Below are 45,432 nucleotides of genomic sequence, written 5' to 3' on the forward strand. Positions count from 1 at the left end.
AAATCGTGGCGGTAAGCATGAACCGTCAAAATTTACTATCGTAGGACTTTGGGGTAAGTATATCTTTAAGCCGCAAAGTGTGAAGTATCCCTGTTTGCCGGAATTGGAAGACCTGACAATGAAGATGGCTGAGGCTGCTCGCATTCGTACTGCTAAGCATTCTCTCATCAGACTGGCTGATGGTGAGTTGGGGTATCTGACCTTAAGGATGGATCGCGGACGGAAGGGGGAGAAGATCTCGATGCTGGATATGTGTCAGTTAACTAATAGACTTACAGAGCATAAGTATTATGGTACCTATCCTCAGTTGGCTGATGTAGTCAAGAAGTATTCATCGGTTCCAATGCTGGATGTACAGCGATTCTGGGAGGTTGTGCTGTTCTCTTGGATAACTGGCAATTCGGATATGCATTGTAAGAATTTCTCGTTGATAGATACGGGAAATGGTGAGTATGCCCTGGCTCATGCGTATGACTTATTGGCGGTATTGCTAGCCGACCCCAAAGATGAAGAAGAGATGGCAATGAGTTTTTCGGTAGGTGGCAAAAAGAATGGATTCAACCGTGAAACTTTTATAACTGCTTTTACTCAGAGTGGCATTCCTGCTTCGGTAGCGGAGAAAATAATTGAGCGAATGAAGGGATATCTGCCCAAGTGGGAAGAACTTATCAACCTGTCGTTCCTGCCAGAGAAAATGAAGGAGGAGTATATGCTTTTACTTCGCAGGAGAATAGAACGGCTATAGGGTGAAAAGATAGTTGAAAAACAAATAAATAAAATATATTATGTCTGAAAGAAAAAGAATCTATTTGTGCTTGGCACACATGAGTGACGAAGGTATAGAACAAAAGTATATTAAGGAAGCATTTGATACAAACTGGGTGGTGCCCCTGGGGCCGAATGTGAACGGTTTCGAGAAGGACCTAGAGGACTTCGTCAACCTTAACGATAACCTTAACCTTAACAAGAGGGTGGTGGCGTTGTCGGCAGGTACGGCTGCTGTGCATTTGGCACTGTTGGCTTGTGGCGTTGGACCTGGTGATGAGGTGTGTGTGCAGAGCTTCACGTTCTGTGCTTCTTCGCACCCCATTACGTATTTAGGTGCAACTCCTGTGTTCATTGACTCGGAGCGTGAAACATGGAACATGGATCCAGAGTTGCTGGAGAAGGCTATCCTTGACCGCAAGGAGAAGACAGGCAAATATCCTAAGGCTATTGTACCGGTGGCACTTTACGGTATGCCTTACAAGATTGACCAGATTATGGCTATCGCCAACAAGTATGGCATTCCTGTGGTGGAAGATGCTGCTGAGGGCTTTGGCTCTAAGTTCAACGGTCAGGTATTGGGTACGTTTGGTAAATATGGCGTGCTGAGCTTTAATGGTAACAAGATGATTACCACTAGTGGTGGTGGCGCGTTGATTACCGATAACGAGGACGAGTGGCGAGAGATTATGATGTACGCTACACAGTATCGTGAGAGTTATCCTTATTATCAGCATGAGAAGATTGGTTACAATTACCGCATGAGTAATATCTGCGCTGGTATTGGTCGCGGCCAGATGACGGTGGTGAATGATCACATTGCGCACCACAAGCGCGTGCAGGCTTTGTATGAGGAATTGCTGAAGGATGTGAAGGGCATAACTGTTCATAGCCAGCCAACATCGGGTGAGTATGATTCGAACTATTGGTTGTGCACCATTACTCTTGACCCCTCATTGAAAATCAAGGGTCAGGAGAATGCGTATAAGACTATTGTGACGGGTGCTGTTGGTGGCGCCGCCGGCGTGATACATGCAGCATCGTCAGCCACAACGGATTGTCAGCCTAATGACAACGTGGAGGCATTGCGCGTATTCATGGATCAGGCTCAGATTGAGGCTCGCCCAGTATGGAAACCCATGCACAAGCAGCCCGTTTACAAGAATGCACCCGCATACGTGAATGGCGTGTCGGAAGAGATCTTCAAAATCGGCATGTGTCTGCCCGCAGGTCCATATGTGAGTGATGACGATGTGAGGTATATCGTGGAGAGTATTAAGGAAGCGATTGAGCGAGCATAATCAAAAGCTCGGATTATCGAGCATGAGCAGGATCGAGCAAAGCTCAAAGAAACATCATCGGATGAAGAGCCTTTTGATAGCCATCTGGCAATTCTGTAGTTACTTGTTTGTACCTCAATGGGGACGCAAGCGATGTAATATGTAAGATGTCTGATAGAAGACACATAGACAAGTCGGTCATGGAACTATTGGTTTGAGAGAGAATTCGAGTTTTCTTGCGCTCCTTTCTGTGCTCAGGCGCTACGCGGAGGTCTCGCTTCGCTAGTCGAAGTAATCGACTAAGTCGCTTGGTTAATCCAAGAACTTCCAATAGGGATATGGCCGCTTGTCATTTATGGTTCACGGTCTAATTTTGGTTCATGGTTAATGGTTGAAGCAGATGGTAAACAAGCAGAAGCGCATGACTCTGAAAACTTTTCATGAGATGTTGGACGGGATGAGCGTGGAACTGGCAGAGAAGGTTCATCTGCTGTTTATGGCTTTTTTCGATTTTCCCCGTCCCCTCTTAGCCAAGAGGGGCTCCACCTCTCCCTGTATTCCCTCTCCTCAGGCGAGGGAAAAATTGAGAATTTCGAGAATCCCTCATTCTCAAAGTTCTGGTATCGCTCGCGAAGCCTGTGCCCTAAAGGGCGAGCGATGCGTTTTTTATGAGATGGATATCAACCTAAAAGTGTTCAACCTCGAAACCGATTTCTTCGGTGACCTGCACAGCAGCTCCCGCTTCACTGACATGCTCTGTGATGCCCAAGCCCAATACGGGGACTATTCTGAGTTGGATGAGTGTCCCATGTGGGGAATGTGGGAGAAGGAAGGGGGAGGATGAGATAGGGATAAAGTGAAAGAGATGAAATGACTCAAGATGAACGATGGCAGAGTAGATATGATGAAGTGAAGGCTTTTATCGAAGCCAATCATCGTAATCCCTCGAAATATGCTCCAGAGGAGAAACTGATGGTGCATTTTCTGAAACGTGGAAGGAAGCAGATGAATGCAGGAGAGTTAAAAGAGCCAAGACTAGGATTGTTTATGAAATTGGTGGAGTTGATGGAGGAGAATAAGCACGTGAACCAGTACGTGTAGGAAAAAGAAGACTCTTTTTTCAGGGACTTAAAGGTGAATCCATTTATGTTAATATAAAGAGATAGAATAACGAAAATGACGATATTTGATATACACACTCAACAACTGAAGACTAGCATACACCTGTTCAAAGGTGAGGTAGCGATAGAGCGTGCTGAGACCAAAACTCTGTTGAACTGGATATGCTGTTCGGAGTCTATCACACAAGATGAAGACAAGGTAATACTACTGTCTGGTACAGCAGGTCAGGGAAAGACTGTGGTGTTACAGAACCTACTGGAGGAACTAAAGAAATACGGTCAGCATCCAGTATATGCCTTGAAAGCGGACCAACTGGATTTCGGTCAGATAAACGGCGATGATTTTATCATGCAGTATGTGGATGAATTCAGTACCTTATCTGAAAAAGGGTTGTACCCCGTTCTTATCATAGACCAGATAGATGCACTTTCAAAAAGCCTGTCTGCAGACCGAAAGCCCATCTCACTTCTTGATAGTTTGCTAAGTGCCGTTTCTACGGTGGAGAAAGCGCGCATCATCGTTTCCTGTCGTCCATACGATTTGGATTTTGACCCGCTGCTGAGCAAGTATAAATACAAGAAGAAACTGGGGTTAACCAACCTGACGTACGAGCAGGTGAATTCGGTGCTGGAACACTTTGGGAGAAGAATTCCGTCAGCGAAGAGCAAGATGGCCGATTTTCTTAGTACACCTATCAATTTGGAGCTATTCTTAGAATATGGCAAAGATGACTGCGAGGTAGTGTCGCTGCAATCTCTGATGGACGAACTGTGGTACAGTAAGATTACGGATGCTGCCAGTAAGAATAAACAAGTAACTGCAGAAAGCCTGTTGAAATGCTTGGAAGGGGTTGTTGATGCTATGGACAGAAACTCCTCGTTGACATGCAGTAAGAAAAGGCTCGAACAAACGTATGCTAAAGAGATTAGTTATCTTGTAAGCGAAAACATATTTTTGATATCAGCTGATAACGACTACTTGTCGTTCATTCATCAGACATTGGCAGACTATGTGTCGGCAAGAATCGTTGCAGAAACGAACCAGACGATGGCTACTCTGCTGAAGAGCAGACATCAGGGATTATATGTTAGGAACCGAGTAAAGCAGTATTTTACTTACCTGAGAGAAGCTAAACCAGAGACATATATTCATGAACTGAAAGATATTGTGGCAGATGATCGGAAAGGTGCATACAGAATGCATATCAAGATGTTATTGTTAACGACGCTTGCCGGTTTTGACAGACCTACAGATGAGGAAAAGAACTTTGTTGGTACATATATCCTATCGAGTGATTTGTTTAGGGGTATGTTTATTGAAGCCATCTACAGGAAAGAGTGGTTTCTGTTTGTATGTCAATACCCCATTATTGCCAAAGACTTGGAAAATGGCGATGAGACAATGTACAAACTGGTAAAGGACATGTGTGAGAACGTTATGCTGTATGATGGCAAGATGGTGGCAAACTACCTATGCGCACAAATCAAGCCAGGAAATGCAGAATGGAACCAAAAATGGATGGAGGTGGCCAATCACTATCCAAGTGAAGATGTACTACTGAATGTAAAACCACTCTATCTGGAGGCCAGCGGAAATGAGCCTTTGAAATTCAAGAATTATCTGGAGAAACTGGCGGTGGTGGATTATGAGTTCGTAGAAGAGCAGATACTGACTTATGTCAGCGGAAAGCTGAAACAGGAGATGAGTAAAAAGGATGAGGAGCACTTTATCCTAAGAGCTGTCTATTTGGACAATCCTGCCTACGAACTATTGGACGAACTTCATGACAAACACTCTGAGAAAGCAGCCATTACCTATTTGAAGGTCATTAAAGTGATAGATGAGCTATCACAGTTTAACCGAATGAGAGAAGTGATTCTACAAGAGAGCAGTGCGTTCTATAGCTATAGCAGTAGTGATTACTATAACCACCACGACCAGATTGTGACTGACTACCTGACCTATGCTACAGGGCTTGCAAAGAGCAATCCGGATGCAATCAGAAGTGTTGTAAAAGAGTGTTTGGGAAGCAACCGGGCCATACTGTACTATATAGGCTTAAGGATAGTCCGTGATAACCCAGATGCTTTCAAAGATGAGTTGATGGGTGTGCTGACCAACAAAGATATTTTGGAAGAGATTAGCGGTAAGGTAAGTTTCCAGATAGCAAAGCTTCTGGAAACAGTATTCCCCATGCTTGATGATGAAGAGAAAAAAGCTATCATGACCGTTATATCTGCCGTTGCGCCAGAATGGGAAAAGACCCCTTTCCCTGATTTAATAAAATATCAGGTGCCACTTTATCATATTGGAAGGAGGAAACAGGAACTGCTTACCCAATTGCCAAAAGACTATCTGAGAACAGAATGGCCGGACGAGTGGAGATATCTGCAAGAAAAAGAGCGTGAACTGAAGAAAGCGGAAGTGCATGAGCCGTTCAGAACATACTCCAAGTCGGGCTGGAGTGCACACAGCATCAACAGCATGAAGGCTATGAAGGTTGAGGACATGCTGGGGGCGTTCAGAAAGTATAACACCAATGCAACGGGAATAGATGAAAAACCAACAAGGCAGGGGGAGTGCACGAATTTCCAGACAATCGTGACACAGAATCCTGAAAAGTATGTACCGTATATCCATGCGATATTAAAAGACTCCTCTATTCACCGCGAATATGCTGCCTACGGTATCATAGGACTGATAAAGGCTGATTATGATATAACGATAATCAAGACTCTGACAGATAACTTAATCAAGGATTTGTCGGCTTCTGGTTTGTATGACCAGAAGAACCTCTATGCCGTGATGGATTTATTGCGCGAGATGGATTACTTCATTGAGAAAGGGGAGGTGACTGACGTGATGATGGAGTTTATGTGCAACATAACAAAGAATTATCCGGAAGAGCCTGTTGATAATGAAGACTTGAGAGACCGTATATACGATGCGGGGATTAATAGAGCGAGGGGTAATGCGGCATTCCATTTGGTGATGTGTGACCAGCTGACTCAATATGAAAATCAGATATTTGAAGCCTTGGAGGCTTGCGAAGACGCCTCTGCGCCCACTAAGGGGGCGATAATTTTACAACAGGCACTATTGAATAACCTGAATATTCAGAGGAATTATGAGTTGTACAGGAAACTAACGAGGAACCTGACCCCCTCATTGATGTCTATACCGCTGAACAATTACCATCCCCTGTTGTACTTTATCAATACTCATTACGATGACCTGAAAGACTTCTTTGTGAAGCTTTATGATGTGGAAGCGTCGCATGAAATGTTGGCGCAATTGTTATGGATAGCATGGATTAGAAAAAGAAATGGGGCAGAACAATTGCTACATGACTTGTTAGACAAATCCGTCAAAGCCCAATTAAGCCTAATCCGCTATTTCACGAAAGAGATTGTTAATATGTATCCTGCTTATGTTAAGCCTGTGACAGAATGGGTGGTAGATAGTGAAGATGAGGAACTGGGAAAAGCATACGACTACCTGGTAGATGATTTTGAAGACCGACCTTGGGAGGAAATAGTGTCGTTCGTAGATACCTATACCAAAGGCAAGGTGTTCAGATATGCCAGTCATCAGTTCTTGGACTTTATGAAGGAGCAAGCCACAATGCATCCTGACGATGTGTTGAGGTGGATGTGTGTTTACGCAGAAGTGGAGCATAAGGACGAACAGAATTTATTCCACGCATCCACCACTATGGGTATCCTAGTTTCTGCTTATAATGCCATACGTAAGTATGACAAGAGCAATCTGGGACTGGAAACGGCTCTTGATACAATGGATAAGCTGATGGCGATGGAGTCTGTTAGAAAGGGTATGAGGCGTTTCTTGTATGAACTAGATAATCGGTAAGATATGACTGAGCTAGAAATGGAATAGTTCCTCTTGCCGAATCTGGTCAAAAAGGAGGGTAAGGACATACTGTCTAACGAAGAGGTGTTCAAGAAGTTGGTTGCCTCCGAGACAAACTTGTGCTTCAGCAAAGCACTGAAGGAGCAACTTGATTTCTTCTTTGATAGCTATGAAGGAGCTGATATCTGTGGATACAAAGTAGTACGACTGACGCTTACCGATGATATGAAACAGTTGATGGGGGAGTTGGTCATATCTATATGCGAAAAGTTGGAGGATCCATTGCTTAACGACCATATAACTGCCATTTGTGAGAACCAAGACAAGGAACTACCCTTGAGAGTAGCTTTCAATAATTTCTTTACGGCAATTGGTGAGGAATCGAAGATACTGTTAGTACTATCCAATTTCTATGAACATTTTGCCAATATTTCACAGGCAGATGTTTTAAGACTTCATTCATTCCTTTCAAAATGTAAGCAATGTAGGCTGTGGGTATGTGGAGATGGCGAATGGTATAAAGGAAAGCACTCGGTTTATCTTCAGTTATATCGAAAACTAGATCCTATGTACTTACCATATTATGAGGCCATAAAGAAAGGCGAAAAACAACCGACGGTTTATATTTCGTACAAATGGAAAGGTGAGTCAATGGATGCCGCTGATAATTTGTGCGATTTGTTTAAACGAAAGCAGATATATTACAGAAGAGATAAGGAGGATTGTCGGTATGGCGATAGCATTACAGCGTTTATGGATGAGATAAGAGAAGGAGCTTTTGTGGTAGTGATGTTTTCAGAAGCTTACTTGAAATCGTTCAATTGCGTTTATGAATTGGCTGGCGTGTTGAATCATCCCGATTATATGAAGAGGGTATTTCCTATAGTGATTGACGAGACAGTCCGAGAAGAGAATAAATACAAGGAATTAGCCAATTACTGGGAAAAGAAGAAAAACGATACCACGTTTATCATTAAGCAAATTATTTCTGAGGATAAGACAGTGATATTACCATTGGAGAAAAAGATCAGACTCATTGAAGAGTATATTCATCAGTTACAGAAACTAACTGAGGTGACAGATGATATTAACTCTTACTCCTTTGAATCTCTTAAAGAGCGTTCCTATGAACCATTGTTGTCAAAAATCAAGGAAAGATTAAACGTTGAATAATGGCAAACGAAACAAATAAACAAGACGATACCAGGAAGATTATCAATATTGCATGGGGATGTGCAATTGGAGTTGTTGTGATTTGGGCGTTGACTTTCTTCGTACTGTTCATGCCTGAGACGAAGCAAGGCATTTTCGGAGATATGTTTGGGGCGGTGAATGCTCTATTCTCAGGACTGGCTTTTGCTGGATTGATAATTACCTTGATATTGCAAAGGCGCGAGTTAGCATTACAGCGTGACGAACTAGAACAAACTCGAAACGAGTTTGTGGAGCAGAATAAGACCATGAAACGGCAACGGTTTGAAAATACTTTCTTTAACCTGATGTCGTTGCATCAACATATTACAGATAACCTTGAATATGAATGCCCTGACGGGGCAGATCATTTCACTGCTAAAGGAAGGGAAGTATTCAAGAAGTTCTATTTGGAAAAAGATAACTTTGACGGTTCGCGTGGAATCAAGGGCTACTTAGAGGCAAAAACCGTTGATAGGTTGTTTAGCTACAGTGACATTGAGGTATTTAATCACTATTTCCATTTCTTTGATGGGATTTTGAGCTATGTTGACAGTTGTGATTTGATAGAGAATGAAGAACGCTATCAGTATGCAGTAATGCTAAGGAATACGCTGTCGGACAATGAACGTTATCTGATGTTTTACTACTATGCCGCTTGTGGAGGATGGCATAAAACGATAGCTGAAGAGTATGCCCTGTTCTATGATGTTTTGCCTAATGAATTGGCGAAGGAAGAACATTATGGACTGTTTGAGGCCGCGGCGTATAATCATTATATTACATAATGAGAATGCCGAAATATGTTAGTGTTATGGCGTTTAATGAATGTTGCTAATCTATGAAATTAGTTCTTGATACCAATGTTATCCACGACGATTTTTTGTTGCATGGACCAAGAATAACAAAGTTGTGTAGTGCTGCACCTTCTTTGGGATATGAAGTGTTAATACCAGAGGTGGTTTGTGATGAGATGGTTAATCAATATAGAAAGAAACTCCTGCAAAACATGTCTGGTTATTCTGCCGTCGTAAAGATGATAGATGAAGTAAAGACTGGTACTAAGAGTTCTTTTGAAAAAGATGCATTCATTAATAAAAGTGTGGTGGATTACAAACCTGTTCTCCTGGGCAGACTACATGAACTTGGGATAAATATAATACCTTATCCCCGTGTTGATGCAAAAAGGCTGGTGTCAAAAGATTTACTCCAGAAAAAGCCTTTCAGAGAGGTGAAGGAAGAAACGATAGGTTTATGTGATGCCATGATTTGGGAATCGATAATGTCTATCTGTGACAGACCAACGGCCTTAATTGAAGATCCACAAATTGAGTTCTTATGTGCAAACACAAAAGATTTCGCAATATCAACCAATACACTTCATCCCGATTTGGTATCAGAGCTGAAAGAGGCTGGCTTTCTTGAAAACAGCGTAGAATTAATATCTGAAATTGATGTTTTTTTTAAGAAGAGAATTGATGCAGAGTTAGAAGAACTCAACGGCATTAAAAGCGCCTTGCTGAAAACGGGAAAATTCAATCGATTCAATCTCGCGGAAGAAGCATCCAAGATCCTGAATGAAGACTTTATGGAGGAGAAACTACTTGAGTCAGATTTTGACTCAGGAAATTATGTTCACCTTTCTGGATACTGCGAGGACCCGACTATCAGATATGTGAACGAACCCAAAATCAAAGAAATAGAGGTTAGGAGACTGGCAGATCAAACTGTGCTTATAGAGGCAAAGACGATAGTCCTAGTTGAAATGGACTATTTTGTATATGCTGCGGATTACTATTTGATAGACGATGATAAGCAACCAGCCATCCTTGATGATAACTGGAATGACCATTATTATTGGGTAGAAGGAACGGCTGAAGTTACTACGGCTTTGACATTCAGAACCACAGTAAAGGTTGGAAAAGTTTTATCGCAAGACGCAGAAATAACAGACGTTGAATTGTAGTTTTGATATGCTTTGGAATTTTAGCAGAGATTTAAATATATAATGACGAATAAAGAAAAACCTGTATTTGGAACAACGGAATGGGCGGCTTCAAACGTGAACTATTTGAAGGGCTGTAGCAATGACTGTAAGTATTGCTTCAGCAAGGAGATGGCCATCCGTTTTAAACGGAAAACACCGGAAAACTGGAAAGAGGAAGAAATAAACTGGGAGGCATATAACAAGAATGTGAAACAGCGTGAGGGGTATATCATGTTCCCTTCAACGCATGACATCACGCCCCAACATCTTGATTTGGCTATAGATTTTCTGAAAAGACTGCTTGGTAATGGGAATAAGGTGCTGATAGTGTCAAAACCCTCGTTTGAATGTATTAAGCGGATATGTGATTCATTCGCCGATTACAAAGACCAGATTTTGTTCCGCTTTACCATAGGTTCAACCAACAACAAGACGTTGAAGTTCTGGGAACCCAATGCGCCAGATTACAATGAAAGGAAAAAGGCTTTGGTTTATGCCTTTGAAGCTGGCTATCAGACAAGTATTTCTTGTGAGCCCATGCTGGATGACAAGATTGATAAGGTAATAGAAGACTTATCTCAATACGTGACTGATGCCATATGGCTGGGCAAGATGAACTTTGCCATTAGACGGTTGCGTACTAACGGTCATTTGGATGCTGAAAACCAAGCTGCAGCAGAACAGCTGCTGGAATGGCAAAATGATGCCGCTATTAAGCAACTGTATAACAAATATAAGGATAATCCACAGATTAAGTGGAAAGAGAGTATCAAGAAAGTCGTAGGATTGGAAGTCTCAACAATTAAAGGTGAGGACAAATAATATGGCAGAAGAAAAGGATTTCTTTAAGAAACAGACAGACTCGTCGCGTGTAAAAGCCAGTATTGTTTCGGAGTACTTCCCGCAATACTGCAAGATTATACGCCGTAAGCACGAACCTGAAATGTTCAGGTACATAGACTTATTTGCAGGCCCTGGTATTTACGAAGACGGTAACATTTCTACTCCTATTATGCTTGCCCGTAATATTGCCAAGGAAAGTTCACTGAAAGACAAAGTGCAGTTTGTGTTTAATGACTTGAACTACTGTGAGGAACTAAGAGCCAATTTTGAGGCAGAGTTTCCTAGAGGCATTTTCCCGAAGAAGGTGTACTTTACGGATAAGAAGGTAGGTGATTATGAGAATATCTATACCTATCTTGAGAAAAGCACGATGAAACTATGTGGAGGGTCATGGCGCAATGAACAGCCATCGCTACTATTCTTTGATCCTTTTGGCTATAAAGGTATGAGAACTGAAACATTGGCCAAGTTCCTGAAGAATTGGGGTAATGAGATATTCTTATTCATCAATACGAAGCGAATTAATCCTGCTCTGGAAAACGAATTGTTTGAGGAGATGATGAGGCTTTGGTTCCCTTCAAGGTTCGATACCCTTAAAGAGGAAGTAAGAAAACTTAAAACGCTGACGGAGAGATTGGAGTATATCCTAACCAGTCTGCGTGAAGAGTTCGTGGCCTTGGTTGGCGGTATGGTGTATTGCTGTGCATTCCGCTTTCAGGAAGAGAATAGCCGAACTACCAGCCATTACATCCTACACATCACGAAGGGCCCAAGGGGATATGATTTGTGTAAGAGTGTGTATAACAAGTTTGCTAATGAGGATTTGGTTTTGAGTCATGGCAGTAATACCTATACATTTGACCCCAAGAAGTGCGCCAATGATGTGTCGTTGTTTGGAGATACTAATATGGCAGCGGAGGCTCTGAAAGACATACTTTGTAAACAATACAAGGGAAAGACGATAACGGCCTTAGCCTTGTTTGAGGAACACCAGCGAGGGTCGAGATACAGCCGCGACCACTACACAAGAGCACTAAGAATGGCAGAAGAGAAGGGGCAGCTTACGGCAGAATATACCGATGGTAAGAACCATAAGGTGAAGGTACTGATAGATAAGGGCTGTGTGGTGACGTTTAAATGAAATATGGAATCAGTGATATGAGGATTACGAATGAGATTCCTGAAAGTTGGCAGGATTTGCAGGATAAGGTATGTAAGTATCTTAATCAGGCGGGTTATCATGCAGAAACGACCAAAACCATTGAAATGGTAAGGGGAAAGGTCGAAGTGGATGTGTTTGCAACCTCGGATGATGAGCTTTTAAAGCAATTTATCTGTGAGTGTAAATACTGGGAAACGCCTGTGCCGCAAGAAAAAATACACGCCTTTAGAACTGTGGTACATGACTCAGGGTCAATGCTTGGTATCTTTATATCGAAGACTGGCTACCAAAAAGGTGCCATCGAGGCAGCGTATTGTTCAAATGTGTTGCTGAGAGACTGGCAAGGTTTTATTGATATGATTGCAGTGAAATGGTTGAAGAACCGTTTTGATGAGGTTATGAGAATAGCATCACCACTTGCTACATATACGGATGTACTGGATGTTCCTGTGGAGATATTGAGTGATGAGGACAGAGCTTTAAATGAACAGCTTCTCAAGAGACATTTACCCCCATATATGATTGGAAGGGAGTTGCAAATGGGCATGCATAAAGAAATGTATGTTGACTGTGACGGAACAAGATTTGAGGATTTTAATAGCTTGTTTAATTATCTGGAGGATGTATATAGGGAAGGTGTTGCGAGATACGGTGAGTTGTTCGCCAAATATAAGGAGGCGAAGCTTGATCTGGATAATGATGGCTATATGGTGTTCAATTCTCATATCTGTGAGTATTTGACGAAGGAGTGAAGTTATGACACGTCAATTACAAATATGTACCTAGACGGTTTTGTTTAGCCTTTGGTATTAGTATTGGTCGAAAAATAAAACAATATGTTAATTATGCTAAATAACAGTTGGCTAATGTAATTCGATCGAAGTGAAAATATTACTTTTGCAGATAAATAAGAAAATATAGATATGAAACATATCATTATACACTCAGTAGGCCCTATCGTTGATGCGGATATTGATTTAAGGCAAATTAGCGTGATAATCGGTCCGCAGTCATTAGGTAAAAGCACAATCTTGAAGGTTGCAAGCTATTGTAGTTGGGTGGAAAAGAAGATAGAACTTCAACAAGATCCGTCTTTATTTGATGGCGAGAAATTCATTCTGCCATTGATGACTTTCCATAAAATGGGAAACTATTTAAATGACGACTCTTCTATTTTATATGAGTCGGATTATATGAAATTCTCTTATACTCATTCGAAAAAGTTATTCTCTTTTGAATGGAAAGAGGCAAGATGGAACTATAAAAGAACGAAAATATCATATATTCCATCAGAGAGAAATTTGGTGGCTGTAATCCCAAACTGGTTTGAAATATCACTGGAACATAACAATATCAGGAGTTTTATGACGGAATGGGAAACTGCTAGAAGAAGTACAACGATGCTCTTGGATGTACTCCATCTTAACGTGTCATATCGTTATGATCCTGATTTAAAGAAGGATATGGTGAAGATACAGGATGGCAGTACCATGGATATTACTGATATTTCCAGTGGACTTCAGTCTTTGATTCCTTTATATGTCCATCTTAATTATCTGAATTCAACATTGGCTCATTCTGATAGCCCAAGTAAGATAGCAGGAGACTGGGTGAATGAAGGACTTCGGAATAGTATTTATGAGGAGTTGTTTGTGAAGAAGGGAAGAACTGAGGTTGCGGAGTATAGTACAAATCAAGATATTCAAACAGACGAGGTTCCTGTTCCGATGTTGTATGGAAAGTATTATGGCGAGGATAGGTATGTCTTTTCACATGCATCAGACGTAGATGACTTTGAAGAGGTTCTTAATCAGTATGTATTAACAGACCATTGTGATATCTTTTTGGAGGAACCAGAAAACAATTTGTTCCCTCCGACTCAGGCTGGACTCACAAACTGGATTCTTGATTTGGCTAATGGTGAACATGCTAATTCGTTCTTCATAGCTACTCATAGTCCATATGTTTTAGGAGAATTGCTGAAGAATAAAACGCCCATGGGACTGTTCTTTATTTATGAGAAAGACGGTGCCACTATCGTTAAGACTGCATCAGACGAAGATATGCAGAATATTTATGACTATGGTGTTGATGCATTCTTTAATATAGAAAACCTTGCAGAATGAAAGATTCTTATCTACATATAGTGCCAGAATGTTATGTTGATACAAATCTGGTTCAGATTCTTATGCAAATAAAGGGTGTGAATCATCAGAATAGTTGTGGACAGGTTACCAATGTCATCAAGAATAAATTCAAGGATAAATTTGCAATTGGCATTGTAGATAATGATAATCTTCAATCAAATTACTCAAATGCTTGTGTTGAAATTGCTCGTTCTAATGAATTAATTCTGTGTAAGCATCCAGAGAATCAGCATTATTTGATAAAGATTAATCATGTAATGGAGAAATTTATACTTAATAGTGCTAAGGATGCTAACGTGGATTTGAAGGAGTTCGGTATTCCTGATGATCTGGAGGGATTGAAGAATGTAACCAAGTCTAAAACTTGTCTGGAAAATAGTGATTTAAGAAAGGCAATTAAAGCAGTGAGCATTTCAAACGAAATGCAACTCCTTACTGAAGTACTGAATTACCTGCAGGCGAATAAATATAATTCTAAAAGTGATGAACTAATAGGTATTTTTAAAGTTCATGGATTCATGAAACAATGATGAAGTGAACCCAGAAAGTTGGACACAACTTAAAGGTTCACTTCAGTTCCTCGTCATCCGAGAGAGCAACATTGTTTGCAAAGGTGGCGATAAAGGTGACATGGGGTGTCATACGATAGCGAAAATGAGGGTCCAACGCCCTCATTTTCGCATTTCTTTCTGAAACCACTCTTCTTCAGGAGCCCAGCCCCAGAAGCACTTTCCATCACCACCAAGATTCCATTGACTTGTAATCTCGTATTGTAGCATGGGAAGATTCTCAAAATGTTGGTTTTGCACCATTACATGTTCTCGTCGGCGGAATTTGCGATGACTAATCTGTTTTCCGCGCTTCTGCGACTTACAGCAGCAACATGTGCCTGCTGGAAATCTTTTTCTGCTTCTACTCATATTACCTGTAATGCTGTGAGCGGTCGCAAACTCTCGTTGCGCCCTCGGTTAAACATTACGAGGCAATATTGTTAAAATGTTGTTTCATATCTATTCTATATTAATTGTATCGCTGCAAACTATACCATGATTATCATGGCTTTGCTTAATTGGGGGCAAAGATAGGTGTTTTTATGATATTAATGTAACTTTTGTGGCGAAAATCTTAGATTTTTCAAAGAAAAATTGGTAAAACTACGGCTAATTCGGAAAAAAACGAGGAATTTGAGCTCCGTTCCCTGGTCTGCTTTGCTGTGGATATTGAATTATACCTTAACGGGTATAATTTTGGCAAGAATATTTAAAAATATACCCGATATGATATAATTTTATGTAGTATTATATATATTTGTACCCGAAAAGGTATAATTGAGTATGACTTTATCGGAACATTTAAAGGAGAAACGTAAGAGATACGGACTCTCGCAGGTGGAAATGGCTGAGAGGGCCGGTGTGGGGCTCAGGTTCGTCAGGGACCTGGAACAAGGTAAGCAGACATTACGAATGGACAAGGTTAACGATGTGCTGGCTTTGTTTGGAGAGTGTTTGGGACCTGTGAAGACTGATAACTTGTAATCAAAACGATGACGAAAAGTGACAGTGGGGCAGGTTCCTCGTCACGTTAGAGCCCCTAACGAGGGGCGGGAATTAAAAACAATGACCATAGACACAGGGGCAAGCCCCTGCGCTAAGATATAAAACCCCTACGGGGCATTAAAAACAAAACAACATATGCCACAATCATTATCTAAGATATACGTTCATCTGGTATTCTCGACCAAGGGCCGAACCGAAACCATACCCAAAACGCATTTGGCCGAGGTACACGCCTATGTGGCGGAGATATTCAACAATCACGGATGTCCCGCGATACAGGTGGGTGGTACCGCTAACCATATACACATCCTATTCCTGTTGGGTAAACAAGCGAATTTGTCCGAAATCGTGCGAACCGTAAAATCGAGCACCACACGATGGATCAACGAGAAGAACAATAACCCGTTCCATAAGTTTTTCTGGCAGGAGGGTTATGGTGCATTTAGCGTTAGCAACAGTCATGTGGATGCGGTAGTCGCGTATATCAAAGGTCAGGAAGAGCATCACAAGAAGGTGTCGTTCCAGGATGAGTTCCGCAAGATATGCCAATTGTACAAGGCCGAATTGGATGAGCGGTACGCGTGGGATTAACGACCTCAACGGGGTCGAATAGCATAGCGTAGGGCCTCGGCCCTACGTGAATGGGTATCCACCCATCCATCGCCCCTGTAGGGGGCTCATATTCGTTATACGCCCCCTACAGGGGCATTTTTTATTTTATATACGTTCGTGTATCCAGGGGCAAGCCCCCGGGCTGTGTTATAACACTCCTTCGGGGTTATCGATGCCCTGTAGGGGCAACATAACATAGCGTAGGGTCTCGGCCCTACGTGAATGGGTATATCCACCCATCCACCGCCCCTGTAAGGGGCTCATATTCGTTATACGCCCCCTACAGGGGCATTTTTATTTTATATAGGTTCGTGTACCCAGGGGCAAGCCCCCGGGCTGTGTTATAACACCCCTTCTTGCGTCCCTTCGGTAGCAAGCGAGCAAAGCTCGAGCGCGGGGTTATTGATGCCCTGACACATGGGGTAAGACCAATCATCGCCCAGACCGCAATGGTCTGGGCGATGATTGGTTTAGGCAGCGGGCTGCAGGTCGGCATACTCGCGGCTGGCGAGGAAGTTGGGACAGGTCTTGGTGACTCCGGGGAGCTCACAGTGACCGAGGATGCGGGCCTGGGGGTAGTCGGCCAGCAGACTCTGGATGAGATGCCAGAGGGCTGCCTTCTGGGCTTCGGTACGGGTGTCGGCGGGATGGCCGTTGGGCAAGAGGCCTCCTTCGTAGCAGATGCCGATGCTGTGGGTGTTGTAGCCCTTGGCATGGGCTCCCACCAGGTTCTCATGGCGGGTCTGGTGGGTCTGGCCGTTGCGGGTGATATAGTAGTGGTAGCCGGTGTAACCGAAGCGCTGGCGGTGGCAGGCGATGAGCGAGGTGACCGGGAAGGGACGGTCACTTCGCGTGGCGCTGCAGTGGATGATGATCATGGTGATGTTTCTCATGGTATGTTTTTCCTTTTGTGGTTAACATATGCAGCTCTGCACGCAGAAGCTGCTAAGGATGGCTGTGAGGATGGTGATGATAAACTGGATGATGGGTTTGATTTTTGAAGTCATGATTAAAGGTTTTAGGGGTTGGTTACTCGTTGTCGTTGCTGTCTTCCGCGTCTTTCAGACCTGCCAGCTCCTTCACGTTGAGGAATGAGGCTCGCTTCTTGAGGGTCTTCGACGAGAGGTCGTTCAGGTCCACACGGCTGGGCTGGAAGCGCAGGTAGATGCCTTTCACGTTGCTGCTGATGTTGAAGTCGTCAGGGGTGTCGGCACCGTTGGTGCGGGCAGAGAGGTAGAACGTGCCGAGGTCACCGAACTGTACCTTCTTGCCTTCGAGCAGCTGCTCGAGGATGCAGGACTGTAGTTTGTTGGCGACGCCCAGACAGACGTCTGAGCCGTACACGGAGTTGTGTTCTGCCATGTGCTTGCACAGCTCCTGGTAGGTCATGGTTTTCAGTGACACGATGCGGGCATAGACTTTGCCGAACATCTTTGAGTTTTTCATCTGGTTGACGTAAGTTTTGTAAAGTACGGGCATGATAATTAAAAATTGAAAAATTGAAAAATTGAAAAATTGAAATAAATAAAAAATTGAAAAATTGAAAATTGAAAAATGATAATTCTTGGTGGAGCCAAGCGGCAGAGCCGAGCGGTTTTTGCCGCTGTCGCGGGAAGGTACAGCTTCCCTGCGAAGCAGGTCTTATCTCGTATGGAGATTTTTTTTCTCTCACACTGCAAAGGTACAACATTTGGGAGGGGTGCTTTCCGCTTGGGGATGGATCGTCGCGTTTCTTCCGCTTTCTTCTGCTTTCTACTCGATGTCGATGTCGAATTTGGCGATGATGAACTTGACGATGTGGGGTGGCAGTACCTTGTTGTTGGGCTTCATGCCCATGGTGGCTAGCTCGTCCTTATAGGGCTCGCACCAGCTCATGAGGGTCTTTACGCTGACGCCGGCATATTGCGCCAGCTGTAGTTTGGACATGGCATTCATGGGGTCTTGGAGTTTGGGGGCGTTAAACGATGGTTTTGGGGGCTTCAAACGGTGCGTTTGGAGGCCCCAAACGTTATTTAAAGAGGAAGTCCACGAGGTCTATCTTGGCTTCCTTCTGTTCCGGTGTGGCGTGCTGCTCCAGGAGGGGAGAGACGCGGAGGGAATAGCGGAACTTGTAGAGGCGTTGGGCGTCGAGGGCTACCTGGGTCCACTGGCGGAAGGCTTCGCCTTGTGGGTCGGTGTCGGGGAAGATAATGATTCTGTGCTGAAGCAGGGGTTCCAGAAGTTCTGGTTTGAACATCTGGAGGCCGCCGCATGAGAGCCAGATAAAGTCGGGGAATTTTTCTGAAAGAATAATTGCCGTTTTCTCTGACTCTACAATGGCTATTGTCTGAGGGCTGAAGTCTGATGTCTGAGGGGTGAAGGCTGAGGGAAGAGGGCCAGCTTTGCTGGGAAATTGTGCAAAATTGGTCCCAAAATTATTCTCATAATTGTTAAATTTTGAATTAGATTTTGAAGAATTTCCAGCCGTAGGCTGCTCCAGGGTCAGCAGATGGAGGCCGAAGAGGCAGGGGTGGAGGTCGAAGTTCGGGGGTAGGGTGTCTTTCATGAGGGCATGGACCCAGGTGGGGTGGCGCTCCTTGTCACGGTGACAGTCGGGCTGGTAGTACATGATCTTGCCGGTACGCACGCGCTGCTGGTCGTCGATCTGCCAAAAGATGACGCCGCCGTCCTTGGAACAACCAAGGCGGTAGCGGGCTGCCGCGTGGCGCAGCTGGCTATCGGTGAGATAGCCGGCGGAGATGGCGGATTTACAGAATTGCGAATCCAGGGACAAGGACCGAGGGACGAGGTCGGGAGATAAAGGAACCACGGATTGCACGGATTGTACGGATATGGAGCCAGCTTTGCTGGGAAATTTAACAGAATTGGTCTCAGAATTGTTCAATTTTGAATTTAATTTTGAAGAATTTTCCGCTGAAAGCGGTTCCGAATCAATCAGGACGATGTGGAACTCGTTGACGAGCCAGTCGCAGGCTTCGGGGAAGGTTTTGTTCTCGTAGTCCTGCACGAGCTTAATCACGTCGCCGCCTTTGCCACAGACAAAGCACTTGTAGATGTTCTTTTTCTTGTTGACGTGCATCGAGGGATGCTTGTCGTCGTGGTACCAGCACTTGGCACGCTTCGTCAGTTTGCCCATACCATAGAGCGAGATGCCGAGCTTGGAGCAGACATCGAAGATAGGTATCTCGCGAATTCTCTTAAGATTTAAATCGTCGATCATCATAATTGTCAATTATCAATTGGAACGCCGGAGGTGAAAATCTGACCCCATACGTAATTCTCTCTACGAGAGAGAATGTAGTATGTGGGCCCCTAGAGTATTCACCGTAGGCATGCGCTAAAAGGGTAGGTTTTGCTGCACTGGTTCGGGCAAGGGGAGGAGATACTCCTTCTTGCCGAAGGGATTGGTGACACAGAGGAGGACCTTTTCGTCGACGGCCTTCTGCAGGATCTCGTCGTGCAGCTTGGGCTTGATGGCATTGGTGGCATCGTAGATCTGCGTCTTCAGCGTGTCCTGCTGATAGGGCTGACCGGGCGTCATGATGTCAGCAAAGAGCTGCTTGACATCGAAGACATACTTGCGCCCCTCCTTGCGTACGTACTTTGGGTTCATGTCGGGCAATTTGTTGGTGCCCTGCTGCATCTTCGCCGCCATCTTCTGCTGAGATCGGAACTGCGCCTCTACGAGCTCCTCGTGGGTACACAGGTAGGGCAGCCCCTCCTCGTTGACAGCGAACTGGAGTGCTGTGGGGATGTCGTACTTACGGGTGTCGGTCTGCGCCCAGGTGAAGATGCGCTCACTGGACTTGGAACACTCATACACCTCAAAGGCCTTGTTCTTGAGTTCGGTGCCTATCCAGCCACGGAGGTTACGGTCTTCCTGCGACTTGTTCTGGTGGAGCACGCACACGATGGCGCAATGGTTGTCGGAGGCCAGACGCATCAGTCGCTCGATGGTGTCTTGCGCCACCACGCCATCGTTGATATCTGCCACGAGGTCGCGGATACCGTCGAGCACCACCAGGTCGGGCTGGTAGCGCAGCACAAAGAGCTCGAGGATGCCGATACGGTCGGCCATGGCCTCGCCACGGACGTTGAACACATCCATCAGCTCGTTGGGGAACTGTTCCTCGGCGATGCCTGTGAGGGGGATGATACGGTTGCGCAGGATGTCTTGTGTCGATTCCTCGCTCTGCTCGGTGTCATACCACAGCACGTGTAGCCGTTTCTGCTCAATCCGTTCGACGGAGAGCAACTGACTGCGAAAGCACAGGGCCATGAGGATACTGCTGACGAAGGTCTTGCCACTCTTGGCCTTGCCAGACAGGCCGGTGAGCTCGCCTCGCGCAAAGCAGGGACTGCCGCCCAGACGGAACAGGAACTCCATGGGACGGAGCCTGGTTTGGGGCGTGATGCGTCTTCGGGCCTCCAACTGATGCAGGCGCTGTTCCTGTTCGCTGGAGATGCCAGCCAGGCACAGCTCTTCGCGAATCAGGTGCAAAGGAACTGAATTTTTCTGTTCTGTCATATAATATCTATCAAATTATTACGTTGACTATTCGATGTCTTGTTTGTGTTGACGATGCAAAGTTCGTTATTTCCTGCGAGACGAAAGAAAAAGTGTCCGTGTGAGGACGCATTTAACAAATGTTTTTATGTTGTAATATTTTATGCATTAATTATTCATTAATAGTAAGTTTTATATGAAGAAAGAAAACGTTTTAGTGACCCTGCCGTCAGCGCTCAAGCTGACAGCCATCGTATTGAAGAAGGCCGACCGTGTCTTCGCTAACAGTCGTCGTGCCATGGAGACCCGTTATCACCTGGCCCATGGCATTTTTTCGCGAGCCTAAAACGGGAAACTTCTGCCCAGCGATGTCCTGGGCGTAGATCAGCTCTTAGCCATCCATCAAGACATCCTCTCCTATTACGACCGTCACCCCTCCGCCACCTCCAACTGGGATTTGTCGGCGATCATTGGTGCGGCGGAAGGGTGACCCCCTCTAAATCTCCCCAAGGGGAGACTTGCTTTGGTGAGAGATGAGAGATGAGAGGTGAGAAGTGAGAGGTGAGAGGTGAGAGGTGAGAGGTGGTGCTGCAGAGCCGCAAAACCACCGGGACGGGTTATAACATTCTGTGGTTTTTCTATTTTTATTCAAAACAAAAAAATAAAAGCCGAATCGTTTGCACGGTTCGGCTTTTATTCGTAATTTTGCCCTGTGCAAAGAGATGCACATAAACATTTTAATTTGCTCTTTTGTGCATTGAATTGCGACCTCAGAATGTGAATGAGCAAATCAATCAACTAGTGGCTTGCGCCTAAAGCGCAGGCTTCCCATAGTTGATTGAAGGTTGTCGCAAACCTAAGGCGCGTATGGTGAAGACCTGCGCTTTCTTATTCCCTAAGGTTTGGCGCGGATAAATTTTAAGATAAATTATTAGTACTAACCAAATACAAATGTAACGATTATGAAAAAGATTCTATTTTTGTTAGTAGTTCTTTCTGCAATGAGTGTTAATACCTTGGCAGATGGACTCACTGCTACGCTCCAGCAGGGTGATAACATGCAGGTTTTCTATGGTACCGATGCATTTAAGCAGGCATATGAGGCTGCAGAAAGCGATGATGCGATTATAATACTTTCTTTAGGCACATTTAATTCTGTTCTCTCAATTGAGAAATCAATGACTATTGTTGGCTGTGGTGCATTTTCATATCCAAATACAATTATTAGTGGAACAATGAAGATAATGGCTGATAATGTAAAAATAGAAGGAATATATTTTAGTAGCAGTATTTCATTGGGGGCGATATCCAATTGTCATATAAAAAGATGCTATCTAAATACCACATTGAATGCGAGTGATACCCATATTAATACGTTTATTGATCAAAGTGTCGTTATGTCTGATTATGCTGTCGGTACAGGAGTGAATTACACAATTCAAAATTCTACTATTGAATCTTTTTATACAATGAATACTGAAGATAATAAAGCAAATATCACAAATTGCGTCATATATAAGTTTATAGGATTCGGTTCGAGTGGCTATGTAAACAGTGATGTTAAACAGCCGTATGCCATTTACATAAGTAATATTTTAGGTCATTCAAGAACTGGTAGTAATGATAATTATAACTATACTTGTTCCATTCTGTCAGAATACTATTATAATTATTTTGCAGGTAAATACGGAACCTTTACCCCGTCTTTCCCAGATGGTTGTAAACACGATGGAAATGAGAGTGGACGAGAGTATTCGGGTGGTTATCCTGCATCAGAATTTTCATCAATAGCGTATGGAACAGGTATTGATGGTACAGTTAAGGGAACATATGGTGGCTCAGGTTTCAAAAAAGAATCTAGTATACCTAAAATTACAAGTAAGACGATTCCCGCCTATGCTGATGAGCAAGGAAAAATTAATGTTACGATATCCGCAACTACGGGTCCCAATTAAACAGCTACATATGAAAAGATTTGTATTATTACTTTCCTTCGCAGTCTTTCTGTGGATGCCGATATTCTCTCAGAAAAGTCTTTCGGAATGGGAGTACTGGATAGATAGTGGTAACAAGGTAGTTGCCCCGTACAGTGATGGTGATGTCGCTTTTGCTATTGATGCCAGTAACTTGTCCGAGGGACTGCACACTTTGAGATGTCGTGTAAAGGACAGCGATGGCTTATATAGTCCGCTTTATATGTGGACATTCTTGCGCAAGGAAAAAACTCCGGAATTATCTCAGAAGGTTCTCTCGGAATGGGAATATTGGATTGATAGCGGAGACAAGGTTGTAGCACCGTATAATACTGGTGATATCGCATTTGTTTTTAATGCCACCGACTTGTCTGAGGGCCTGCACACTTTGAGATGTCGTGTAAAAGACAGCGATGGGTTATATAGTCCGCTTTATATGTGGACATTCTTGTGCAAGGGAAAAACTCCGGAATTATCTCAGAAGGTTCTCTCGGAATGGGAATATTGGATTGATAGCGGAGACAAGGTTGTAGCACCGTATAATAATGGTGATATCGCATTTGCTATTGAGGCCACCGACTTGTCTGAGGGCCTGCACACTTTGAGATGTCGTGTAAGGGACAGCGAGGGTTTGTACAGTCCGCTCTATATGTGGACATTCCTTCACAAAAAGAAACAAGATAATGTAGATAGGAAAATAACGTGGGTAAGGTACTGGTGGAATGACAGAACTGACCTCTCCGTCACGGAAAGCGTTGCAAATGACAGTTCTGTATTCGTGTATTCTGGCAAACTGACTGTTCCAGAATATGCAAAGACAGATTCCATAAACCGTATCGCTCGCTTTAATATTGTTGTAGGGGATAATACTGGCTATTTCTCTCCTGTTGAGTATGCTGACGTGGAGTATTCAGACGATCAGGCACCAGTTCCCGTGATAGAATTAGTGGAACAGACTACTACAGAAGTTACTTTAAAATGGTATATCATTAGCGATGAAGTGAAGGACTACAATATATACTATTCCGAGAATGATGGACCTTTCATCTTGTGGCTGCCAAACACTACAAAGGAGGGAAGTTCCTTCAAGGGGCAAATAGGCAAAACCTATCGCTTTGCAGTTACTGCCCGTGACAGATTTGGCAACCATGAACCTATAGATATTACCAAATGTGTTACTGTAACATTTTCAAACTAAGGAAGTAGATATCTATGGAAAAAGTTATAAACTATATAAAATCCAGAACTTACAACATATACTTCTGTATGTTTGTAATGCTGGGATTAATGATAACTCAAAAGATCTGTGCTGCAACAACAGTATCACTTTATGTGGGACAGAGCCAAATAATTTCCGCTCCCAACGCTCCTCAAGGCGCATTGTATGCTGTTACATGGGCTTCACGACATGCTTCTGTTTCTGTTTCAAATTACGGTTCATATGGAGGACAGGTGAGTGTCAACTCCTATTTTCAGGGAACTGCAGAAATACAGTGTGACTATTACTGGCGATGGTATTCTGGAACCACCCAACACACAAACCATGCCACGACATATTATTATGTCACTTGTAAGACTGTGAATCTTTCAATCAATCCTTCTAGCATGACGCTCAACCTTAATGAAGGAGCCAGTATTAGTTATTCGCTAAGTCCTAACATCAGCCCTACACCAACTGTCAGATTCTATTCCAACAATACAAATGTGGCTACAGTAAATAGCAATGGATACGTCTATGCAACAGGGGCTGGCTCAACCACAATTACTATAGAAAACAGTGCGGGCCCTTCTGCTTCTTGTTCTGTTCAGGTAAAGGCTCCGGTAGTTGTGACCAGTGCTTCTGTGTTTTCTCCAATAAACATTGGTGTAGATGAACAAAAGCATCTTTCCGTGTCAACCTATCCAAGTGATGCACCTGTTGATAGTCGGGTGTGGCGTATTGCAGAAGGTGATTCTTACATATCACTAAGTTCTTCTGGACTACTGACGGGTACGGCTCCAGGTACGGCAAAGGTTTATTGTACTGTAAATGGTAATGTAGTATCGAATACCGCTATCGTAAATGTGACTGAACCTCCATTAACATGTATCAGTACATCTCCCCTTAACGAGGAAATAGATGTATCGGCTTTTGTTAAACCATCGGTGATATTCTCACAGGTATTATATGAAGGTGAGTATTTTTCTTCTATAACATTGAAAGATGAGGAGAATGCAAATGTGGATGGTACAGTAAGCCTTCACGAAAATTTGTTGTCGTTCAGTCCGTCAAGACCGTTATCTGAAAATACGTTTTATACATTGAACATTCCTGTCGGAGCTGTAAAGAACAAATGGGGTTCGAGTTGTGAAACTGACATAATGATTCGATTCAAGACGGGAGAATACACAAAGCTGACATTGACCGCGTCGCCTCCGTCTGGATACATCTTTAAAGATAGTTGCGTAATGCTGACCGCCAGCCATCCTAATTCACAAATTTATTATACTAGCGATGGTTCAATACCTACTACTTCAAGTTCGCTTTACAAGGAACCGATAGTTGTTGATCGTGACATGCAACTACGGGCTGTTGCAGTGGGTGCTGGGTATAGGCAAAGTGATGTGCTTATAGCAGACTACATCCTGTCCAGCATGGAAATAGACAAAAGGTTCCCTTTGACGAAAGAACCTATGTTCATTTACAAAGATGTTGTTCCATTCATCAAATTCCGCAACAGGATAAATGCAAGTAGCAATATTGATAATGTAATGCTTACCAAAGATGGAATGACGATAAGAGTAGAGACCATCGTTAATGATAGTACACTATTCATTGTACCAGAGGAACCGTTGAGTTTGGGGTGCACCTATACTGTGACTATTCCTGCCGATGCGGTGAAATCGTGGCAAGGTGAGAGTTGCAAGGCCACCTCATGGACATTCAGCACTGGCGATTTTGCCACAGCCATTAGTGTGGGTGGGCCGGAATTAGGAATGGCTATCAAGACTGACGGCTCACTATGGACATGGGGACAGCGGATTACAGATGCCAATGCTGAGGACGGCAGTTACAGTTACACCCAGCAAACTGAGCCTGCTGATTTTGTCAGTGGCGATGTCGTGGCTGTGTCATCGGGCTACATGCACCATGCGTTGATTAAGCGTGATGGCTCGCTGTGGATGTGGGGCCGGCAGTATTGTGGTGAGTTCGGCAATGGCAGCACTACTGCCTCCGCACTACCTGTCAAGGTAATGGATGGTGTGAAGCGTGTGAGTTGCGGATTACAGAATACTGCCATCGTGAAACAGGATGGTACACTCTGGATGTGTGGTCGCAATGACCTGGGACAGATAGACGAGAGTCGCACAGTCCTGCCACAATATGTGATGGTGGCTGAGGATGTGAGTGACATAACGCTCAACTGGGGTTCTTTGCAGATTGTCAAGACTGACGGCACTATTGATATTCGCACCTGGGACGAAGAATTTGATGCACAACGCAAGTCTGTAGAGCCTGACAACTTAGACGCTGAATTTGAAACTATAGAATATGGTTGGAAGAATGCAGTGGCCTTGGAGAAGAATGGAAGTGTCTGGGCGTGGGGAGATTCGTCTCAAAAAGGAACATGGGAAGTAACTCCATCAATAGTTATTGCAGGCCGTAATTCTTCTGAACTAAAAGGAGTGTCATACGTAAATTCATCTATTACCTTGAAAGAAGGAGAAAAGTCTGTAGCAGAAGTTCTGCCCGTTCCTTTAACAGCCGACTATGCTTCCTTGTCATGGATGAGCAGTGACGAAGGTGTTGCTAAGGTGACGGAGAGAGGTGTTGTGACTGGCATCACACCTGGCGAAGCAAAAATAACGGTGACGATTACTTCAACACAAGGAGTGGTTTTTACTGCCATTTGCAATGTGACGGTTACAGGCATGAACGTTGATGCTATTTCCCATTCCATAGCCGATGATTCTTCAGACGATAACCACTCTGAAGACCCTGTTTACAACCTCCAAGGGCAACAGGTGAAGCAGCCCAAAAAAGGCATCTTCATTCGGAGGGGCAAGAAGGAAGTAATGCGTTGATAGCATCTTAAAGAAAAGAACCGCCTGGCAATGTGGAGACTCTTGCCTGGCGGTTCTTTTCATTTTTTTACAGCGCCCCTTTGGTGGAGGGCAGTTCATAGTGGCATCTGTTATGATATGATATTAACGAGGGACCGGGGGGACTGGTACTGAAGTGAACCTTATAGTTGTGTCCAACTTTCTGGGTTCACTTCATATTATGGAATGATATGGAAGTTGGAGGCAGCTTGCCTTTGTCATTAATCGAAAGTAGGGGTTAGTACTTTCTGGAACATGTGGCGGTAGGCTGCTACCTTCTTGTCGAAAGAGAGAGGTGGTGCGGCAGAGCCGCAAGATGAGAGGTGAGAGATGTAATATACGGTATGAGGAGGTGATGGCTTTTATCAAGGGCTATCATCGGAATCCGTCGCGGCATAGGATCGAGGAACATGACATGCTGAACTGGCTGAAGGTGAATCGTAAAGCCTTGAATGCTGGGAAGATGAAGCCAGAGAGGGTGGAGACGTTTAAAGAGCTACTCACCTTGACAGAACAATATCGGCGGAAGAATCAGTATGAGTAGCTGTGATGGCATCGCAACCTACGAGACATGAGGATAACATGTAGTCAAATCATGGCGCATGATGCTATCCGATTAACTTCGCGATTTGTTTGTCGGAAGCCTCGGGCAGGAGGGCGCTGAAATGATGCTTGAGGCGCTGAAAGGATTCCTCCGGTGTGTGAGGACATGGAGGTACGTCATGTCCTAAGAGTTGTTCGGGGGTCGTGAGAAGCGCCCAGCCCCATCCGTATTCATGGTTGTGCTTGTCCAGCGGATAGACGAAGTCTTCGGTGACGACACGGCAAGCCATCTGCAAACGTGTGACGTAGCCGTCGAACTTGCTCTGCATCTTTGGACCCGTAAAACCGCAGGCGGCACGCAGTTCACGTGTAATCATGCTGCCTTGCTCCTGCAGGGTGAATAGGATGGCTTCTTCGATGCTACCTTCTTCGGGTGCAGAAAACCTGCTGCGACGATAGTTACAGAAGTCGGGCCACCACTCGCGGCTGATAAAGCCAGCCTTGCCGGCAAAGAACTTTCCATAGACACAGTTGCCCTCCTGTACGATGGGGCCTTTCCATTTCCATAAAGGCCAGTCCCAACCGCCATCGGGATAGACGACATAGCGGCAGTCTTCGTCCACCAAGTCTTCAGCAGAAAAACCTGTGATGCCGCTGTCCAACAGAGGCAGAAAACCTATTTCTTGGATCAAGTCCATCAGTTCCGGGCAACTATGTATTTCTTCTTGTAGTCTCATCATATTTCGTCAAATACTTCTTTAAACATGAGTCGGTAGGCCTCCACCTTTTTGTCGAAGGCCAGGGGATAGGCGCGTGAAGAAGAGGGTAGGCGCCATAGGCTGAAGGGTGATGTGGTGCGCCTTTGGCGCAAAGTGAGAAGTGAGAAGTGAGAAGTGAGAGGTGAGTGCGCCTTTGGCGCAAGGTGAGAGGTGAGAGGTGAGAAGTGAGAAGTGAGAGGTGGTGCGGCAGAGACTAGCACAGAGGTGTTGACCTTGGGTACTTCTGGGATGCCAAGGGTGGCACAGATGGTGGCGGTGGCCTTCTCGCCAGTGGTGACGATGGCACGGAGGTGGGGAAGCTTGGAAATGAGGGCGCGGACATCGGTGGGCTCTACCACCTCGAGGAATTTGTCGGAGGCATTGTCTTGCAGACGGCGGATGGCGGTGGAGGTGTCGTAGAAGGCGAGGCCTTTCTCCCGACAGAAGGCGATAATATCGTCGATCTTGAAGCATTTATGCTCTGTGTCCACAAAGTGGTTCTTGTCGCCAAAGAACAGCTGACCCTCGATGCGCCAGTGGTCGTTGATGAAGTTGGGATAGTAGAAATCCATACACCACCGCTTGCGCTGTGGAGGGAAACTGCCCAGGAACAGTACTTGGGCGTTCTCGGGAAGGAACGGACGCAGTGGGTGATACTCCACGCTGTTGGTGCTGCGCGCTATGTTTTTTTCGTTCAGGTAGGATGTCGTAGTGGTCATAAGCGGTTCTTTTTCTTTGCAAAGTTACAAAATTTTTTGGTTTGATGTTGGCAATACAAATATAATTCGTATCTTTGTCGAAAATTGTATTTCTATTAATTATTAAGGATAAGACATGATAAGCGATAGCATCAAGTATATCGGTGTGGATGATCTCGACATCGATCTCTTTGAAAGTCAGTATGTGGTGCCCGAGGGCATGAGTTATAACTCGTATCTCATCGACGATGAGCAGATAGCCGTGCTGGACACGGCCGATTGTCGTAAGGGCGAGGCGTGGAAAGCTAACCTGACGAAGGCCCTGAATGGTCGTCAGCCCGACTATCTGGTGGCGCACCACATGGAGCCAGACCATGCAGCGCTGATAGCCTGGATGATGGAGACCTATCGCAATGTCAAACTGGTGTGCAGCGCGCAGGCCGCGAAGATGTTGCCCAACTTCTTCGAGGGCGTGAATTTCGAAGGTCGCGTTGTCATCGTCAAAGAAGGTGATACCCTGGCGCTGGGACAGCACACCTTGCACTTCATTGGTGCAGCTATGGTGCACTGGCCCGAGGTCATCATGAGCTACGAGAGCACAGAGAAGGTGCTGTTCTCAGCCGATGGTTTTGGTAAGTTTGGCGCATTGGTCAACGAGACCGACGACTGGGCTTGTGAGGCACGCCGTTATTATTTTAATATATGTGGAAAGTATGGCTCGCAGGTGCAGAGCGTTCTGAAGAAGGCTGCAGACATCGATGTGCAGACCATCTGTCCGCTGCACGGTCCGGTGCTGAAGGGTGAGGCCCTGAAAGAGGCGTTGCGCCTGTATGACATCTGGAGCAAGTACGAACCCGAGAGCGAGGGCATCTTTATTGCCTATGCCAGCATCCATGGCGGCACGGCCAAGGCTGCCGAGCACCTGGCAGAGTTGCTGCGCGAGAAGGGCGCCAAGAAAGTGGTGGTGAGCGATCTGAGTCGTTCGGACCTGGCCGAGGCTATCGAGGATGCTTTCCGCTATCCAACGGTGGTGGTGGCTGCCTCCAGTTATGATGCCGGTGTGTTCCCACCCATGCACGACTTCCTCTATCACTTGCAAATCAAGAACTACCAGAAGCGTCGCTTCGGTATCATTGAGAACGGCAGTTGGGCGCCAACGGCAGGTCGCGTGATGCGCACGATGATAGAAGCCATGAAGGATTGCGAGATCGTAGAGCCGATGGTCAGCATCCGCTCGCGCATGAAGGCGGAAGACGAGGAACAGCTGCGGATGTTGGCGAGAGGTTTGTGCGGCGGAGCCGCAAGATGAGAGATGAGTGCGCCTTTGGCGCAAACTGAGAACTGAGAATTGAGAGGTGAGAGGTGAAACAACCCCCTCTAAATCTCCCCAAGGGGAGACTTGCTTTTGGCGCAACTTCAACGATGAGACTAAAAACGCCCCTCCATTACAGGGAGGGGAACGGGGGTGGGTCTCTCTCTCCCTCCCTCGGGAGGGGCGGGGAGGGGTTGAGTGACATAAACAATTAAAAAGGATAATTAAGATTTTTTTTGTGAGGCTTTCAGATTATTTAGACTACCTTTGCAAGCCGAAAATGGTTTGAATCTTAACACATTAATTTTTTTATCTCGGGATAACTATGAGTACAGTCCTTGTTATTGCCTTTATTTTATTGGTAACCAATGCGTTAGCGTTCTATTTCGTGCGTCGCTATTATCAGCAATTGCTCAAACGAGAGCTGAGTAAAGCACAGAAAAGTGAACATCTGAAGTCTGTCTTCCTGGCCAATGTGAGTCGTTCGCTGCGCAAGCCGCTTAATGCCATCCTTGGCTACAGTAACATCATTCTGGCAGAAGAGAATAAAGACCTGCATGCTTCGCAGGTGAGAGACCTGGTGTCGCTGATCAATGCAGACAGTCAGCAGTTGCTTGGCTTTATCGGCCAGCTTCTGGAGTTGTCAAACTATGAGGGAAGCATGCCTTCGTTCACGCTGATTGAAGTCAACCTGGCCGAACTGATGGCCTCCTATCGTCGTGAGGCCATGAATGTGACCCGTCCCGATGTGTCTGTGGTTCTTCGCAGCGACTTGTCGCCCCACTGCAAAGCCACCCTCGACACCAACTTCATGCACCAGCTGATGATGCATCTGCTGACCGAGGCTGCCAAGAACACGATGAAGGGTGATATCATGGTGAACTTTAAGTATGAGCGTCACGGTCTGAAGGTGGCCATCACCTATGGCGGGGTAGGAAAGACCGACCTGCTGACCGAGGATATCTACTCATTCCTGCAGAAAGAGGATGCCATGATGCTGACCAAAGACAACTCCCGATTCGGACTCTCCATCTGCAAGGCCATCATTGATGCTTTGGGTGGCGAACTCGATTTTGAGACGGGCAATGGCTCAAAGACGGTTGCCTCGTTCTGGTTTCCCTGTAAGATGCGCGACAAACATAAACGATAATCATCGTTACTTTCCCCCAAAAAACTTCGAGCAGAACGTCTCGAAGTTTTTTTTATTTAATCCGTTCCAAGTGCCGTTTTTAGGCTAATATGTTTATAAACACCTTTGAAATTGTTTAGTTTTACGGGAATTATAGGCTAAAAAGGGAAAAATGTATTAAAAGATAGACATACATTCAAAAAAAATGTTTATTTTTGCACCGACAAATAAACCTGATTTAATTATATCGCTTAGGAAAGTCGGATTATGATAACGATTAATAAGATACTCAATTGGTATTTTAATAAGAAGTCTTTACCTTATTGGTGTATGCTTTTGCTGGATGCACTGATTTTGTTTATATCTGGAATATTTTCTTTCTGGCTGTACCGCAAGACCAACTTGCTCATAGAAGACCGTTTCCAGGTGTTCTACACCATGCTGGTGTTCACCCTGTTTGGTTGCATCGGCTTCCGTATGTTCCGCACCTATTCTGGTATTGTAAGATACAGTAGCTTTGTGGATCTGTCGCGTGTGGCCTACGGCAACCTGCTGGCCATGGCGCTGTCGTTTGGATATACGCTGCTGATACATTGTCGTGGCTTCAACGATTTTGCCGTGTTCAACAAGACCGAGATTCTGCTCACGTTCGTGATAGCCACCGTCCTGATGTGGGCCATCCGTATTCTGGTGAAGAACCTCTACAACATTGCCATCACCGACAAGGGTGCCATGAGGGTGCTGATATTCGGTGCACTGAAGGGTGGCGTCGGTCTGGCCAAGAATATCAATACCGAGCGTCCTAAGCGCTTCAACCTGCGTGGCTTTATCTCGCACGACAGTCGTGCGCATCAGATTCAGTTGATGGGACTCAACGTGTATCATATATCCGATGATCTTGAAGAAATCATCAAGCACGAAGGCATCGGGGGTATCCTGGTGTCGCCACTGCGCGTCAAGGAATTCCGCGATGATACCGCCCTCCAGGACCGTCTGATCAAGGCTGGTTGTAAGATCTTTATGGCAGAGTCTGCCAAGGAGATGGACGAGATAGAGATGACTGAAGACGATATCCAGCGCATGCAGTTGCGCGAGGTCCAGGTGGAAGACCTGTTGCCCCGTCAGGAAATCAAGGTGGATATGGACTCTGTGGGCGCTTTGCTGAAAGGCAAGACGGTGCTCATCACCGGTTCGGCCGGTAGTATCGGTTCGCAGATGGTGCGCCAGATAGCCATCTACAAGCCCGCCAAGATGGTGCTAATAGACCAGGCCGAGACGCCAGAACATGACATCCGACTGATGATGGCGCACGATTATCCCAACGTGGACGCCGAGACCATCGTGACCAGCATCTGTAAGGCTGACCGAATGGAGCAGATCTTCGAGACGTATAAGCCCGACTATGTGTTCCACGCCGCAGCCTATAAGCATGTGCCCATGATGGAGAACAACCCCAGCGAGGCCGTGCAGAACAACATCTACGGCACGAAGGTGATTGCTGACCTGAGCGTGAAATATGGTGTCAAGAAGTTTGTGATGGTCTCTACCGACAAGGCAGTGAACCCCACCAATGTGATGGGTTGCTCAAAGCGCATCTGCGAGATCTACGTGCAGTCGCTCAACAACTCGCAGGCGGTGACCCAGTTTGTGACCACCCGTTTCGGCAATGTGCTGGGCTCTAACGGTTCGGTGATTCCTCTGTTCCGCGAGCAAATCAAGAATGGTGGCCCCGTGACGGTGACTGACGAGCGCATCGTGCGTTTCTTCATGCTGATACCCGAGGCCTGTAAGCTGGTGCTGGAAGCCGGTACCAAGGGACATGGTGGCGAGATCTTCGTCTTCGACATGGGTAAGCCGGTGAAGATTGCCGACCTGGCTAAGCGCATGATAGCCCTGAGTGGCGCGAAGAACGTGGAAATCAAGTTCACGGGTCTGCGCCCTGGCGAGAAACTCTATGAGGAAGTGCTCAACGAGCTGGAGGGCACCAAGCCATCGTTCCACGAGAAGATACGTATTGCCGAGGTGCGCGAGTACGACTATCAGGAGGTGAACAAGGAAATCTGTGAGTTGATAGACCTCTCCAAGCAGTATGACGATATGGCCACGGTGGCTAAGATGAAGCATATCGTGCCGGAGTATAAGAGCAACAACTCTGTCTATGAGAAGTTGGACGGGTGTGCGGCGGAGCCGCAAGATGAGAGATGAGAGATGAGAGATGAGAGGCGGTGCGACTTTGTCGCAAAGTGAGAAGTGAGAAGTGAGAAGTGAGTGCGCCTTTGGCGCAACCTCAACGATGAGACTAAAAACGCCCCTCCATTACAGGGAGGGGTTGGGGGTGGGTCTATAAGCGGCACTATTCATTGCGAATAGTGCCGCTCTTTTTTATCTAATCCTTTTAGCGTTTGCTGGTAACGTCTTTTTCGTACTGCTGGATGGCAGCGATGTATTCCTCGCCTACGGGCACGTCGTTCTTCAGGTTGAAGTAGTCGAACACAGCACCGAAAGGCATTGACTTGGCCTCTTCCATCAGTGCCAGACGCTCAAAGTACTGACCGTTGTCCTCGTACTTGCGCAGCAAAGCCTTTGGTTCGAGCAGGGCCTGCAGAATGCACTTCTGAGTGGCACGTGTACCCACGATGTAAGCACCAATGCGGTTGATAGAAGCATCGAAGTAGTCAAGACCTACATGAGCGCGGTCCAGGGCATCGCAGCGTACCAGTTCCTTGAACAGATCCAGTGTCTGGTCGTTCATGATGGTCACGTGGTCTGAGTCCCAGCGCACGGGGCGGCTCACGTGGAGCATCAGCTCAGGCACGTACATCAGCAGCGTGCTGACGAAGTCGCTCACGTTCTCGGTCTGCTCGTAGTGACCGGTATCCAGAGTGTACATCTGCTTGCGGGTAGCGCAGTAGGCAGTGTAGAAATCGTGTGAGCCCACGGTGTAGCTCTCCAGACCGATACCAAACAGCTTAGCCTCGAAGCAGTTCTTCACGCCGTCCAGCTTCTCCTCCATGATCTCGTCGAGAGAAGCAGCCAGGATCTCACGATATTTCTGACGCTGCACGGGCATGTCCTTGCTACCATCATGCACCCAGATGTTCATGATACAGGGATCGTTCTGTGCCTTACCCATGGCGTCGGCAATGCGACGACAGCGCTTGGTGTGCTCAATCCAGAAGTCGCGGATAGACTTATCGGGGTTGCTCAAAGTCAAATCGCCACTCTTGGGGTGTGAGAACGATGTAGAGTTGAAGTCCAACTTCATGTTGTTCTCCTTAGCCCAGTCAATCCAGCTCTGGAAGTGCTTAACCTCCACCTGGTCGCGATCTACGAACTTGCCCTGGAAGTCGCCATAGATCTCGTGCAGGTTCAGACGGTGGTTACCAGCCAGCAGTGTCTTGACAAACTCAATGTCCTGGCGTACCTCGTCAATATTACGCGCGCGTCCGGGGTAGTTACCAGTGGTCTGAATACCACCACTCAATGCTTCGTTGCGCTCGAAACCAACTACGTCGTCGGTCTGCCAGCAGTGCAGCGAGATCTGCTGCTTCTGCAGGAGGTCGAGCACTGCATCTGTGTCAACGCCAATGGCAGCGTAGCGGTCTTTTGCCACGGCATAGGCTTTTTCAATTAGTTCAGCTTTCATTTTCTTTCGTTGTTTTTAGAGTTATAATTATTTTTATAATGTCGTTATAGGGGGGCACAGCGATGAACCTTATGCCACGAGGCGTTTAGGCCTGTGCTGTGATGCCAAGGAACTTCTCGTAGGCCTTGTCCCAGATGGCCTTGTCCTGTGGCTCGTACTTCACCATGGCGGTAGAGTTGGCGATGATGCTGCGCATCTGCCAGATGTCCTCGACTAGAGCCGATGCCTTGGCCTGCAACATGATGTTGCCAATGGCCGTGCATTCCTGTGGGCCAGCCAGTACGGTGGCACCAGTGGCATTGGCCGTGAACTGGTTGAGGTATTTGTTCAGGCTACCACCGCCGATGATGTGCAGCGTGTTGAGGCGGACGTCAGTGAACTCCTGAAGCCACGTGAACACCTGGCGATAGCGCAGGGCCAGCGAGTCGAAGATGCAGCGACAGATCTCTGCAGGCGTCTCGGGAACAGGCTGGTTGGTGTTCCGACAGTACTGCTGAATGGCACCAATCATGCTCGATGGTGCAGCAAACACCGCGTCGTCGGGGTTGATGATAGAGCGGAAAGCCTCCACCTGCATGGCCGAACCCTGCAGTTCGGGGTGGGAGAGACGGCGCACCTCCTCGGGCCACTCCAGTCGGCAGCGCTCGTAGAGCCACATGCCGCAGATGTTCTTCAGGAAGCGAGTGGTTCCCTCGATGCCTCCCTCGTTGGTGAAGTTGCGCTCGTAGCTCAAGTCGTTGATAATGGCATCCTTGGTCTCGATGCCCATCAGGCTCCAAGTGCCGCTAGAGAGGTAGGCAAATTGCTCGTCCTTGGCAGGTACGGCAGCCACAGCCGAGCCCGTGTCATGGCCAGCCACTGCAATCACAGGTACGGCTCCCAGTCCGGTGAGGCGCTGCACCTCTTCGGTCAGCGTGCCAATCACGGTGCCAGGCTGCACCATACGTCCGAACTTAGAGCGCTGCAAGCCAATGGAGCTGAGCAGTTTCTCGTCGAGCTCCTTGGTGCGAGGATCCAGCAACTGCGATGTAGAGGCGATGGTGTATTCACAAACCATCTCGCCGGTCAGCATCCATGACAGTGCATCGGGGATGAACAGGATCTTCTCAGCATGCTTCAGGGCCGAGTTGTTCTCGCGCTGCATGGCATAGAGCTGGAAGATAGAGTTGAAGTTCATGAACTGAATGCCGGTCACATCATACACCTCGCGCTTGGGCAATACGTTCTTCAGGTAGTCGTCCATAGCCTCGAAGGTGATGGGGTCGCGGTAGGCACGTGGGTTGCGCAGAATGGCACCGTCCTCGCCGATGCACACAAAGTCAACACCCCAGGTGTCAATGCCGATTGATGTGATATTGATATGGCGGGTGGCTACCTCTTTCAAGCCACGGATCATCTCGAAGTAAAGTGCGTGAATATCCCAGTAGTAGTGACCTCCCTGCTCAATCAGGTTGTTGGGGAAACGTGTCACCTCTTCCAGGTCAATCTTGCCATTGTCTATCTTGCCGATGATGGTGCGTCCGCTTGTGGCACCAAGGTCCACGGCAAAGAAATAATTCTCGTTTTCCATTGATTTGTTTTAGTTGTTTTTAGCGTTCGCATGCAAAGATACTAAGAATAACACTTTTGCTGGCCGTATTTTTTGATTTTCTCACTAAGAAAAATGATTTTCTCAAAATAAATGTTTAACTTTGCAAACCGAAAAGATAAAGGGTAAACAGGCAACAACTAAAATCTATATTAAGTAATATTCAAAATCCAATGTCAACATTAACCGTTTTCATTGTCGCAGTCTTCTGTATAGGCTATCTCTGCATAGCGCTGGAGAGTGTGACAAAAGTCAACAAAGCAGCTATTGCGCTGCTGATGTGTGTAGGCTGTTGGACACTCCTCATGGTGGCACCTGGTGCCTACTATCCCGAGGTGCCAGCAGACAGTGTAGTGCACCATATCAGTGAGGTCATTGAGCACCACCTGGGCGATGCTGCAGGTACGTTGTTCTTCCTCATGGGTGCGATGACCATTGTGGAGATTGTAGATTCCAATGGCGGCTTTAACTTTGTGCGCGACACGCTGAAGACCAGTTCCAAACGCAAGCTGTTGTGGCGTATGGCCTTTATGACCTTCTTCCTGTCGGCCATTCTCGACAACCTGACCACTAGTATTGTGATGGTGATGGTGCTGCGCAAGCTGGTGCAGAATAGGGAAGAACGTCTGATTTATGCTGCTTTGATCATCATCTCTGCCAATAGCGGTGGTGCCTTCTCGCCCATCGGTGACGTCACCACCATCATGTTGTGGATTAAGGGTGTGGTAACCACCCAGGGTGTGTTGACCGAGATTTTCGTGCCTTCGCTGGTATCAATGGTTATTCCTGCCGTCATCCTGTCGTTCTCGCTGAAAGGACGTTTCGATAAGAGTCAGAACCTGCCAAAGTCAGAGGTCAGCCAGTTCTCGAAGACCCAGCGCAACATCATCTTCTGGTTGGGCGTAGGCGGTCTGATGTTCGTGCCTGTGTTCAAGACACTGACCCATCTGCCACCGTTCATGGGTATCCTGCTGGTGCTGGGTGTGCTGTGGACCGTGACCGAAGTGTTCCATTACAACACCTCTGAAGACGACACCATGGCTAAGCGTGTGAGCGACCTGCTGTCGCGTATTGACCTCTCAACCATCATGTTCTTCCTCGGCATCCTGATGGCTGTTGCCGTGCTGCAGGAGGTTCAGGTGCTGGCTGCTATGGGTACTGGTCTGACAGAGGCCTTCTCAGGCAACTATTACCTCATCAACGGCATCATTGGTGTGCTGTCTTCTATTGTTGACAATGTGCCCCTGGTGGCTGGTTGCATGCACATGTATCCCGTCAGTGAAGTGGCTGGCGATGCTATGGCCGTGGACGGCATCTTCTGGCAGCTCCTGGCCTATTGTGCCGGTGTGGGCGGTTCGATGCTGATCATCGGTTCTGCCGCAGGTGTTGTGGTGATGGGCTTGGAGAAAATTACCTTTGGCTGGTATCTGAAGCGCATCACATGGATCGTGTTTGTAGGCTATCTGGCTGGTATCGGTTGCTACTGGCTGGAGAAGACGCTGCTCTTTTAAAGAAGTAAAAAAAGAACTGCCGGCATTGCTGGCAGTTCTTTTTTTGCGGCCGGGCGGCTGGCGGCCGGGAGATTTTGTCGAGATTTCGATATATCGATATGACGATATTTCGACGCGGCCGCCATTCGATATCTCGATATCTCGATATATCGAAATTCTTTTTGCGGCCGGTTGCGGCCGGCGGCCGGCTATTTATTTCTAAGTTCGCTGGGCTTGCGTCCGATTTTTGCTTTGAACTTGGCCGAGAAATAGTCGGGCGACTCAAAGTTCAAGCGATAGGCAATCTCTTTGATGCTGAGGTCGGTGGAGCTGAGCAACTCTTTGGCGCGCTGCAGTCGCAGGTCTTGCTGGTAAATGGCAGGCGACAGTCCTGTATGCTCTTTAAACAGTTTTCGGAAATTGCTGTAGCTGACGCCCATGTCCTCGGCAATCTGCTGGATGGTGAGCGGACTCTCGAGCGATTCACGGATGCGCATACGTGCCCTGCTGATCATGTCCACGTGTGCCTCGTTGCGCGTCTTCAACTGAATATTGCGCTCCAGCGAGTACATCATGCCAATCAGGTGGTTCACGATGCCCGCCAAAAGCTGTTGGGAGTAGGCCGCCTCTTCCACGGCCGTCTCGTAGGCTTGTTTGTAGAGTGTTTCGATATCCGACGAGTATCCCACATGATAAATAGGTTTCGAAGGAGAGATAAAGCCAGCTCTCACACGCTCGTTCATGTTGTTGCCCTTGAATCCAATCCAATAGCACTTCCATCCCTTTTCGCGTGATGGACAGTAAGTGTGCCATTCGCCAGGAAACAAGATGAAGATGTCGCCCTCTTTAAGCACGGTCTCCCTTTGTGATTCGCTGCGGAACACCCCTTCACCTTCTATAACATATTGTAGCTGATATTCCTGAAGTGTGCGTCCTTTATGACAGTCGAAATAGTATCCATCGGCATGTCCGCGTGTAGGGTATTCTTCGTTGGGGGCTATCTCCTCGTAACCCACAGTGGTAACGGTCAGGCCCCATTGTTTGTCTCGTTCGCTGGCGAGAAGGTATCTGCTTTTTTGCATAGTTTAATCAAAAAACTCTTTCATTATTACTGTAGTCATCCTTTCAACTGACAGGGTATCCAAAGCCAGAACGTAGAGCCGTGGCCCTCGCCCTCGCTGGTGACACCAATATCTCCGTTACAACGCTCGGCAATGCTCTTGCTGATGCTCAGTCCCAGTCCGGTACCCTGAACAAAGTCGTTGAGCTTCACGAAGCGTTTGAATACATCTGCTTGTTTGTCTTTCGGGATGCCAGCGCCAGTGTCTTCACAATAGATGTAAAGACCCTTCTCGCTGTCGGATGGCCTGTTGGGACAGGTGGTGTATTGATAGCCCACCTTGATATGTCCCTCCTTTGTATATTTCACAGCGTTGGTCACGAAGTTGGTGACCACCTGCTGGATGCGTCCTTTGTCTATGCAGGTGTTGAACGACTGATAAGTGTTTTCTGCGATGAACGTTACGTTAGGATCCTGCACGCGCTGTCGCAAGGTCTCACAGATATCGTTGAATGCCACGGCGAAGTCCACATCTTCCGGATGGATAGACTGTGGTCCCTGGTTCATATCGGAAGCTTCGAGGATGTCGTCGATGAGTCGCATCAGCATGTCGCAGTTGTTGCGGATGATGCGGATGAACTCCTGTCGGTCCTCGGGCACATCGACCATCTGCAGCAGGTCAGAGAACCCCACGATGGCATTCAGCGGTGTGCGTATTTCGTGGGTCATGTTGGCTAGGAAGGCACTCTTCAGTCGGCCCGAATTCTCGGCGCGCTGCGTCTCCTCCTTCAGTTTCTCCTGTGCTTCCATCAGTTCGCTGACATCCTTCACGATGCCCATGTAGCCCGTCTTCTGTCCGTCTTCATTATGGAAAGGAATACCGCTGATCAGGTACCACCCAGACTGGTCGTCGAGGAAGGTGCGGTCGAAGAGGTGCACCGTGTTGAGAGGCTTGTTGCTGCTCAGCAGTTCGCCCAAAGCTTGAGCTGCCTGTTGACGCTGCGAAATGTTGATGGAAGAGAGATACTCCTCGAAAGTCTCTGTATAGCCCTTGTCGCGCAGCGACTGTGAGAAGTGTATGATACCCTCTTTGTCGATGGTGTGCCATACAAACATCTTGCTGCTCTCCAGCAGGTAGTGCAGTTCACTCTCGTATTTCAAAATGGTGCTGTTGGCATCCTGCAGCTCTTTGTCGCGGTGCTGCTGTTCCAGATACGTCTTGCGCTCGTCGGTGATGTCGCGTGCGGCAAACATGTAGAAAGCACGGTTGCCCTCGTTGTCGAAGACAGGACGTATCTTGGCCTCGATAAACTGGTCAATGCCTATCTCCGGCTGATACATGTGCTGGCAGACGTGGAATTCTTCAGTCCTGTCGCGTTCGAAGTCTTTCTCCAGATGCGGCGTGTCAAACATGTTGACGTTGAGGTAGTATGTGTCGCCTTTATCGTCGAAATTACAAAGTTTGCGCATGGCTGGGTTCACATCTATCAAGGTGCCGTCGGGGGTGTAGAACGACATGGCAGATAGCGTACTCTCGAAAGCCCTTTTGTAGTTTTTGCCAAGTTCCGTCAGTTGGGCATCGGGCTGTTCCTCCTCATTGTTAATCTCATGGTGCTCCACGTAGTGAGTGATGGCCTTGAGCATTCGGTTCTTAGATGTTGTAATGGCCAATTGCCTGTTCACTATGAAGAAAGCCACGGTCAGGATGATCCCCATCCCGACGATGACCAGGATGTTGATGGTGATGAATGATGCAAAGATCGTGTTCAGCAGTATCATAGTGAAGCCTTTCTTTCAATTGTTATTGCACTACATGGCAGGGTGATAACCACGGCTGTGCCCTTTCCTTCCTCCGAGTACACACTGATGGTGCCACCCATCTGCTGGAGTAGTTCCTTGCAGATGGCCAGTTCCAGACCCGTACCCTTGTTCATGCCAGAGACGAAGCGTTCGAAGATGTGGGGCAGATTTTCCTTCTTGATGCCACATCCCGTATCTTCGATGGTGATAAACAGCTTTCCGTCGATATAGTCGTAGCGCGCATTGATAGAGCCCTGGTCCGTATAGGTGGCTGCGTTCTCAATGATTTTGCGGATGACATAGCCCACATGTGTGTCGTCGATTTCCACGAAGAGCTGGTTGTAGGGCTGTTCGATGTTGAGTTTCACGCCCTCTTTCTCGTGCTCTTCCCATCCCTTCTGACAGTGGTTCACGAACGACTTACAGAAGTCTGTGGCTTTGGGATTGATCTCAATCATCTGTGCATCCAGTCGCGAAAGGAACAGGATGTCGTTGATGAGTCGCAGCAAGTGCGCTGAGTTGTTTTTGATCTCCTCGATGAACACCTGCTCGTCCTCTGGTGATGCCGCCTCGTCAAACAGTTCGGCAAAGCCGACAACGGTGTTCAGTGGCGTGCGAATCTCGTGACTCATATTGCGCAGGAACGTGTTCTTAATGCTCTCCACTTCTTGTGCGCGTGCCGTCTCGATGGCCAGCAGATGCTCGGTCCATTTTGTCTGGCTCACATCTCGGCAGATGCCAAAGTAAGACATCACCTGGCCTTGTTCATCGAAGACCGGCAGCAGGTCGAACTGCAGGTAAAGCACCTCTGTCCCTTTGTTACGGATGATGGTCTTGATATTGGTGGTGATGGGGTTCGATGTCCTGTTGTCCAGCAGCTTGAAAGTGTGTGTGAGCGTGCGCTTATAGGCATCGTCCACAAACACCATGCATCGTGCCTGGGTCAGCGTGTGGAGTTCCTTGTGGTTGCCATCAAAGATAGTCAGGTCGTGGGTGGTAGGTGAATACTTGATGATGCGCAGACCGCCCACCTGTAGGATATAGTCGATGTTGTTGATATAGCTTGTGATCTCCTTGTTGACAACATCCAGTTGACGCGTGCCCTCTTTCAGTTTGCGGAAGGCATGGACAAACTCGCCCATGTCTCGCCCTGTGCTAAAGATATATTCCAGCTTGCCGTTCTCGTCGAAGACAGGCTTGAGCTGCATCTCGATATACACTGGTGGTTGGTCGGGTTGAGGCATGGCGGTGGTGCAGATATACACCTCGCGCTTTTTCATCTCCTCGATGATCGACTCGTCAAAGCTGTTGGATAGGGTGATGTTGCTGGCAATCAGTTCTTCGTGCGTCATGCGCAGAATCTTGGCCGACTCCTCGTTGACGTCGAGCATGGTGCCGTCGGGGGCAAAGATGGCCAGACCGGCAAAAGAAGAATCAAAGATGTTCTGGTAGCGCAGCAGCACATCTTTCTCTTGACTGATGCGCTGATGCTCTTTGGTGATGTCACGGCGAGCGCCAAAGATCAAATACGGTTTACCGTTGGGACGGCGGTATAACGACAAGTCCAGACTGAAGTAGCGTGTCTCGTGCTTCTCGTTGGTCTCGTCTTCGTCCTGGATGAGCAGTGTCACCTTCTCCTCCTGGTTGTTGATCAGTCGGCCGAAGGCCTCGTTGACACGTGTGAAGTCACCGTGCAAGTAATTGCGTGCAAACTCCAGTGCCCTCATCGTCTTGCAGGGGCGCCCTTCATCATCAATCCACGAAAACGTCTGTCGGTCCACGTGATACACCCATATCTTCATGTTCAGGGGTGCAATGATTTTCGACAGCTTGTTCGACATCCTGGCGTTCTCCTGCCTTTTCTTCACCTCTTTGCGGTGCACATAGAAAAGGTAGCCTCCTGTTGAAAAGAACAGGAGCAAACAGATGACGTTGATGATGAAAGGTGTTAGTAGCAAGGCTTTTTAGTTATTTAGCGTTGTCTTACTTGTTGAGAATCTTTTTGACCTCGTTACCAATCTTCACGAGATAGACGCCTTTTTTCAGCGAGTTAGCACTGAGTGTGACAGATTCATTGGCTTTAAAAATCTCCTCGCCTTTCAGGTCGTATATGGTGCAGCGCTCGCCTTTGGCAATCTCAATGCGCAGCACACCATCGCGCAACTCAAACTTCGAAGCCATGTTCTGAGAGGTAATGCTTGTGAGGTCGCCAGCAGAGAAAAACATCTTCGACAGGCCAGAGAGAGGCAGACGCTGGGTGGTGCCATCGGTCATGGAGAGAATCATGTCGGAAGCATCGAACGTGATCTTGTTGATCTTGCTCACCTCAAAATTGCTGGCAGCACCATCCTGACTGACGGTCAGATAGGCAAAATTATCGGCCATCATTTGGGTGCTGACTGTGAGCAGCAGTGCTGTGATTAAACTTCTTAAAACCTTCATACCTTTATAATAAATTTGTGGCAAAGATATAAATTATTTTGGAAAAAGTGAGCATTTCCTTTGTTTTTTTACAAAAAAAAATCCTTTTTGTTGCTCAATCAAAATAAAACCACTAAATTTGTCAACAGAAAATTAAATCACATTATTATGATAGACGTAAAAGAGACATTAAGTAAAAGTGAAGAGCGCATGGAGATGGCCGCTATGTACCTGGAGGAAGAGCTGAGCCGCATCCGTGCCGGACGTGCCAACGTGGCCATCCTCGATGGTGTGCGCGTGGAGTCATACGGAAGCAGAGTGCCCCTGAACCAGGTGGCCACCGTGAACTGTCCCGATGCGCGTACCATTGCCATCAAGCCTTGGGACAAGAAGCAGATTCGCGATATTGAAAAGGCCATCATGGACAGCGATGTAGGCATCACCCCCGAGAACAATGGCGAGGTGATCCGCTTGGCGCTGCCTCAGCCCACCGAGGAGCGTCGTCGTGACCTGGTGAAGCAGTGCAACAAGATTGCCGAGAAGGCTAAGGTTGAGGTGCGCAACGTGCGTTCTGACGTGAAAGACAAGCTGAAGAAGGCCATCAAAGACGGTCTGAGCGAGGACAACGAGAAGGATGCCGAGGCCGAGTTGCAGAAGTTGCACGACAAGTACATCAAGAAGCTCGACGAGCTGATTGAGGCCAAGAACAAGGAGATTATGACGGTTTAATGAAAGGACTGGTCATTAAGAATACAGGCAGCTGGTACACCGTCCGTATGGACGATGGCCAGCTGCTTGATTGTAAGATAAAGGGTAACTTCCGTCTGAAGGGCATTCGCACCACCAACCCCGTGGCCGTTGGCGACCGTGTGGAGGTGAATGGAGAAGGCTGGATTGTGGAGATAGAAGATCGCCGTAACTATATTATCCGAAAGAGTATCAACCTGTCGAAGCAGAGTCATATCCTGGCGGCTAATGTGGATCAGGCTTTCCTTGTTGTAACTATCAGTAGACCAGAAACTTCAACTACGTTTATTGATCGTTTTCTCGCGTCGGCCGAGGCCTATCGTGTTCCCGTGGTGTTGGTGTTCAACAAGACCGACCTGCTGGATGCCGACGAGCTGCGCTACCAACAGATGATGGTGACACTCTATGAGACCATCGGTTATGAGTGTCGTCAGATCTCTGCCAGCACGGGTGAGGGCGTGGACGACCTGCGACAGATGTTGGAAGGCAAGGTGACTTTGCTGAGCGGCAACAGTGGTGTGGGCAAGTCAACACTGATCAACCGATTGGCGCCCCATGCTAATCTGCGCACTTCTGAGATTAGCGATGCCCACAACACGGGTATGCACACCACGACATTCAGTGAGATGATACCCATCGAACCTTCTGGCTACCTCATTGACACACCGGGTATCAAGGGTTTTGGTACCTTCGACATGGAGCCTGAAGAGATCACGGGGTATTTCAAGGAGATCTTCCGTTTTTCGCAGGACTGCCGTTTCTCTAACTGTACGCATACGCACGAGCCTGGTTGTGCTGTGCTCAAGGCTCTGGAGAACCACTATATTGCTGCCAGTCGTTATCAGTCTTACCTCTCCATGCTGAATGACAAGGAAGAGGGAAAATACCGCGAGGGATTCTAGGTAGTATTGAGGTTGGCGGATAGACGGCACGCTGTCGCGTGGAAATTATACAAAATTGAGTTCAGAATTTCTCAGGTTATAAAAAAATATCATGTAGAATTTTGGATCAGATTTTGAAAAATTTGACTTTCCCTGTCGGCCGTCGAGCTATACCTTCCCTGCGTAGCAGGCTTGAGATAGAAGAGATACGGCACGCTGTCGCGTGGAAATTATACAAAATTGAGTTCAGAATTTCTCAGG

General features: G+C 46.8%; 40 protein-coding genes. 26 read left to right on the top strand and 14 right to left on the bottom strand.

The window, feature by feature from the left end; translation table 11 throughout:
* From T433_RS0111700 to tnpA, 15 genes are all read left to right on the top strand, one after another.
* A partial coding sequence (locus T433_RS0111700) for a HipA domain-containing protein (protein WP_027455922.1) occupies positions 1-745 on the top strand: 745 nt, incomplete at its 5' end.
* Between the two features lie 40 nt (positions 746-785).
* Positions 786-2,066, top strand: a complete 1,281-nt coding sequence (locus tag T433_RS0111705; RefSeq protein WP_027455923.1) for a DegT/DnrJ/EryC1/StrS family aminotransferase — start codon at positions 786-788, stop codon at positions 2,064-2,066.
* Positions 2,067-2,445: 379 nt separating this feature from the next.
* Positions 2,446-2,889, top strand: coding sequence for a hypothetical protein (locus tag T433_RS0111710; protein ID WP_027455924.1), 444 nt, complete (start codon positions 2,446-2,448; stop codon positions 2,887-2,889).
* A 26-nt stretch (positions 2,890-2,915) separates the two neighbouring features.
* On the top strand, positions 2,916-3,146 hold the full coding sequence (locus tag T433_RS0111715; RefSeq protein ID WP_027455925.1) for a hypothetical protein: 231 nt from the start codon (positions 2,916-2,918) through the stop codon (positions 3,144-3,146).
* Between the two features lie 75 nt (positions 3,147-3,221).
* Positions 3,222-7,037, top strand: a complete 3,816-nt coding sequence (locus T433_RS0111720) for an NACHT domain-containing protein (protein WP_027455926.1) — start codon at positions 3,222-3,224, stop codon at positions 7,035-7,037.
* A 225-nt stretch (positions 7,038-7,262) separates the two neighbouring features.
* Positions 7,263-8,210, top strand: coding sequence for a toll/interleukin-1 receptor domain-containing protein (locus T433_RS15985; RefSeq protein WP_162164203.1), 948 nt, complete (start codon positions 7,263-7,265; stop codon positions 8,208-8,210).
* Entirely contained in the window at positions 8,210-9,016 is an 807-nt protein-coding gene (locus tag T433_RS0111730) for a putative phage abortive infection protein (protein ID WP_027455927.1), read from the top strand. Before T433_RS15985 ends, T433_RS0111730 begins: the two co-directional genes overlap by 1 nt.
* A gap of 53 nt (positions 9,017-9,069) precedes the next feature.
* Positions 9,070-10,194 (top strand): PIN domain-containing protein, encoded by a 1,125-nt coding sequence (locus T433_RS0111735; protein ID WP_027455928.1) that lies wholly within the window; start codon positions 9,070-9,072, stop codon positions 10,192-10,194.
* Positions 10,195-10,236: 42 nt separating this feature from the next.
* Positions 10,237-11,037 (top strand): radical SAM family protein, encoded by an 801-nt coding sequence (locus T433_RS0111740; RefSeq protein WP_027455929.1) that lies wholly within the window; start codon positions 10,237-10,239, stop codon positions 11,035-11,037.
* A 1-nt stretch (position 11,038) separates the two neighbouring features.
* Complete coding sequence (tcmP, locus tag T433_RS0111745; protein WP_027455930.1) at positions 11,039-12,199, top strand: three-Cys-motif partner protein TcmP; 1,161 nt, start codon at positions 11,039-11,041, stop codon at positions 12,197-12,199.
* Positions 12,196-12,972: a restriction endonuclease gene (locus tag T433_RS15990; protein ID WP_027455931.1), complete on the top strand. Its 777-nt coding sequence runs from the start codon at positions 12,196-12,198 to the stop codon at positions 12,970-12,972. The genes tcmP and T433_RS15990 overlap by 4 nt, the downstream gene beginning before the upstream one ends.
* 171 nt (positions 12,973-13,143) lie before the next feature.
* Entirely contained in the window at positions 13,144-14,346 is a 1,203-nt protein-coding gene (locus tag T433_RS0111755; protein ID WP_027455932.1) for an ATP-binding protein, read from the top strand.
* Positions 14,343-14,897: a hypothetical protein gene (locus T433_RS0111760; protein WP_027455933.1), complete on the top strand. Its 555-nt coding sequence runs from the start codon at positions 14,343-14,345 to the stop codon at positions 14,895-14,897. Before T433_RS0111755 ends, T433_RS0111760 begins: the two co-directional genes overlap by 4 nt.
* Before the next feature lie 804 nt (positions 14,898-15,701).
* Positions 15,702-15,902: a helix-turn-helix transcriptional regulator gene (locus T433_RS0111770; protein ID WP_044109885.1), complete on the top strand. Its 201-nt coding sequence runs from the start codon at positions 15,702-15,704 to the stop codon at positions 15,900-15,902.
* 156 nt (positions 15,903-16,058) lie between these two features.
* Positions 16,059-16,514, top strand: a complete 456-nt coding sequence (gene tnpA, locus T433_RS0111775) for an IS200/IS605 family transposase (protein ID WP_027455936.1) — start codon at positions 16,059-16,061, stop codon at positions 16,512-16,514.
* A 491-nt stretch (positions 16,515-17,005) separates the two neighbouring features.
* Here tnpA and T433_RS16305 read toward each other — a convergent pair whose 3' ends face one another.
* The 6 genes from T433_RS16305 to T433_RS15995 form a co-directional block, all read right to left on the bottom strand.
* Positions 17,006-17,428 (bottom strand): N-acetylmuramoyl-L-alanine amidase, encoded by a 423-nt coding sequence (locus tag T433_RS16305; RefSeq protein WP_081778486.1) that lies wholly within the window; start codon positions 17,426-17,428, stop codon positions 17,006-17,008.
* A gap of 21 nt (positions 17,429-17,449) precedes the next feature.
* On the bottom strand, positions 17,450-17,542 hold the full coding sequence (locus T433_RS16555) for a smalltalk protein (RefSeq protein WP_155808497.1): 93 nt from the start codon (positions 17,540-17,542) through the stop codon (positions 17,450-17,452).
* Between the two features lie 22 nt (positions 17,543-17,564).
* Positions 17,565-18,014, bottom strand: a complete 450-nt coding sequence (locus T433_RS0111785) for an HU family DNA-binding protein (protein WP_027455938.1) — start codon at positions 18,012-18,014, stop codon at positions 17,565-17,567.
* A gap of 273 nt (positions 18,015-18,287) precedes the next feature.
* Positions 18,288-18,461 carry a hypothetical protein gene (locus T433_RS15375; RefSeq protein ID WP_155808499.1) on the bottom strand — a complete coding sequence of 58 codons (174 nt, stop codon included), beginning with the start codon at positions 18,459-18,461 and terminating at the stop codon, positions 18,288-18,290.
* Between the two features lie 82 nt (positions 18,462-18,543).
* Positions 18,544-19,758, bottom strand: coding sequence for a DUF6371 domain-containing protein (locus tag T433_RS0111795; protein ID WP_027455939.1), 1,215 nt, complete (start codon positions 19,756-19,758; stop codon positions 18,544-18,546).
* 114 nt (positions 19,759-19,872) lie between these two features.
* Positions 19,873-21,063, bottom strand: coding sequence for an AAA family ATPase (locus tag T433_RS15995; RefSeq protein WP_052357111.1), 1,191 nt, complete (start codon positions 21,061-21,063; stop codon positions 19,873-19,875).
* Positions 21,064-21,259: 196 nt separating this feature from the next.
* Between T433_RS15995 and T433_RS16945 the strand changes: the two genes are divergently transcribed.
* From T433_RS16945 to T433_RS0111825, 5 genes are all read left to right on the top strand, one after another.
* Positions 21,260-21,388 (top strand): hypothetical protein, encoded by a 129-nt coding sequence (locus T433_RS16945; protein WP_282706179.1) that lies wholly within the window; start codon positions 21,260-21,262, stop codon positions 21,386-21,388.
* 616 nt (positions 21,389-22,004) lie between these two features.
* A complete protein-coding gene (locus T433_RS0111810; protein ID WP_155808500.1) occupies positions 22,005-22,997 on the top strand; it encodes a hypothetical protein in 993 nt (330 codons plus the stop codon).
* A gap of 10 nt (positions 22,998-23,007) precedes the next feature.
* Complete coding sequence (locus T433_RS0111815) at positions 23,008-24,213, top strand: fibronectin type III domain-containing protein (RefSeq protein ID WP_155808501.1); 1,206 nt, start codon at positions 23,008-23,010, stop codon at positions 24,211-24,213.
* Between the two features lie 407 nt (positions 24,214-24,620).
* A complete protein-coding gene (locus T433_RS17060) occupies positions 24,621-27,080 on the top strand; it encodes an Ig-like domain-containing protein (protein ID WP_428837378.1) in 2,460 nt (819 codons plus the stop codon).
* Between the two features lie 373 nt (positions 27,081-27,453).
* Positions 27,454-27,642, top strand: a complete 189-nt coding sequence (locus T433_RS0111825) for a hypothetical protein (protein WP_155808502.1) — start codon at positions 27,454-27,456, stop codon at positions 27,640-27,642.
* A gap of 64 nt (positions 27,643-27,706) precedes the next feature.
* Here the strand turns inward: T433_RS0111825 and T433_RS0111830 are convergent, their stop codons facing one another.
* Together T433_RS0111830 and T433_RS0111835 are read right to left on the bottom strand one after the other, a co-directional pair.
* Positions 27,707-28,381 carry an AlkZ-related protein gene (locus T433_RS0111830; protein WP_345938764.1) on the bottom strand — a complete coding sequence of 225 codons (675 nt, stop codon included), beginning with the start codon at positions 28,379-28,381 and terminating at the stop codon, positions 27,707-27,709.
* Positions 28,378-29,118 carry a uracil-DNA glycosylase family protein gene (locus T433_RS0111835; protein WP_044109894.1) on the bottom strand — a complete coding sequence of 247 codons (741 nt, stop codon included), beginning with the start codon at positions 29,116-29,118 and terminating at the stop codon, positions 28,378-28,380. Before T433_RS0111835 ends, T433_RS0111830 begins: the two co-directional genes overlap by 4 nt.
* A 115-nt stretch (positions 29,119-29,233) precedes the next feature.
* Between T433_RS0111835 and T433_RS0111840 the strand changes: the two genes are divergently transcribed.
* From T433_RS0111840 to T433_RS0111850, 3 genes are all read left to right on the top strand, one after another.
* Positions 29,234-30,406 carry an FprA family A-type flavoprotein gene (locus tag T433_RS0111840; RefSeq protein WP_027455945.1) on the top strand — a complete coding sequence of 391 codons (1,173 nt, stop codon included), beginning with the start codon at positions 29,234-29,236 and terminating at the stop codon, positions 30,404-30,406.
* Between the two features lie 328 nt (positions 30,407-30,734).
* Complete coding sequence (locus T433_RS0111845) at positions 30,735-31,559, top strand: sensor histidine kinase (protein ID WP_081778488.1); 825 nt, start codon at positions 30,735-30,737, stop codon at positions 31,557-31,559.
* Between the two features lie 246 nt (positions 31,560-31,805).
* Entirely contained in the window at positions 31,806-33,743 is a 1,938-nt protein-coding gene (locus T433_RS0111850; protein ID WP_027455947.1) for a polysaccharide biosynthesis protein, read from the top strand.
* 190 nt (positions 33,744-33,933) lie between these two features.
* Here T433_RS0111850 and T433_RS0111855 read toward each other — a convergent pair whose 3' ends face one another.
* Both T433_RS0111855 and T433_RS0111860 read right to left on the bottom strand, forming a co-directional pair.
* Positions 33,934-35,184 carry an L-rhamnose isomerase gene (locus tag T433_RS0111855; RefSeq protein WP_027455948.1) on the bottom strand — a complete coding sequence of 417 codons (1,251 nt, stop codon included), beginning with the start codon at positions 35,182-35,184 and terminating at the stop codon, positions 33,934-33,936.
* Between the two features lie 85 nt (positions 35,185-35,269).
* Entirely contained in the window at positions 35,270-36,754 is a 1,485-nt protein-coding gene (locus tag T433_RS0111860; RefSeq protein ID WP_027455949.1) for a rhamnulokinase, read from the bottom strand.
* 191 nt (positions 36,755-36,945) lie between these two features.
* Here T433_RS0111860 and nhaD point away from each other — a divergent pair, with 191 nt between their 5' ends.
* Positions 36,946-38,283 carry a sodium:proton antiporter NhaD gene (gene nhaD / locus T433_RS0111865; protein WP_027455950.1) on the top strand — a complete coding sequence of 446 codons (1,338 nt, stop codon included), beginning with the start codon at positions 36,946-36,948 and terminating at the stop codon, positions 38,281-38,283.
* A 188-nt stretch (positions 38,284-38,471) separates the two neighbouring features.
* On the opposite strand, the gene T433_RS0111870 is transcribed toward nhaD, so the two are convergent.
* The 4 genes from T433_RS0111870 to T433_RS0111885 are packed head-to-tail and all read right to left on the bottom strand — an operon-like array spanning position 38,472 to position 43,564.
* Entirely contained in the window at positions 38,472-39,344 is an 873-nt protein-coding gene (locus tag T433_RS0111870) for an AraC family transcriptional regulator (protein WP_027450919.1), read from the bottom strand.
* A 35-nt stretch (positions 39,345-39,379) separates the two neighbouring features.
* Complete coding sequence (locus T433_RS16000; protein WP_052357112.1) at positions 39,380-41,101, bottom strand: PAS domain-containing sensor histidine kinase; 1,722 nt, start codon at positions 41,099-41,101, stop codon at positions 39,380-39,382.
* Entirely contained in the window at positions 41,098-43,080 is a 1,983-nt protein-coding gene (locus tag T433_RS0111880) for a PAS domain-containing sensor histidine kinase (RefSeq protein ID WP_155808503.1), read from the bottom strand. Before T433_RS0111880 ends, T433_RS16000 begins: the two co-directional genes overlap by 4 nt.
* Before the next feature lie 25 nt (positions 43,081-43,105).
* Complete coding sequence (locus tag T433_RS0111885) at positions 43,106-43,564, bottom strand: T9SS type A sorting domain-containing protein (protein ID WP_027455952.1); 459 nt, start codon at positions 43,562-43,564, stop codon at positions 43,106-43,108.
* A 147-nt stretch (positions 43,565-43,711) separates the two neighbouring features.
* Between T433_RS0111885 and frr the strand changes: the two genes are divergently transcribed.
* Positions 43,712-44,272: a ribosome recycling factor gene (frr, locus tag T433_RS0111890; RefSeq protein ID WP_027450916.1), complete on the top strand. Its 561-nt coding sequence runs from the start codon at positions 43,712-43,714 to the stop codon at positions 44,270-44,272.
* Positions 44,272-45,192, top strand: a complete 921-nt coding sequence (gene rsgA / locus T433_RS0111895; RefSeq protein WP_027455953.1) for a ribosome small subunit-dependent GTPase A — start codon at positions 44,272-44,274, stop codon at positions 45,190-45,192. The genes frr and rsgA overlap by 1 nt, the downstream gene beginning before the upstream one ends.
* The last annotated feature ends 240 nt before the right edge of the window (positions 45,193-45,432 follow it).

This window comes from Xylanibacter brevis ATCC 19188 (genome assembly GCF_000621725.1).
In the GTDB taxonomy this organism is placed as follows: Bacteria; Bacteroidota; Bacteroidia; order Bacteroidales; family Bacteroidaceae; genus Prevotella; species Prevotella brevis.

Bases quoted from the DNA above. Each gene is read 5' to 3' on its own strand.
- T433_RS0111705 (WP_027455923.1), top strand. From the start codon at position 786: ATGTCTGAAAGAAAAAGAATCTATTTGTGCTTGGCACACATGAGTGAC.
- T433_RS0111710 (WP_027455924.1), top strand. From the start codon at position 2,446: ATGGTAAACAAGCAGAAGCGCATGACTCTGAAAACTTTTCATGAGATG.
- T433_RS0111715 (WP_027455925.1), top strand. From the start codon at position 2,916: ATGACTCAAGATGAACGATGGCAGAGTAGATATGATGAAGTGAAGGCT.
- T433_RS0111720 (WP_027455926.1), top strand. From the start codon at position 3,222: ATGACGATATTTGATATACACACTCAACAACTGAAGACTAGCATACAC.
- T433_RS15985 (WP_162164203.1), top strand. From the start codon at position 7,263: ATGAAACAGTTGATGGGGGAGTTGGTCATATCTATATGCGAAAAGTTG.
- T433_RS0111730 (WP_027455927.1), top strand. From the start codon at position 8,210: ATGGCAAACGAAACAAATAAACAAGACGATACCAGGAAGATTATCAAT.
- T433_RS0111735 (WP_027455928.1), top strand. From the start codon at position 9,070: ATGAAATTAGTTCTTGATACCAATGTTATCCACGACGATTTTTTGTTG.
- T433_RS0111740 (WP_027455929.1), top strand. From the start codon at position 10,237: ATGACGAATAAAGAAAAACCTGTATTTGGAACAACGGAATGGGCGGCT.
- tcmP (WP_027455930.1), top strand. From the start codon at position 11,039: ATGGCAGAAGAAAAGGATTTCTTTAAGAAACAGACAGACTCGTCGCGT.
- T433_RS15990 (WP_027455931.1), top strand. From the start codon at position 12,196: ATGAAATATGGAATCAGTGATATGAGGATTACGAATGAGATTCCTGAA.
- T433_RS0111755 (WP_027455932.1), top strand. From the start codon at position 13,144: ATGAAACATATCATTATACACTCAGTAGGCCCTATCGTTGATGCGGAT.
- T433_RS0111760 (WP_027455933.1), top strand. From the start codon at position 14,343: ATGAAAGATTCTTATCTACATATAGTGCCAGAATGTTATGTTGATACA.
- T433_RS0111770 (WP_044109885.1), top strand. From the start codon at position 15,702: ATGACTTTATCGGAACATTTAAAGGAGAAACGTAAGAGATACGGACTC.
- tnpA (WP_027455936.1), top strand. From the start codon at position 16,059: ATGCCACAATCATTATCTAAGATATACGTTCATCTGGTATTCTCGACC.
- T433_RS16305 (WP_081778486.1), bottom strand. From the start codon at position 17,428: ATGAGAAACATCACCATGATCATCATCCACTGCAGCGCCACGCGAAGT.
- T433_RS16555 (WP_155808497.1), bottom strand. From the start codon at position 17,542: ATGACTTCAAAAATCAAACCCATCATCCAGTTTATCATCACCATCCTC.
- T433_RS0111785 (WP_027455938.1), bottom strand. From the start codon at position 18,014: ATGCCCGTACTTTACAAAACTTACGTCAACCAGATGAAAAACTCAAAG.
- T433_RS15375 (WP_155808499.1), bottom strand. From the start codon at position 18,461: ATGTCCAAACTACAGCTGGCGCAATATGCCGGCGTCAGCGTAAAGACC.
- T433_RS0111795 (WP_027455939.1), bottom strand. From the start codon at position 19,758: ATGATGATCGACGATTTAAATCTTAAGAGAATTCGCGAGATACCTATC.
- T433_RS15995 (WP_052357111.1), bottom strand. From the start codon at position 21,063: ATGACAGAACAGAAAAATTCAGTTCCTTTGCACCTGATTCGCGAAGAG.
- T433_RS0111810 (WP_155808500.1), top strand. From the start codon at position 22,005: ATGAAAAAGATTCTATTTTTGTTAGTAGTTCTTTCTGCAATGAGTGTT.
- T433_RS0111815 (WP_155808501.1), top strand. From the start codon at position 23,008: ATGAAAAGATTTGTATTATTACTTTCCTTCGCAGTCTTTCTGTGGATG.
- T433_RS17060 (WP_428837378.1), top strand. From the start codon at position 24,621: ATGACGCTCAACCTTAATGAAGGAGCCAGTATTAGTTATTCGCTAAGT.
- T433_RS0111825 (WP_155808502.1), top strand. From the start codon at position 27,454: ATGGCTTTTATCAAGGGCTATCATCGGAATCCGTCGCGGCATAGGATC.
- T433_RS0111830 (WP_345938764.1), bottom strand. From the start codon at position 28,381: ATGATGAGACTACAAGAAGAAATACATAGTTGCCCGGAACTGATGGAC.
- T433_RS0111835 (WP_044109894.1), bottom strand. From the start codon at position 29,118: ATGACCACTACGACATCCTACCTGAACGAAAAAAACATAGCGCGCAGC.
- T433_RS0111840 (WP_027455945.1), top strand. From the start codon at position 29,234: ATGATAAGCGATAGCATCAAGTATATCGGTGTGGATGATCTCGACATC.
- T433_RS0111845 (WP_081778488.1), top strand. From the start codon at position 30,735: ATGAGTACAGTCCTTGTTATTGCCTTTATTTTATTGGTAACCAATGCG.
- T433_RS0111850 (WP_027455947.1), top strand. From the start codon at position 31,806: ATGATAACGATTAATAAGATACTCAATTGGTATTTTAATAAGAAGTCT.
- T433_RS0111855 (WP_027455948.1), bottom strand. From the start codon at position 35,184: ATGAAAGCTGAACTAATTGAAAAAGCCTATGCCGTGGCAAAAGACCGC.
- T433_RS0111860 (WP_027455949.1), bottom strand. From the start codon at position 36,754: ATGGAAAACGAGAATTATTTCTTTGCCGTGGACCTTGGTGCCACAAGC.
- nhaD (WP_027455950.1), top strand. From the start codon at position 36,946: ATGTCAACATTAACCGTTTTCATTGTCGCAGTCTTCTGTATAGGCTAT.
- T433_RS0111870 (WP_027450919.1), bottom strand. From the start codon at position 39,344: ATGCAAAAAAGCAGATACCTTCTCGCCAGCGAACGAGACAAACAATGG.
- T433_RS16000 (WP_052357112.1), bottom strand. From the start codon at position 41,101: ATGATACTGCTGAACACGATCTTTGCATCATTCATCACCATCAACATC.
- T433_RS0111885 (WP_027455952.1), bottom strand. From the start codon at position 43,564: ATGAAGGTTTTAAGAAGTTTAATCACAGCACTGCTGCTCACAGTCAGC.
- frr (WP_027450916.1), top strand. From the start codon at position 43,712: ATGATAGACGTAAAAGAGACATTAAGTAAAAGTGAAGAGCGCATGGAG.
- rsgA (WP_027455953.1), top strand. From the start codon at position 44,272: ATGAAAGGACTGGTCATTAAGAATACAGGCAGCTGGTACACCGTCCGT.